Genomic DNA, 55,532 nt, shown 5'->3' on the forward strand with positions numbered 1-55,532 from the left:
TGCATGCTATACGAACTCATCCCCACCATGCCGGAGCCTCGCCTGCTGCCACTGGTCCAGAAATTCGCCGATATGCTCGCCGACCTGCCCGTCTTCGCCGAGACTTTCGGGGCAGTGTGAAAATGAGGGGAGTCTTGAGATCATCGATGGAATCACAGAGTCACCCGTGAATGTTGCCGCCGCCGTGCGTGTCATCATCCTAGGCGATGCTGTACGGAAAAGGTTGTTTGAGATGCTTCGGCAGCAACTTCATATAAACCTGCGAGATCATACAGTTGAAATTCAAAATGATCAGTGGCACAATTACTTAAGTTTGAGCATCTCATATCCTGAAAATTTCCCATACAAATTCTCCCTCGAATTCCAAAATACTCAATTCAACGGCCTGATCTTTGGCCTTCATCGTAATGAAGAGAACAACCCACAAAACGACGATGAAATATTTAGCATCATAGACAAACAAATTGGTCCGGGAAAGAGGAGTGAATGGTGGCTTTGGTACCGCAAGGCGTCGCTTGCGGACACGCTGCTGCCCGTTTCACCAAACTGGCAGCCCGATCCGCAGCCGTGGATTGATATCGCAACCGGAAGCTTGGCTGAACGAATTCAGGTGGTATTTAAGCTGATAGGTCAAGTACTTGATGGCTGACCTTCGTGTCGGCCGTCATCCATCAGAACCCTCCACCCACTCCACCGCATCCCCCCACGTATGGAGATGCCAGCCGAGTTCGCGCATTCCGCCGCAACGGAAGCGCACGACCAGCGAGCCATCCGCCTGCTCCTTCATCGTCTGGCTCGGGTGAAACAGCCAGCCCCTCGCGTCCACGGCGGCTTCCGGCGTGAAGCGCAGCACCACATCGCGCGGCTCTTCCTGAAACACCCCGAAGGATTGCGCGGCGAATTCGGCAAGGTCGAACTCCCGCCGGGGAAATATCTCCGGCAGAATCTTAAGATCGCCGATCCGGTCGAGCCGCCACAGCCGCATTTCTGCTCCGGCTTCGGTATGCGCGATCAGATAGGCCCGCCGCCCATACAGTATGGCATAGGGGCAGAGCGTGCGCGGCGTCGCCCGTGCCACTTCGGCGGAGCGGTATTTCAGGCGGATGTAGTGCATCCCGAGAATCGCATGGCGCAACTCGCCGAGCAGCGCACGGTCAAGCCTGAGCCGTGGCCCCGGTGCCGCGGCGCTGCCTTCGGCCTGCATCAGCACCTCGATATCCGGCTCTGCGTGGCGCAGCACATCCGCCGGCATGGCAAACCGCATGAAACAGGCCGCTTCCCGCAAATCCTCGGCGTGCGCCGCATCGCCCTTCGCCTCGAACTCGCGCGCCAGCATTTCCAGTGTCGCGATCGCGCCCGGCCGCACCGGCACCGCGGGCAGGGCTGTGCGCGGCAGCCGCCAGCGGCGGATATGATCGTCGCCGTCAAGATATTCGAGCTGCGGGAACATCTCTTCCAGCCGGTCGCGCAGCCGCTCGGCGGTGCGCCGGCCGATGCCGAGCGCGTCCGCCATTTCGTCGAGCGACAGCCCGGCCCGCGACCCCGCGAGCCGCATGGCAAGCTGGAACAATCTGGTCGCCGGTTCGTAACGCACGGAGAAAGACTGCTCCGGAATCCGGGGCCGCGCAAGCGCCCGGCCCCGACCCGGCAACCCGCCAGGTTCGTGCCAATGGATTGCAATCTTGAAGGGTTACGTCATGAAGACGGTATAGTGACCGATACGTCAGAAACGGTCATAGCCATTCCAGCCCCGGTGACGCGGCTTGCCCGCCTCGGCGGTTTCGCCCAAAATCATCGTGCAAAACCAGGATCGAATCGTCATGGACATGAGCATCGCAGCACCGCGGATCATGGATATCGGCGGCGGCGCGGTCGCGCGCATCGCGGCCCTGCTGGACCGTCTGGGCCTCGCGAAACCGCTGATCGTCACCGATCCGATGATGGTCAGGCTCGGCCTGATCGAACGGTTGACCAAGCCGCTCGACGAAGCGGGCATCGGCTATAGGGTCTTCAGCGATACCGTGCCCGAGCCGATCGATACCGTGATCGACGCCGGGGTCGCGGTCGCGCGCGCGCAACCCTTCGACTGCATCATCGGCTTCGGCGGCGGATCGCCGATCGACACCGCGAAAGCGATCAACATTCTGCTCCATGCCGAGCCCGGAGCAAAAATGCGCGCCTTCAAAGTGCCGGTCGCCGCCGATCATGCCGCCCTGCCGCTGATCGCGGTGCCGACCACCGCCGGCACCGGCTCGGAAGCGACCCGCTTCACCGTGATTACCGACCCCGAACACGACGAGAAAATGCTGATCGCAGGGTTCGGCGCCCTGCCGCTCGCCGCGATCGTCGATTATCAACTCACGCTCAGCGTGCCGCCGCGCACCACCGCCGATACCGGCATCGATGCGTTCACCCATGCGCTGGAAGCCTTCGTGTCGCGCCGCGCCAACTCGGTATCGGACGCCTATGCGCGCGCGGCGATGCGGCTGATCGGCGCCAATCTGCGCAGCGTGTTTCACGAGCCGGACAATCATCCGGCGCGCGAGGCGATGATGCTCGGCGCGACCCTCGCCGGGCTCGCCTTTTCCAATGCCTCGGTCGCCCTGGTCCATGGCATGTCGCGGCCGATCGGCGCGCATTTCCACGTGCCGCACGGACTGTCCAACGCGATGCTGCTGCCCGCGGTGACGCGCTATTCCCTGAACGCCGCTTTGCCGCGCTATGCCGAAGCATCGCGCCTTGCCGGTTTCGCGCGTGACGAGGATGCGAATCAGGTGGCGGGCGCGGAATTGATCGCGGCGCTGGAGGCGATCAACCGCGATCTCGCGGTGCCGACGCCGGAACAATTCGGCATCGACCGCGCGCTATGGGACGCGCGGCGCAAAGCCATGGCGGAACAGGCGCTCGCCTCCGGCAGCCCGGCCAACAACCCCGCCGTGCCGGACGCCAACGCCATTATCGCGCTGTATGACAGGATTTTCTGAGATAGGTCCGGTCTGGTGCGTTTGTTTCACGTGAAACAAAGGACAGTTATTATGACTAACTTTGAGTTATTTCATCGCGATGCGGTGCGAGCCGGCGTCTTCGCCACCGTGGGGTCGTCCGTCGCTTTCGGGCCGCCCCGGCGCAGCCGGTGCTCGCCAAGGAACAGCAGGATCGGCGCGGCGATATAGATCGACGACGACGTGCCCACCACGATGCCGAACAGCATGACCCAGGCGAATCCCGAGAGCGATGCGCCGCCGAACAGCGCGAGCGGCAAGGCGGCGAGAAACACGGTGCTGGAGGTGCCCAGGGTGCGGTTCAGCGTTTCGTTGATCGACAGATCGATCAAATCGCGCAGCGGCATGGTTTTGTATTTGCGCAGATTTTCCCGCATCCGGTCATAGACCACCACCTTGTCGTTGGTGGAGTAGCCGATCACCGTCAGGATCGCCGCGATGGTCACCAGATCGAACGGGATCCGGGTGATCACCATGAAGCCAACGGTCTTGGTGACATCGAGAATCAAGGTCGCGACGGCACCCACCGCGAACTGCCACTCGAAACGGAACCAGATATAGACCAGGATCATCAAAAAACTCAGTCCGAGTGCGATCAGCCCCTGCTGGAACAGTTGCGACGACACCGAAGCGCCGATCGCCTGGGTCGACAGGATTTTCGCGCCGGGAATCGTCGATTTCACCACGCCTTCGGCGGCGTTGAGCGATTGCTCGGTCGCCTGGGCGTTGCTGCGCTGCTCCAGGCTGATCAGCACGCCCTTGCCGCTGCCGAAACCCTGCAATCCGGCGCCGGTGAGATGTGCCGCGTTCAGATCGTTGCGCAATCTGGTGAAATCCGGCGGCTTCGGCGTGGCGACCTCCATCACCACGCCGCCCTTGAAATCGAGGCCGAGATTGAGGCCCGGATGGAAGAACAGAACGACCGACGCGGTGGACAGAACCGCCGAGACGATCAGCCCAAGAAACCGGCCTTTCATGAAGCGGATGCGGGTGCCATCCGGCACCAGGCGGAAGGCGGGGCGGGTGAGGAATTTCATTGTGTTGGCCTCAGAAAACCGGCAGGGCGGCGGGCCGGCGCGCGACATACCAGCGCGCGGTGATCAGCCGGACCAGCACGGTCGAGGTGAACAGGGTGGTGGTGATGCCCACGCAGATGGTGACGGCGAAGCCGCGTACCGGCGGCGAGCCGAAAATGAACAGCATCACGTGGGCGAGCAGGGTGGTCACGTTGGAATCGATGATCGTGCCGTAGGCGCGCTTGTAGCCGGCTTCCAGCGCGGCGAGCGGCTTGCGGCCGAGCTTGACTTCCTCGCGCACCCGCTCGTTGATCAGAACGTTGGAATCCACCGCCATGCCGAGGGTGAGCAGGATGCCGGCCATGCCGGGCAGGGTGAGCGTGGCACCCATCAGGGACAAAATCGAGATCAGGAGCAAAAGATTGACCACCAGAGCGAGATTCGCGAACCAGCCGAACAGCCCGTAGAAACTCGCCATGAAGGCGATCACCAGCACGAATCCCACCCCGAGCGAGATCATGCCCGCGCGGATCGCGTCCGCCCCCAGTTCCGGCCCGACGCTTTGCTGTTCGACCACCTTCAGCGGCGCGGGCAGGGCGCCGGCGCGGAGCAGAAGCGCCAGATCGGTCGCCGAACGGGCGGTGAAATTGCCGGAAATCTGGCCCTGGCCGCCAATGATCGGCTCGCGGATCACTGGCGCCTCGATGATCTTGCGGTCGAGTTCGATCGCGAACAGCTTGCCGACGTTTTTAGTGGTGATTTCGGCGAATTTGCGGGCGCCCACGCCGTTGAAAGTGAAATTCACCACCCATTGGCCCGATTGCGGATCCTGACCGGCCTGGGCGTTGGTGAGATCCGCGCCATCGACCGCGACGCGCGAACGGATCGCGAGACTCTGTGTCGGGTCGTTCAACATGGGCAGGATTTCGACACCAGGCGGCGGGGTTTTGATAGCCGGGCTGACATTCTGCGCGACCATGTGGAAGGTCATATGCGCGGTCTTGCCGAGCAGGCGCTTGATCCGGTTCGGGTCCGACACGCCGGGGAGCTGGATCACGATTTGGTCGGAGCCCTGGCGGGCGATCTGCGGATCGACCACGCCGGTACCGTCGATGCGCCGGCCGATGATGGTGATCGACTGGGCGACCGCCTGGCTCGCCTTGGCGATCAGCGCCGGGCGCGACAGGGTGAGTGTAACCGCGCCGCTATGGGCGACATGGATGTCGAGATCGGGCGCGCCGCCGGCGGCGGCCACCGGATTGACTAGTTTTTGCAGGATCGGCTTCGCTTTCGCCGCGTCGCCCGGTTTCAGCAGATTGAACTGTACCCGCTTGGCGGCGACATCGGCGCCGAGATCGGTGTAGCCGATATCGGCCTTGAGCAAAGCGTGGCGGACCTCGTCGGTCAGGCCGTTCAACTGCTCGCGCACCACCGCATTCATATCGACCTGCATGAGCAGATACGATCCGCCGCGCAGATCGAGCCCGAGATGGATTTGCGGCCAGGGGATGCCGGGCAGCGGCCGGTTGAACAGGTTCGGCACGGCGAGCAGAACGCCCACGGCGCAGAGCAGGACGATCAGCAGGGTTTTCAGGCGGGTGAAGTATAGCATGGCAGGCGGTGGGCTCCCTCGATGGGAGGTGGTATGGCGGGGTGGGCTTGTGCGTGCAAGTCCGGGACGGATCAGGGAGGGTTCGGGTGGCGAAGCTCAAGGTGGGCGTGATCGGCGCGGGGCATTTCGGCCGGTTTCATGCGCTCAAGACGATTGCCGCCGACCGCGCGGTGCTGACCGGCCTCCACGATCCCGATGCGGCGCGGGCCGGGGCCGTCGCCGCCGAGACGGGCTGCGCCGCGATGGAGCTGGAGGCGCTGATCGCGGCATCGGATGCGGTGATCGTCGCCGCCCCGGCCGATGCGCATTTCGCCATTGCCGCGCGCGCGCTGGAGGCGGGCAGGCACGTGCTGGTGGAAAAGCCGATCGCGGCGACATTGGACGAGGCCGACCAATTGGCCTGGCTTTCGTCCGAACGAAATCTGGTTTTGCAGGTCGGTCATCTGGAGCGGTTTTCGGCGGCACATGGCGCGGTCGCCTCAAGGATGGGAAGGCCGCTCTATATCGAGGCGGTGCGGGTCGCGCCGTTCAAGCCGCGCGGCACCGATGTTTCGGTGATCCTCGACCTGATGATCCACGATCTCGACCTCGTGCTCGCCTTGGTGGCGCAGCCGATCGAGACCATCGACGCGGTGGGAGCCGCGGTCGCCAGCGCGCATGACGACATCGCCAATGCCCGCGTACGGTTTGCGAATGGCTGCGTGGCGACGATCACCGCGAGCCGGATTTCGCTGAAAACCGAGCGCAAGATGCGGATTTTCTCCGAAGCAGGCTATCTGACGGTGGATTTCGCAGAACGAAAACTGACCATGATCGGCCGCGATCGCGGCATGAAGCTGCCCGGCTTCGAGGAATTCGGGCTGGAACAGGCCGGCTGGGAGGATCACGATGCGCTCGCCGCCGAGCACACGGCGTTTCATGCCGCCTGCCTGGATGGCGCGCCGGTTCTGGTGGATGCGGCGGCCGGGCGGCGCGCGCTGGAAGCGGCGCTCGCGGTCAGCGGTTCGATCGCGGCTAGCCGCACACGCGCTGAGGCTTCGGGGCTGATCGGGGCCGGTCGGCGATAGGAATTTTGCCCGGCTCGGAGGCGGCCCAGTTGAATTTCCGCGATGGGTGCAAAACCGTTCGACTCGTTCTGGTCGAAGGTTTTGAAAGTTCCTCATGCCCCGCACGGCCGAAATCCGAATCGCCGAACGGGTGTTATGGAAAATCGCGTGGCGACACACCTGACAGTGCTTTTGGAGTTAGGCGTGAGAGGAGGCGTTATCCATGATGCCGGGGGGCAAGCGACCCAAAAACACCTTCACCTCGTCAAGCAGCCAACGTGTCTCTTTGGCTTTTATGACCCATCCGAGGTGCATGCGGATACCTGTTTCGACGTGGATGTTTGCTCCGCTAGGGACGGGCTCCACCCTGATCTCGCCTTTTTCCGTCATGCGCGGCCCTCCCCAAAGCGTTCCGAGGAACCAAAAGCGTTCCTTGGGCGACCACGCTGTATCCCCTTTATTCAAGAGCAGTCCACGCTCAATTAAAAATACTGGTGACCCGGATGACCCAGAGAACACCGCAATATCAACCGAAAATTCTGGCTTACCATTGAAGTCGATTGCTGGATGACTCGCGGTGAATCCGCGGCGGAAAAGTGGGAGTTTATTTTGCTCATCCCACAAGCCCGACGGATAACCGACCATCGTAATCGGCTCAACAATATCGAGGTCGACCGCTAATTCATTGGTCATGAAAACTTCTGCTGGAAGTGGACTCACAAAAGGTTTGCGTCCTTTTACGGCCACTGCCGCATTAATTGCAGGTGTGATCATGATAGCTACGAGGTCACAGTGCGGATGCCAGATCACGGGCACCTGCTCCACTGAAACATTGACCGCCACCGTTTCACTGTCTGGCTCTGTATCTGCCTCGCCCGTCGCTAAATGAACGTCGAAAGATATAAGATTGGCTCCATCAACGACATGCTTATTTGTGATGAGGACATGCGTCACAAGGTTTTCGGCAAATTTGACAACGCAAACATAACCGGTTCCTATTTGCGCGCTGCCTGTTTGGTGGTTAGCAGCTACAATCCTGAGAACTGCAAAATTGAGGTGCTCCGCAAGAGTGCTGGGCTTTAGCAGGTTTGCCATTATGGTGCTCTTAAAACTGTTGCCGATTTGCCTTAAGCCTGGAAATCGTCGCGATCCCCACATTGTAGCTGCGCGCCAGCTCCTTCAACGTGGCCCCCTCGGCCCGGCGCTGTCGGGCTTCGTCCTGTTGCTGGGGGGTGAGGGCAGGGGGGCGACCCATGTGCTGCCCGCGTGCCTTGGCCCTGCTCCGACCCTCGGCCGTCCGGGTGCGGATCAGGTCACGCTCCACGTCGGCCAGGCCACCCAGCACGGCCAGCATCAACCGCCCGGTGCTGGTGCCTGTATCGGCCCACGGCTCGGCCAGCGATCGAAACTGTGCGCTGGCGTCGGCGATCCGCTTGACGATCGCGAACAGGTCGAACGTCGAGCGCGCCAGGCGATCGATCCGCGTCACCATCACCACATCGCCAGCAGCCACGTATTTGAGCAGCTTCAACAGCTCGCGGCGATCGGGCCGCGCTCCGGTCGCTTTCTCCCGATAGATCTTCGCGCATCCGGCCGCCTTCAACTGCTCAAGCTGGGCATCGAGCGTCTGGCCGCAGGTGCTGACTCGGGCGTACCCGATCAGGCGGGAAGGGCGGTCTGTTCCGGTCATATCTTGCGGAAGGTGTAAGCCTTTGATTCGACAAGGGCAAGCCGGCTTACCGCAAGTCTTGACTTTCGTATTTTGAAACCAGTGCGCCCGAACGTAAGATAGCGGCATGCCGCCACCCATCCCCGTCTTTCTGACGCCCTATGATCCGGCATGGCCGGAAATGGCAGCCGAATACGTGGCTGGCCTGCGAGTGCTTGGGTCAACGCTGGTGGCAGTGCACCATATTGGCTCCACATCCGTGCCAGGGCTGGCCGCCAAACCAATCATCGATCTAATCCCGGTAGTCACCAACTTGGATGAGCTCGATCAAAAGCGCGCACTCGTGGAGTCACTTGGGTATGGCTGGCACGGCGAGCTCGGTATCGCCGGAAGACGCTACTGCGCGCTGTCTGATGGGGATGGGAATCGGGTCGCCCAGCTTCATTTTTTTGCAGCAGGGTCACCGCAGATTGTCCGGCACCTCGCCTTCCGGGACTATCTACGCGCCCATCCAAAAGAGGCTCAGGCATATGAGGATGAAAAGCGGCGCGCCCGCGAACTGTTCCCCAATGATTCCCACGCCTACACGGATACAAAAGCTGCCTGGATTGAGCGTACTCAGGCCAAAGCGCTCCACTGGTTCGCCGATCTTGGGTGATTAACCATCTGATACTAGCTCTTCATTGCCTATAAGTTACGATTATATCTTACGAAAATTTCGAAAGTCTTGAAATTTGGACAAGGCGGGTATCAATAACGTCCTTCAAGCGCACCAGCCGCGCGTGCGGGCCGAGGCTTCGGGGCTGATCGGCCGCGCCGGCGATAGGAGTCTCGCATCGCTCGGCGGCAGCGAACCCGATCTTGCGCCGGCGCCACGCCGTCGATCCGATTCGGCCTGATCGTTTTCATCACGCCCGTGCGGAAATTCACGTTTGCGACAGGATGGATCGCTTCGGCCGCTGCGCGGCCTCGCGATGACACGTTGGGGATGTGACGGACGCCGTGGCGCGGTTTTTGCCGCGCCACGGCTGACCGGGGTTTTGGCTGTCAGACCAGCTTCTTGAGCGAGGGCGAGGCCTTGAAGCGGACGGTCTTGCCGGCTTTCACCTTGATTTCCGCGCCGGTGCGCGGATTGACGCCCTTGCGTGCCTTGGTCTTGCGCACGGTGAAGGTTCCGAAGCTCGGCAGGGTGAATTTGCCGTTCTTTTTCAGTTCCTTGACGATCGCCTCGATCAGGTCGGTGGCGGCGCGATTGGCGGCAACGCCGGTGATCTCGGCAGAGCCCTGGATGACTTCGGCGATAAACGCTTTCGACATGGTCGAAGCCTCTTTCGTGTTCTTGATCGGCGCTCAGGCCGATGCCGGCGTTGCCGGCGGGTTGAGGAATCTCACACGCCGGCCAACAACGAATCGGCAGGCAACGATTCTTCTAGCGATTCGCGAAGAGTTTGAACAGAGGAATGATGCCGGGCAGCCGGAAAATCATCCGAGCGTCATGACCGCGACGCCGGCGAGAAAGGCGAGGCCGCCGAGACCGAGTGCGGCGAAGCCGAAACCAAGGATTTCGGTGACCACCGAGACCGACGCCAGCACGATGGCGATCTGCAAGGCGCCGACCACGATTTCCAGCATATGGTAGCGTTCGAGCTGACGGTCGCGCGCCTCGGCCTGGCGCAAGGCGAGCTGCTTGAGCTGCGCCTTCCCCTCGCGCCCGGCCGGATCGGAGGTTTCCTTCGCCGCCCGCGCCGCCGCCGCCTTCGCCGCGGCTTCGAGGGCCGGATCGTTCGAATGCGCGGCGAGGCCGCCGAGAATTGCAGAGGCGGCGCCGGCGACATCGGCCTTGATCGCCTTGGCCTGGTAGAACCCCCAGGTGTCGTTCACCGCGATCTGCTTGGCGATGTAGTCGTTCTGGGCGGATTTCTCGCCCATTTCGCAAATCGCCAGGGCCGCGGCGAGAATGCCGATGAGCAGCGCCATGCGCCGCGCGTGCTTGTTCTCCGGGTGTTCCTTGAGGTGCTTGTGGCGTTCCAGGCTGTCGGTCGCGGTTTCGATTCCGTCCATGACGGCGGCATCCGTGCGGTGAAAAGTGAGTTCGTTTTACCGGAAAATGGTGCCCAGGGGCGGAATCGAACCACCGACACTGCGATTTTCAGTCGCATGCTCTACCAACTGAGCTACCTGGGCCTCTCTGACCGCTCATCACGGCGCGAGAGGGATCTAGCCGAACCGCGCGCGGTCATCAAGCCGTCATCGCAGCGGGCGGTTCAGTTCCTCACCAGCACCGCTTCGGGCATCTCGATGTCGATTTCGAGCGTCGAGATCGTGCCATCGCGCTCAAGCTTGACGTTGACCTTCTCGCGGTCGATCGCGATGTGCTTCGCGATCACCGCCAGGATTTCCTCCTGCAGGATCGCCGCGAGATCGGATTTGCCCGACAGTGCCCGCTCATGCGCGAGCAGCAACTGCAGGCGTTCGCGCGCGACCGGCGCGGTGCGCGGGCGGGAAAAGAAATTGAACAGGTTCATCATGCGACTTTCCGGCCGAACAGCCGGCTCATCAGTCCCTTCCGCTCGATCGGGGTGACGACCTCGATGATCTCGCCCATCAGCCGGCGGGCAGCGTCGGCATAGGCGCGGGCGGGAGCGGAAATCGGGTTGTGCAGCGTGACCGGACAGCCGACATTCGAGGCGCGCAGCACCTCCTCGCTGTCGGGGATGATGCCGAGCAGCGGAATCGCGAGAATTTCAAGCACATCCTCGACCTTGAGCATCTCGCCGCGCGCGGCCCGCATCGCATCGTAGCGGGTCAGCAGCAGATGCTTCTCGACCTTTTCGCCCGCCTCGGCTTTCGCTGTCTTCGAATCGAGCAGGCCGATGATCCGGTCCGAGTCGCGCACCGAGGAGACCTCGGGGTTGGTGACCACCACCGCCATGTCGGCATGGCGCATCGCGAGCGTCGCGCCGCGCTCGATGCCGGCCGGGCTGTCGCAGACGATCCAGTCGAATTTCGCGCGCAGCTCGTCGATTACCCGTTCCACGCCTTCGGGGGTGAGGGCGTCCTTGTCGCGGGTTTGCGAGGCGGGCAGCAGCGACAGGGTTTCGACCCGCTTGTCGCGGATCAGCGCCTGGGCGAGCTTGGCATCGCCTTGCACCACGTTGACCAGGTCGAACACCACGCGGCGCTCGGCGCCCATGATGAGGTCGAGATTGCGCAAGCCGACATCGAAATCGACGACGACCACGTTTTGCCCGGTCTGCGCCAGTGCGGCACCCAATGCCGCCGACGAGGTGGTCTTGCCGACCCCGCCCTTGCCCGATGTAACGACCAGAACCTTCGCCATGCCACTATCCTTCAATCGAGCGCCGCGAGGCGCAGCGTCTTGTCGTCCAGCCAGATCTGCACCGCCTTGCCGTGCAGCCCGTCGCCCCAATGATCGGCGGTGCGGTAGAGCCCGTCGATCGCGAGCAGTTCCGCCGCGAGCTTGCGGCAGAAAATCCGTGCGTCCGGGCGGCCGAGCAGCCCGGCGATCGCCCGGCCGCGCAGCGTGCCGTAGATGTGGATCGAGCCGCCGGCGATGATTTCCGCCCCCGAGGCGACCGGGCCGATCACGGTGACGTCGCCCTCCTCGAACACGATCGACTGGCCCGAGCGGACGGCCCGATCGATCAGCAGCGCGGCGCGCGGCGGCGCCTCGGGTTTCGGCGCGGGCGAGGGCGCCTCGGCCTGCGGTTCCGGGATATCGACCGCGCGATCCGCGCGGCCTTCGCGGGCGGGAGCGATGGCCAGCGTATTCGCCCATCTGGTGCCGCGCAGGAGTGCGGTGTCGGCGCCTTCGACACCGATGATGCGCAAATCCCGCGCGTCGAGCGCTTCGAGCACGGCGGCGGGATCGTCATCCTCGGTCTCGGCGAGGGCGGCGAGATTGACCACCACCGGACGGCCGGCGAAGAACCCGGCGGAGCGCTGCATCTGCTGATCGAGTGCGACGAGCCAGGCATCGAATGGCGGTTCCGGCGCCACGATCAGCGCCATGAAGGACCGGCCGCGAATCCTGATTGCCGGAAGAGGGAGCGTAGTGTTTGACACGATCAGCACGTAGCGTCGCGCGCATCCGCGCGTCAACAACGGACTGCAGACCGGATGCGATCGATTTGAAAAAATTCAGGAAATATCATGGGATTTTCGGTCGATACGGATTGGTGCCGACAGCCGCGCCGGCATTGGCGACTCGGGCATGATGGCAATCGGGTGACGGCGTTCCGGCGCCGGGGTTTGCGGCGCGATGGATTGCTTCCGCCGCGCGTGACGCGCGGCGTCGCAATGACGTTTCATAATCAATTCGCAATAACTTATCTGTCATGACCCGTTCGTCATGCCGGCCGGACCGGCAGGACGCTTCGGGGCAAGCGTTCGGATTGTGTAAATTAAAAAACATCCACAATTCAGACATGTTTTGTTGCAATTTTTGCATGGATTCGACAAAATCTCCAGATGACTCATGCCATGATTCTGTTTACCCTTGATTGTCGTTATGACTCAGGACCTTACCGTCTGGTCAGAAAATGTTATCAAGCCGGCGTTCATCGTCATTAAGGATGTGAAGAAATCAAAAAAAGATTGAAATTGATACGCGTTTCGGTTAGGTAATTTTTAGAGAGAAATTTAATTTTTGGGAGCGGATCATGAGCGGGACGACGATTGTTACGATCGGGCTGCTGGGCACGAGTAACATTACGACCTCGGGGACTTATGAACTGGATGTCACCGGCATCGGGACCGCGAATATCCAAGGGCCGGGGACGACGGGCACGCCGATCAGCGTCGCGGTCGTCGGGTTGCTGGGGGCAGGTCTCGTCTTCACCACCGATATCAGCAACGGCGCCAGCGAAATTCTCAATCCCGTCGCCGGTCTGTCGCTGATCGACACGTTCAATATCGGCGAGAATGCCAGCGGGTCGATCCTGGGTGACGGCACGCTCGAACTCGGGTCGAAGCTGCTCGGTGTCACTCTCGCGCAGGACATCAATTTCTTCGGGACCGACAACAAGCTGATTCTCGACCCCGGCCTGAATATCAGCCTGCTCGATTCGCTGCATAATTTTGCCGCTGGCGACACGATCGAACTGAAAGGTATATCGACAGCGACCCACGCGACGTTTGTGCCGGATCTGTTGGGCGGCGGCACGGTCGAATTGTTGAATGCGGGCGGAACTGATGTAGGCAATATTGTTCTCTCCAACGGCAGCTATTCCCCCAACGAATTCCAGGTGACGCCGGACCCGAATGGCGGCGTCGACCTCACCGTCTGCTTCCTCGAAGGCACAAGGCTGCTCGGGCTGCACGGCGATATCGCGGTGGAGGACATGGAACCGGGCGACCGGCTGATCACCAATAGCGGCGCGATGCGGCCGGTGCGCTGGGTCGGCAAGCGGGTGATCGACGCCGAGCGGCATCCGCGCCCGGAGACGGTCTGGCCGATCCGCATCGAGGCGGGGGCGATCGACCATGGGCTGCCGGAGCGCACCCTGTACCTGTCGCCCGACCACGCGCTCTATCTCGACGGCAGGCTGATCCCGGCCAAGGCGCTGGTGAACGGCCGTTCGATCGTGCAGGAGAAGCGCCGCCACATCGCCTATTATCATGTCGAGCTCGAGACCCACGACATTCTGCTCGCCGAATCGCTGCCGGTGGAATCCTATCTCGAGACCGGCAACCGCAATTTCTTCGAGAATGGCGGCGGCGCCATGGTGCTGCACCCGAACATGGCGCAGGCGATGCGCGAGGCCAAAGGCTGCGCGCCTTTCGCCGAGACCGGCAAAGAAGTTGCCGCGATCCGCGCGCGGATCATGGCCCGGCTGCCGGCGCCGGCGCGCACCAGCGATTGCGGGCTGCGGGCGATGGCGGGCGGCGCGGCACTTCGGGTCACCTGCATCGATCCGCTCACCTACTGGATTGCGCTGCCCGAAGAAGGGGCGGACGTGGTTCTCGCGTCGCGCAGCATGGTGCCGGCCGAGCAGGATGCGAGCGTCGAGGATCGCCGGCGGCTCGGCCTCGATGTCGGCGAGCTCGCGGTCGAAAGCGCCGGGGCGATCGGCGCGATCGCGCTCGACGATCCCGCGCTGAGCACGGGCTGGCATGCGACCGAGGGGACGCATCGCTGGACCGATGGGCTAGGCGTGATTCCCGCGTCCCTGCTCGGCGATGCGACGGCGCTGATCGTCCGGCTGCAGGCCCTGGCATCCTATCCGGTCGAGGCCGGGAGCGGCGCCGCGAGGCCGGCGAAGCCGGTCTCGACCCATCATTTAACCGCGTCGTAAGCGCGGAGGCTGACGAATCGTTGCGGCGCGGCCGGTATTCCGGCCGCGTCTTTTTTGTTGGCGATTGCTTGCGGAGCAATGACGGAGGGTAAATCGCCAATGGATTGCTTCGGTTGCTGAGCGACCTCGCAATGACGGAGCAGGGTCACTTCACCAGATTGGTGAAGCCGTTGGTGATCGGGTAGCGGCGGTCGCGGCCGAAGGCGCGGGCGGTGATTTTCACCCCCGGCGGCGCCTGGCGGCGCTTGTATTCGGCGCGATCCAGCAGGCGCCAGACCCGTGCCACGGTCGCCCGGTCATGGCCGGCCGCGGTGAGCTCGTCGATCGAGGAATCGCCCTCGATCAGCCCGGCGAGGATCGCGTCCAGCACCTCGTAGGGCGGCAGGCTGTCCTGATCGGTCTGGTTCTCACGCAATTCGGCGGTGGGCGGCTTGGTGATGACCCGCTCCGGCATCACCGACCCGGAAGGGCCGCGGGCGTGCGCGGGGCGGTGAGCGTTGCGCCAGCGCGACAGTTCGAACACGGTGGTTTTGTAGACATCCTTGAGCACCGAATAGCCGCCGCACATGTCGCCGTAGAGGGTGGCATAGCCGACCGACATTTCGGATTTGTTGCCGGTGGTGAGCACCATCGCGCCCAGTTTGTTGGACAGGGCCATCAGGATCAGGCCGCGCGAGCGGGACTGGATGTTCTCCTCGGTGATGTCGGGCGCACGGTGTTCGAACAGCGGGGCGAGGCCGGCCTCGAAGGCGTCGGTGGCCGCGCCGATCGGCACGGTGTCGCAGCGGATGCCGAGCAGGCGGGCGCATTCCGCCGCATCCTCCAGGCTGTGCGCGCTGGTGTAGCGGCTCGGCATCATCACCGCGCGCACCCGCTTCGCACCCAGCGCATCAACCGCGACGGCGGCGGAGAGCGCGCTGTCGATCCCGCCGGAGAGGCCGAGAATCACGCCGGGAAAGCCGTTCTTGTTCACGTAGTCGGCGAGGCCCATCACCATCGAGCGGTAGATCAGGTCGAGCCGGTCGGGCTCGGGCGGCAAAGGGTGGGGCGTGCAGACCAGTCCGCTATTGGTGCGCCGCCATTCGGTGAGGGAGATCGCCGGTTCGAAATGCGGCATCCGCAGCGCGAGGCTGCGATCGGCGTTGAGGGCGAAGGACGCGCCGTCGAACACGATTTCGTCCTGGCCGCCGGTGAGGGCGGCGAAGATGAAAGGCAGGCCGGTTTCGACCACGCGGTTCAGCGCGAGCTGGAGGCGGGTGCCCTGCTTGCCGTCCTCGAAGGGCGAACCGTTGATCGAGATCAGGATTTCGGCACCGGTTTCGGCGAGGGTTTCGGGCACCGAGGGGAGCCACCAATCCTCGCAGACCAGCATGCCGAGCCGAAAGCCGCGAAAGGCCACCGGGCCGGGCGCGGGGCCGGGATCGAACACGCGCTTTTCGTCGAACACGCCGTAATTCGGCAGCTCGTGCTTGGCGCGGCGGGCGATGACCGAGCCGCCATCCATCACGAAGGCCGCGTTGTGCAGCGCGCCGTTCGCCCGCCAGGGCAGGCCGGCGACGATGCCCGGCCCGCCATCCGCGGTGTCGGCGGCGAGGGCTTCGGCGGCCTGTTCGCAGGCGGCGACGAAGGCGGGTTTCAGCACGAGGTCTTCGGGCGGATAGCCGGCGATGCCGAGTTCCGGGGTGATCAGCAAATCGGCGCCGAGCCGTGCGGCCTCGGCGCGGGCGGCGCGGATCGAGGCGAGGTTTTTCTCGATGGCGCCGACATGCAGGTCGAGCTGGGCGATCGCGAGCTTCAGCGTTTCGGTCATGGGGCATGATAGCCCGGATTTTGCCCCGGCGTCATTCCATCCGCCTCATCCTGCCTTGTTTTGGCCGCAACTCGCCGTTAGAGCCTCACGCGCCCGTGAAGCCGGATTCCGAACCGGACGGCCTGGGCGCGAGACTTCACTTAACCAACGGAGATTCCCTATGACCATCCGTACGATCCTTCGCGCGACGATTCCCGCCCTGGCGCTGACCTTCGCCGTCGGCGCCGTCGGCACGGCGCATGCCACCAGCAAGAAGAAGAAGGCCGAGACCGCCACGAGCCACGCCACGATGAGCCACGCGAAGCTGCCCGGCTACAAGACCGAGGCCGCAGCGAAGGCGGCCTGCGGCATGGGCGGCGTGGTGTGGCACGCGACCGGCAGCAAGGCGTTCCACGGTCCGAAATCGAAGTATTTCGGCAAGACCAAGCACGGCGCCTATGTCTGCGAGAAGGCGGCGCTGGCCGACCATCTGCACGAAGCGAAAAATTAACCGAACGCGCGATTAATCCTGTTTGACTCGCGGCCGGAATCGCTTCTTCATTCCGGCCGCGGGTCCGTTGCGAGCCCGCCGACACAAACATGGAGGCTGGGATGGGCTTGTTCGATCAGGTTTCCGGAATGGTCAGCGGCGCAGCTCATCGCCCAGCATCTGCCGGCGGCGGTGGATCAGGCGACGCCGGGCGGCGCCGTGGCGGACGCGTCGTAAATCCGTGACGGGGTTCAGAATTCTCGGTATCTGCGGCAGCCTGCGCCGTGGGTCGTTCAATCTGGCGGCGCTGCGCGCGGCGGTTGATCTGGCGCCCGAGGGGATTTCGCTCGAGATCGCCTTGATCGGCGAGATTCCGCTGTTCAACGACGATGTTCGCGCCGTCGGCATTCCGGCGCCGGTCATCGAACTAGCGGGGCGGATCGTGGCGGCGGATGCGGTGCTGATCGCCACGCCGGAGTATAATTATTCGATCCCCGGCGTGCTGAAAAACGCGATCGACTGGGTGTCGCGCTGCGATCCGCAGCCGTTTCGCGACAAGGCGGTGGCGATCATGGGCGCGAGCCCCGGCGCGATCGGCACGGCGCGCGCCCAATACGATCTGCGCAAGGTGTTCGTGTTTCTGGATGCTCATGTGATGAACAAGCCGGAGATCATGATCAGCGCGGCGGGGCAGCGTTTCGACGGCGCAGGGGTGCTGACCGACGCGGCGACGCGCCAGCTCATCGGCCAGCAACTCGCGGCGTTGCGGGATTGGGCGATGCGGTTGCGTAGCTGATCCAAAAAGATCGCCCGAACCGGGCTTCGGTTCGGGCGATTTCAGCGGCAGTTTATGTTTGGCGCGGCGATCCCAGCGATCCGCCTTTTGCGCGCGTTCGGCACGAGATTTCGTGTGCCTGGCGCGATAGAGCGGATTGGTCAGGAGGTCGCGCGCCATGGGATTGCGTTTGCGCGCCATGGCGGTCTCCTTTCGCGAGAGACCGCCATGATATCACAAATCGATGCGAAAGCGCAGCCCTTCGCCGCCGCCATGAGAGTCGGGCTTGCGGAACCGCTCCACCAGCACGCCGCCATTGTTCAAAATGACGCGCTGCGAGGCAATGTTATCGGGATCGGTGCTAATTTCGACGAAATGGAGGCCCTGCGCGGCGGCTTCGGGTAACATGAGAGCGACGGCGCGCGTCGCCCAGGGCGGTGCTGGTCGAATAGCCAGCTTCCAGCGCCGCGCGGAATTCCGCCAGATCGGCGAGAGCGGGCTTGCGGAGGGAGCAGACAGTCATCCCCGGTCGCGGAGCAAAAATTCGCGGCCGATCTTGACCCGCGGTTCGCCGTCATAGGCGACGATATCGGCGGTGGCGTAGGTTTCGGGCCAGTTTTCCGGGATGAAGCTGCCGGTGCCCACCACGTCGATCGGGGCGTGGGCGTCGGCCATCACGCTGCATTTTTCCACGCCGAATCCGGACGATACGACGATGCGCACCCGGATGAAGCCGGTCTCGTCCAGCGCCTCGCGCAGTTTCCAGATGGCGGCGGCGGAAACCCCGGTGCCGATCAGGTAGCGCAGCTCGCTCTGGCTGCGATAGCGGCGGATCGCGCCAGGGGCGTGGCGCTCCAGCACCGCGTAGCTCTCCTGCGGGTCGAGCCCTTCCATGAATCGCCCGCCATGGGTGTCGAGCCGGACCGCCAGACGCCCGGCTTCGGCGAGATCGGGGAAGCGGTGGCAGACGGCGAGCGCGTCGGTGACTTCACGGCCGAAAAAATCGGTCAGCACGGTGATGTCGTCGTCCGGGAAGGTTTCGCGGAACATCTCGGCGGCGCGCACCGTCGATCCCGCGTAACCGATCAAACCATGCGGCATGGTGCCGTAACCGTGCGGCGCGCCGAAATAATGCGCGGTCGAGTCGTTGGCGTTGCCGATGAAGCCGCGCGCGCCCTCGGCCTGCGCCGCGCGCGAGCCGACCGAGGCGGCATAGGCCATCATTTCCTGCATTTCGGCACCCGCGCAGTGCCGCGCCTCCATCGCGAGGAAGCCAGCCTTCGGCAAAGCGGCGCACATCTGATAGGCGTTGTGCGCGGCGACGCAGGGGGGGCCGAGCTTCTGGAGCAGGATGGTTTCGAGATCGACCAGGAGCAGAAAACTGCCGGTGATATAGGCGATCGGCTCGCCGGCGCCGACCCAGGAGCCTTCCGGGTTCGGTAGCTCGATATCCACCGTCTCGCCGCGCGCGGCGGCGACTTCGCGCAGCCAGCGCAGCATCAGCGACGGCGCGGATACCACCGGGCGGCGCAGGAACAGCGCATAGGTGACGCGGCTGTCGCCGAAGCGGGCGACGATCGACTTGGTGCGGTTGAAATAGGCGTCGGTCCGCGCGGCGATGCCAGCATCGAGATCGGAGGCGCGCTCGGCGAGACGCCGCCGCTGGAGGGACATGGCGCTGCCTCGCTTACTGTGCCGCAATATCGGTGCGGTTGGGCGCGCGGCGGGATTTCAGCTCCGCTGCGATCAGGAAGGCGAGTTCGAGCGACTGCTCCGCGTTCAGGCGCGGATCGCAGAAGGTTTCGTAGCGCGCGCCGAGATCGGCTTCGGAAAGCTGCCGCGCGCCGCCGATGCACTCGGTCACGTCCTGGCCGGTCATCTCGACATGGACGCCGCCGGGGGCGGTCGCTTCGGCCTCGCTGATATCGAAGAAGCAGCGCACCTCGGACAGGATCGCGTCGAACCGCCTGGTCTTGACCCGGCCCGCGGTGGTGATCGTGTTGCCGTGCATCGGGTCGCACACCCAGGCGATGCGGCGGCCCTCGCGCCTGGTCGCGCGCAGCAGTTTCGGCAGTTTGGCGGCGACGTGTTCGGCCCCCATGCGGGCAATGAGGGTCAGGCGGCCCGGTTCGTTGGCCGGATCGAGCCGCTCGATCAGGCGCAGCATGTCGTCTTCCTCCATGCTGGGGCCGACTTTCATGCCGATCGGGTTTTTCACGCCGCGCATGAATTCGACATGCGCGCCGTCGAGCTGGCGGGTGCGGTCGCCGATCCAGAGGAAATGCGCCGAACAGGCGTAGTGATCGCCGCTGGTGGAATCGACGCGGGTGAGCGCCTGTTCATAGGGAAGCAGAAGCGCTTCATGGCTGGTGTAGAATTCGGTTTCGTGGATTTGCGGGGTCGATTGGCTGGTCATGCCGCAGGCGGCCATGAATTGCAGGGTTTCGTCGATCCGCGCCGACAGGTCGTGATAGCGCTCGGCCAGCGGCGAGCGTCGCACGAAATCGAGGTTCCAGCGATGCACCTCGTGCAGGTCGGCATAGCCGCCGGAGGCGAAGGCGCGCAGCAGGTTGAGCGTGCCGGCGGACTGGAAATAGCCGAATTCCATGCGCGCGGGGTCGGGGATGCGGGATTCGGCGGAAAATTCCGGGCCGTTGACGATGTCGCCGCGATAGGAGGGCAGGGTGACGCCGCCGATGGTTTCGGTATCCGAACTGCGCGGCTTGGCGAACTGGCCGGCCATTCTGCCAAGCTTTACCACAGGTAAAGCGCCGCCAAATGTGAGGACCACCGCCATTTGCAGCAGGACGCGGAACGTATCGCGGATGATGTTCGCGGTGAAATCGCCGAAGCTTTCCGCGCAATCGCCGCCATGCAGAACGAAGGCGCGGCCTTCGGCGGCCAGGGCCAACGACGCTTTCAGCCGCCGCGCCTCGCCGGCGAAAACCAGAGGCGGGAAGCGGTGCAGCCGCGCTTCCATCGCCGCGAGCCTGTCCGCGTCGGGATAGGCCGGCACCTGACGGATCGGCCGCGAACGCCAGGAATCGGGCGTCCAGCTTGCGGTGTCGCGGTCGGGCAGGGCGGTTGTCGTCATGCAAAGCTCCTTGAAGGGCCCGCTATACCCCCGAATCAGGGTGTCGCGCTACTCCGCCGCTTTCGCATCGGCTGCGCCGATCCGGCGGGTCTCGCCGCGCAAGGTGACGAATTCCTCCGCCGCGGTGGGGTGGATGCCGATGGTGCGGTCGAAATCCGCCTTGGTCGCGCCGGCGGTGATCGCCACCGCGAGCCCCTGGATGATTTCCGGCGCGTCCTCGCCCAGCATGTGCGCGCCGATCACCCGGTCGCTCGCGCCGTCGACCACTAGCTTCATCATGCTCCTGCGCGGCCGCCCAGTCAGCGCGTGGCGCATCGGGGTGAAACGGGTGAGGAATATTCTGGCGCCCCTCGGCGCTTCGTCCTCAGTGATCCCCACGGTGGCGAGCGGCGGGATCGAGAACACCGCGCTGGGCACGTTTTTCAGGGATACGCCGCGCGATTTGCCGCCGAACAGCGAGTCGGCAAGGGTATGGCCCTCGGCGGTCGCGACCGGGGTGAGGTTCAGCCGGTCGGTCACGTCGCCGATCGCGAAAATATGCGGGCTGCTGGTGCAAAAACCCTCGTCGATCGGGATCGCGCCGCTGGGGGCGACTTCGACCCCGACGTGCTCCAGCCCGAGCCCGGCAGTATTGGGTTTGCGGCCGGTGGCGAGGAACACGCAATCCCCCTCGATCGCGTCGCCATGGGATGTGACAAGCCGCTTCGCCGCGTCATGCGCGTCGATATGCAAAGGCGAATGGCCGGGGTGGAGATGCACGCCGCTGGCTTCGAGCGCCTCGGCCACGGCGGCGCGCAAATCCGCATCGAAACCGCGCAGCGGCAGCGGCTGGCGATAGACGAGATCGACGTGCGCGCCCATGCCGGCGAAAATTCCGGCGAACTCGACCGCGATATAGCCGCCGCCGATCAGCACCACGCGCTCCGGGCGTTCGGGCAGGTGGAATGCGTCGTCGGAGACGATGGCGAGGTCCGCACCCGGAATATCCGGGCGGATCGGGTGGCCGCCGGTCGCGATGGCGATGCGTTCGGCGGTTTTTGTCTCCTCCCCGACCATGATCGTATGGGAGTCGAGGAAGCGGGCGCGCGCATTGAAGATTTGCGCTCCCGCGCGGTCGAGCAGCCCGGTATAGACGCCGTTGAGCCGCTCGATCTCGCGATCCTTGGCGGCGATGAAGCGCGGCCAGTCATGGGCGCCGCGTATGATGTTCCAGCCGAAGCCCGCCGCGTCTTCGGCGGCGAAGCCGTATTCGGCGGCCATCACCATGAGTTTCTTCGGCACGCAGCCAACATTGACGCAGGTGCCGCCCCAGAACCGTTCCTCGGCGATACCGACGCGCGCGCCATGCCCCGCCGCGATGCGCGCCAGCCGGACCCCGGCCGAGCCGCCGCCGATGACGAACAGGTCGAAATCATAACTCATGCGATCATTCCTTTTCCGACCCTGGTATAGCGGATTCCGGGCGGTGCGGAATGGCGGGAGGCGAAACCGTGAACGATGTCATTTATTGCGCGATTACGATCAAACCGGACGGGTTCGTGGTCAAAACATTCCACAAAAACCGCATAAATTTATCTCTATTTTAAGACTTGATTTAATTGATTTTGAGAATTAAGCGCTCCGGCGATCCTTGAGTGGCTGGTTTGCGATCATATCCCGACGAATCCGGCCGGCAGCGCGTCCGGGTCGCGGGCTTGTTTCGTTCGAACCGTCCACGTGACTCGGAACACTGAAAGCGCCTGGACAAATGCAGATATCGACTCTGAGGAGCCTTTCGTCGCTGAAAAGCGCGAAGGAAGACACGAGGCGCATGTCCGTCGGGCGCGTGCCGGTCTATCGCGCGAAGCTTCCCGCGGCGGCGCAGATTCTGCCTTATCTGGAAATCATCGACGGCAGCCGGAACTATACGAATTACGGCGAACTGGTATTTTTGCTGGAACAGCGGCTGCGCGCGATCATCGCGGCGCCGGATTGCGACGTGATCGCTGCCGCTTCCGGCACGGCGGCGCTTCAGGCGGCGATTCTCGCAACCGCCGGGCGTGCGACAAAAGACCGGCCCTATGCGCTGATCCCGAGCTATACCTTCGTCGCGACCGCGATGGCGGCGGAAGCGTGCGGCTACGTTCCGGTTTTCGCCGATATCGACGCTGAAAGCTGGGCGGTGCAGGCGGCAGCGCTGCTCGATCATCCCGCCCTGGCGAAATGCGGCGTTGTCGTACCGGTGGCTCCCTACGGGCGGGCGCATTCGCAGGAGGAGTGGGTCCGGTTCGCGCGCCGATCCGGCGTGACGGTGGCGATCGACGCCGCGGCGTCGTTCGAGGCGCTGCTTGCCGATCCCGCCGGGCTGACCGGCGAGATTCCGGTCGCCGTCAGCTTCCATGCCACCAAATCCTTCAGCACTGGCGAGGGTGGCGCCGTGATCTGGTCCGACAAGGATGGACTGGCCAGGGTCGCTCAGGCGCTCAATTTCGGCTTTTTGCGCAGCCGGCAAAGCCGTTCGGCCGGGTTCAACGGCAAAATGAGCGAATATCATGCGGCGGTCGGGCTTGCCTGCCTCGACCAATGGAAGGCGACGGCGGAGTCCGTCCAAAATGCCGTTCATGCGTACCGGCGCGTCGCGGCGCGGGCCGGGCTGGAGGACCGGATCCTGACCGCGCCGTTCGTTGCCTCGAATTATGCCTTGTTCAAGGTGGAAACCCAGGCGGAGGCCGATCAGGTAACGGCCTCGCTGGGTCGGGCCGGAATCGAGCATCGCTTCTGGTACGGCCGGGGCGTTCATGCCGAACCCTATTTCGCGCGGCGGAAGCGTTGCCTGCTGCCGGGGACCGCGAGGATCGCGTCGCGTCTGATCGGGATTCCCATGTATCCCGACATCGAACCCGAGACGATCAGCCGCATCGTCGGCGTTCTCGCCGGGATAATCGGGCGGCAGCCGGTGCCGAATCATCAATATGCGGCCTGATATGACGAACAAGATCATTCTCTACGGCTCGACCGGACACGCGCTTGCCGTGCGCGAACAGATCAACCGGGTTTTCGCGCATCGCGGGCACGATATCGTCGCGTATATCGATGATTATCGCGCGACCGAAAATGCCCGTGTCGATGGTGTTCCGGTGATCGGTTTCGAGCAATGGCGCGACGAATTCCGCGACATTCCGGTTATCATCACGGTCGGAGATCCGCGCTCGCGCCGGAAGCTCGCGGCAAAAATCGAGGCGGCGGGCGGCATTTTCGCATCGATGGTCGGCGACTGGCCATCGATCGCGGGTGATTTCCGGCACGGCGAGGGCTGTTTCACCGGCGGCCCGAATTATATCGGGCCGAATGTCAGAATTGGGCAGCATGTCCAGGTGCAGCCGATGGCGGCGCTGGGGCACGATTCCAAAGTGGGCGATTTTACCACCATCTGTTCCTCCAATATCGCCGGCTGGGTGATCATCGAGGAAGAGGTTTTCATCGGCATCGGCGTTGCCATCGTCCACGGAACCGAGGCGCGGCCGATCCGAATCGGGCGCGGCGCCTATGTATGCGCGGGCGCGGTGGTCACGAAATCGGTTCCGCCCGGCACGAAGGTTGCAGGAAATCCCGCGCGGGACGTCAGCCTCGCGGCGTTGCGCAAACGCCGATGGATCGCTTCGCCATCGGCTCGCGATGACGTTCGTGCACAGGGTTCCGTCAATGGAATTCGGCAGATAAAAGAATGAAAATTTTCATTTTGTGCCGGAATCGCCCGATCTATCTCTGGGCCTGTCTCGACAGCCTGTTCAGGCTGACCCGAACCGCGTGCCGATTCATCCTGATCGACTCCGCATCGGACGATCCGCTGGTCCGGCCGGTTATCGAAGGATTCGAGCGGCGCGGGATGTTCGAGTCCGTCGTCTGGCTGAAGCGCAACGACGCTGGCCTGGTCCGTTCGACGATTCTCGATTTCCTGAGGGAAGAAGACCGTCTCTTCGGATTCATCGAATCCGACGTTTTGCTTCTGCCTGGTCCGTATGAATGCTGGCTCGAACGGATGCGGCAACTCATCGAGCTTGATGCCAAGCTTGCGATGCTCGGTTCGCTGGTTGATGCCGACGATTTCGTGCCGCTGGATGTCGCACGCAGGATCGCGCCGCATCTGTCGGAATATGAAATTCGCGATCTCACCCATCACGAAGACCCCGAACGCCAGCGGCATCGGCCCGTCAATCCCGATCAGCCGATTTTTTCTCCGCATAATCCGGCCGGGCGCTTGCTGATTCTGAAAACCGATGCGGTGCTGCGCGCCGGGGCGGCGAGCGATTTCGATCTCCACGAGCGGTTGTTCGAACTGGGCTATACGACCGGCATCAGCACCGAAGTGCGGCATCGGCATCTTTCCCTGATGAACATCTACGACTACCCGCATTACGATATGCACAAGCGCAACGAGTATATGTATAGCCTGACCTATAAGGCGCAGACGGAGAGAGCGCTTCGGTCCGGCGAAGATGCCGCGAGCCTTTTGACCAAGGAGCCCGATCTGCATCTGGAGGTCGACGGGATTCGCATCGAGCCGGAACGTGGCGACAAGAACTATCGTTTTACGGTTCCGCCCGGCGGGCGGAATATTTTTTTGGTTTCGCGCAAGGGATTCGCGCTCGGTTCCCCCGATCGGCGCCCTCTCGGCGTTGCGATCGACCGCCTGTGTCTCGATGGCAGGGAAGCGCTGCGGGATTCGGCACTGGTTCGGGGCTGGCGTGCCGATGAAGGCGGCTGGCGCTGGACCTCGGGGCGCGCCGAATTACCAAGCTGTTCGACCCTGGACGTTCATGTGGTCGGAACGGTGGATTATGTTCTGCGCCCGACCGAGGGTTTGTCGGCGGCGGGACTGGAGTCAGGTTTCGGGGCGTGATGCCATGACGGGCATGACGCCGGCCATCGCGCTGGCGAGCTCGGTGGGTAACAGGATGGTCGCGCCCTTGTTCTTGTTCATCTCATAAATCAGGTTCATCTGCCGGATTTTCAGCGCTGCGGGGTTGGCGAGATAGATCTCGCCGGCGCGGACGATCTGCTCGGCGATCGCGACCTCGGAACTCGCGAGCGTGACGCGCGCCTGTTTCTCTTTTTCCGCCTGGGCGTTGCGGCTCATCGCGTCGTTCAGCTCGGCGGGGATGCGCACGTCGCGGATTTCCACCGCGATGCCGCCGATCCCCCAATCGGCCGATTTCGTCTGGATCGCGTTGCGGATATGCTGGTCCATCTGTTCGCGATTGCCGAGGATTTCCGCGAGCGACATGAAGCTGATGGTTTCGCGCAGCGAGGTCTGGGCGACCTGGCCGATCATCGCGCGATAGTCGAGCAGTTCGGTCGCGACCCGCTTCACGTCCTCCACCTTCCAGAACAGGATGGAATCGACGGCGACGCTGACGCCATCGAGCGTGAGGGTGTTCTCGGCGCTGATGACGGTGCTCTGCTTTCTTGTGTCGACGGCGACATAGATCGTCTCGATCACCGGAATGATGAAAAACGCGCCCGGCCCGCGAATTCCGGCGAACCGGCCGAGGCGCAGCACCACGGCGCGTTCCCATTCATTCGCCATGCGCAGCGACAAGGCGACGGCGATGCCGATGACGACGACGATCGCACCGGGGACGATCAGCTTTAACAATCCGATGAGTGCGGCGCCGACGGCGATGATGATGACGGCGATGATGCTGGCGGATCGGTTCATGATCGTGTCCTTTTCAATGCCCTCGGGTGCTGGCCTTGTCAGTTCCGCAATAGATCGCGTCGCCTTCGGCTGACGATGACGCGCTCCCCGGACATGGTGACCGTCATCAGGCGATTCGCGACAATGCGGCGTCGAGCCGGGCGAGTTCGGCCTGTGCCGCGTCCAGCCGGTCGCGGTTCTCGGCGACTACATCCTCCGGCGCGCGGGCGACGAAATCCTGATTGGCGAGCTTGCGGGCGATTTTCTCGGCCTCGGACGCGGTTTTTTCCCGCGTGCTGGCGAGGCGCCTGCGCTCGGCGGCAAGGTCGATCACATCGGCGAGCGGCAGGATGATCGTCGCTTCGTCGATGATCGCCTGCGCGGCGCCCTTCGGCATGTCGCTCGTAAGTGGTTCCAGGCTGGCGATCCGGGCGAGCCGGGCGATTTCGGCGTGCCAGCGCCCCGCGCGGGCGATCGTGCCGGGATCGGCGTCGCGGAGCAGAATGGGGATGCGGCTCGCCGCCGGCACGTTCATCTCGCCGCGCACCGCGCGGATTTCCGAGATCAGGCGGATCACCCAGGAGACTTCGTCGTGCGCAACTTCGGCGCCGGCGACGGCGACCCGATCCGGCCACGGCGCCCGGATCAGCGAGCCGGCCTCGCCATAGCCGAAATCGTCCCACAGGGCTTCGGTCACGAACGGGATCACCGGATGCAGCAGCCGCAGGATGGTGCCGAGCACATCGGCGGCGACCGCGCGCAATTCGCGGGCTTCGCCGGTTTCACCGGAGAGGCCGGGTTTGGCGAGTTCGAGGAACCAGTCGCAGAAATCGCCCCAGGTGAAGCGGTAGCAGGCCAGCGCGTAATCCGACAGGCGATAGGCGTCCAGCGCCTCGGTCGCTTCCGCGACGGCGCGGTTCGCGGCGTCGAGAATCCAGCGCGACAGCGGCAGTTTCGCATGGCCGGACTGGAACGCCGGATCGGGCCGGCAGTCGTTCATTGCGCAGAAGCGCGCCGCGTTCCACAATTTGGTGACGAAGCTGCGATTGGTTTCGACCATGGCCGGACCAAGCTTGATGTTGCGCCCGGCACCGCTCTGCGCGGTGACGGTGTAGCGCAGCGCATCCGCGCCGTAGCTCTCGATGAGCGCGAGCGGATCGACCACGTTGCCCTTGGTCTTGCTCATTTTCTGGCCGCGCTCGTCGCGCACCAGCCCGTTCATCATCACGGTGCGGAACGGCACGTCGCCCATCACGTAGAGCCCCATCATCACCATCCGGGCGACCCAGAAGAAGATGATGTCAAAGCCGGTAACCAGAACGTCGCCCGGATAATAGCGCGCGAGTTCCGGCGTATTGTCCGGCCAGCCGAGGGTGGAGAACGGCCAGAGGGCGGAGCTGAACCAGGTATCGAGCACATCCTCGTCCTGGATGAGCGCTGCGGCGTGGCCGTAATGCTCCTCTGCCTGGAGCTTCGCGTCCGCCTCGGTTTCGGCGACGAAAATGGTGCGGTCCGGCCCATACCAGGCGGGGATGCGATGGCCCCACCAGAGCTGGCGGGATATGCACCAGGGCTCGATGTTGCGCATCCAGGCGAAATAGGTGTTTTCCCAGGATTTGGGCACGAATTCGATGCGGCCGTCCTCGACCGCAGTGATCGCGGGCCCCGCGAGTTCGGCGGCGTTGCAGAACCATTGCTCGGTCAGCAGCGGTTCGATCACCGCGCCGGAGCGGTCGGCGTGCGGCACGGTATGGGTATGCGGCTCGACGCGGTCGAGCGCGCCGATGGCATCCAGATGGGCGACGATTTCCGCGCGGGCGGCGAAGCGGTCCAGCCCCTCCAGGCTGTCGAGGAAGGACGGATCGGCCGGGTGACAATCGGCGCGGATTTCGGCGAGGGCGATGCGCGCGGAACGATCGAGAATCGAGGGTGCGGCGAGGTTGTGGCGCTGGCCCACCGCGAAATCGTTGAAATCGTGCGCGGGGGTGATTTTCACTGCCCCGGTGCCCTTTTCGGGGTCGGAGTGCGCGTCGGCGACGATCGGGATTTTCCGCCCGGTGATCGGCTGGACCACGGTTTTGCCGATCAGGTCGCGATAGCGCGCGTCGTCGGGGTGCACCGCGACGGCGGTATCGCCCAGCATCGTCTCGGGCCGCGTGGTCGCGACGATGATTGCCTGATCGGTGCCTTCGATCGGGTAGCGCAGGTGCCAGAGATTACCCTTGACCTCGCGCATCTCGACCTCGAGATCGGACAGCGCCGAGCGGAATTCCGGGTCCCAGTTGACCAGCCGCTTGGCGCGGTAGATCAGCCCGTCGTTGAACAGGCGGACGAAGATGGTACGCACCGCGCCCGACAAGCCGTCATCCATGGTGAAGCGCTCGCGCGACCAGTCCGGCGAGGCGCCGAGCCGGCGCAGCTGACGGGTGATCGCGCTGCCCTGTTCGGCCTTCCACTGCCAGACCCGGTCGAGAAACGCCTCGCGCCCGATCGCCTGGCGGGTGGTGCCCTCGCGCTGCAATTCGCGCTCGACCATCAATTGCGTGGCGATACCGGCATGGTCGGTGCCCGGCTGCCAAAGTGCGTCGCGGCCCTGCATCCGGCGGAAGCGGATCAGTACGTCCTGCAATGTCATGGTGAGCGCGTGGCCGACATGCAGGCTGCCCGTGACGTTGGGCGGCGGGATCATGACGGTGAAGGGTTTCGCGTTGCGCGACGGATCGGCGGCGAAGGCGCCTTCCTGTTCCCATGTCTCGTAAAGCCGCGTTTCGAAAGCGGCGGGATCGAAATTCTTGTCCAGCATGGATCAATTATGCGCGAAATGATCGCGCCGTGAAAGTAGCGGACTCTTGCAAATAAACAGCGAAACGTAGCGCAGCTCGTTTCGCTGCCCCTCGCGAATGCGAGGGCGCGGCTTTAGCCGCGAAAGCCAAGGGCGCGGATGCGCCCCCCTTCGTTGCGCTTCCAGCGATCCTTCGGGTCGCCGGAACCTTGCGCAACTCCGCCCGGCGTTTGAGGATCAATCAAATCACCCTCCGTCGCGGCCGACGACGCGTTCGATCTCGGCGCGGACCATGCGCTCGACCAGGCTGGGCAGGTGGGAATCCATCCAGGATTTCAGCATCGGGCGGATTTCCTCGCGCACGATCTCCTCGACCGTGGGGCCGCCCCTGGTGACCGCGAGCGAGCGATCCGCCGAGATGGTGCGAACCAGCGCGCCGAACTGGGCCGAGACCGCTTCGGCGGTGCGGGCGCCGATGATCGGCTGCGGTGCTTCCACCGTGCCGGATTTTTGCTCCGGCTCGGCGGACGGTTCGTAGGGCTGGTCGGTGCCTGCGTTGTCGGGCGGAGTTGCCGAAGGGTCCGACAATTCGACGGATTGTTGGAACGGCAACGGAGGGGGCGCTGTGGACAAGGTGGAAGACGACGCGAACGCCTCCCGCGCCGGGGTACGAAGCGGTGCGCGGGCGGAGGGCGCTTCGGCGGGCGGTTCGTCGTCCGGCACCATCATCGAGGCGTCGAGCATGATCACCGATTCGGGCGCTTGGGTCGCCTCCGGCGCGGCCGGCGGAACCTGGACCGGCGGTTCGTCATTCCTGATGATGCGGCGGATCGAGGCGAGAATCTCGTCCATCGACGGCTCGTTGCCTAGAGGCTGGTTCGAGACGCTCATCGGGTCGGCTCCTATTTGGTCGCGGCTGGGGCCATCGCCGCCGTTGCCGCCGGCTCGTTCAGCAGGCGGCCGTCCGGCGTGATCCCGGCTTCCTGATACGCCGCGTTGCCGTTGCCGAACAAGGCATCTTTCACCGAGCGGTAGTATTTCAGATCGTCGTAATGGGTGACCGGCAAAGCGAGGTCGGTCGCGGTCAGCCGGCCGATCGCCGCCGCGATGGCGTAGGATTCGTCGACCACGTTGGCGATGTTCTGGATTTGCGTGGTCTGCGCGTTGAGCAGCAATTGCTGGGCGTTCAGTACGTCGAGCGTGGTGCGGGTGCCGACGATTTCCTGGCGTTCGGTGCCGTCGAGCGCGATCGCGTCGGAGCGGATCTGGGCGTCGGTGCTGCGCACCGCCGCTTTCGAGGCGATCAATCCTTCATAGGCCTGGGTTGCCGATTGCACGGCGGTGCGGCGCGCGTCGATCACCCCGGCGATGGCAAATTGCACCTTGTCGCGCGCCTGGCGGATCGCCGCGTATTCCGAGCCGCCCTGGTAGAGCGGCACGGTGAGGTTGGCGAGCACCTGGCCGCCGGTGGTGCGCGAATGCGGGCCGCTCGGGTTCGATTCGTCGAAGGCGGAGGCGGACACCGAGATTTGCGGCGCGAGGGCCGCGACCGCGACATCCACCGCGTCCTGGTTCGCCGCCTGGGTGAACAGGGCGGCGACCACGCTCGGGTTGTTCAGCATCGCCTGCCGGACCAGGTCGGCCTTGTCCTTGATCGGCAGGACGAGCGGCTGCGGCGGTACCAGATGGCGCGCCGGATAGGCGCCGACCAGTTGGCGGAAGGTTTCGTCGGCGATGTGGAGATTGCCGCGCGCGACCTCGACCTGTTCCTGCGCGCCGGCGAGTGCCGCCTTGGCCTGGGCGACCGAGGTTTCGGTGATTTCGCCGACATTGAACTGATCCTGCACCGCGCGAAGCTGCTGGCCGAGGACCTTGCGGTTGTTGATGTCGAGCGAGAGCAACTGCCGGTCGGTGATGACGGTCACGAAGGCCTGCACCACCTTGGTGAACACGCTCTGCTCGGTCGCCAGCAACTGGGCGCGGGCGGCATAGACGTCGTTCTTCGCCTGATGGGTCTTGGCGACGGTGGCGCCGCCCTTGAAGATCGGCTGGGTGACGGTGATCTGGCCGATCGCCTCGTTGCGCGACTGCGGCAGGGTGGCGCGGGTGAGAGTGGACTGGCCGGTGAACGGATTCGTGCCGGGAAAGGCTTCCTGGCTGGTGCCGGTGATCCGCCCGGCGGTGCCCTGGATTTCCACGGTCGGGCGCCAGCCGGCGAGGGCGGCTGGCACGGTTTCGTCGGTCGCGCGCAGATTGGCGCGCTGCTGCTGCAGCGTCGGGTTGTCGGCATAGGCCTCGGAGAGCGCCTGGGTGAGCGTGGCAGGGCGGGCGGAGCGCGGCGCGTTGCCTGCGGCCAGTGCCATGGGCTGTGCGATGAGCGCGGCGACGGGGATTACGGCGCAGAGAGCGGTCGATCGGCGGCGCATGGGCTTCCTCGCAGAGAATGTCGTCGGATCGGAATGACGGATCATCAGAATACGAATTCGGGCTTGCGCCGGAAGGCGGTGAGCGGGCTGGCATGGCAATCGGCGACGGCGCGATGGGCGAAACCATCGCCGCTCGGCTCGGCACGCACGATCCGGCCGATCCCGCGTTCGTACAGGATCGCGATCAGCCGGCCGCCGGGGGCGAGCTGGGTGGTCAGGGTGTCGGGCAGGAATTCGACACCGCCCTCGATCACGATGAGGTCGAACGGGGCGTGTTTCGTATCCCCCCCGGCCAGCGGACCCGCGACGAGCCGCACCTCCGGCGCTTCGGCGGACAACGCCTGTTCGGCGATGGCGCGCAATGCAGCATCGTCTTCCAAGGCGAACACCGCGCCGCCGCAGGAGGCGATCACCGCTGCGCCATAGCCGGTGCCGGCGCCGATCACCAGCACGCGCTCGCCGGGGCGGATGGCGGCGAAATGGGCGAGCTTGCCGATGGTCAGCGGCGGCGGCAGCACCCGTCCGCCGCCGAGCGGCAATTCGGTGTCCGCATAGGCGCGGGAGGCGAGCGAAGCCGGGACGAACCGCTCGCGGCGCAGCGTGCGCATCGCGGTGACGATGCGGTCGTCGATGATATTGTTGGGGCGCACCTGGCTGTCGACCATCAGGGCGCGCGCCGCGCGGAAATAGGAGTCGGTATCCGGCATCGTGAAGCCTCTACGCCAGTGTGGTGGTTCTGAAGTTCCTGTGTACTCGCGGTGGCGATTTTAGGAACTTCAGAACCAAAAACCACACTGGAATCATATGTTTGCTAGTGGTCCTCCCGATTTGGAAGGTCGTAGAACGCCTTTGCCGGCACCGACGAACTTCCAAACCGGGATACTAGAGCCAGTCCCCCTATAAGGCCAGCCGCGCGATCCGGCAAAGCGCGGCGGCGGGGTGCGGCGGCCTTGCGCCGCGCGGGCGTTTGCGCCATTACATCGATATTCAAGAGGTTCGGCGCCAGAGTTCAATCCGACCGGCGCGGCCTTTTGATCCTTTCCGCACCGTGCGCGTCGATTTCGGCCGAACGGGGCAAACCACCCTGGGCAGCGCTGCCGGATCGGGTATGTGCCGCCCCACGAGATAAGGACCGATGATCGCGCTTTTTGTCGCACCCATTCAAGCTGGCGCCCACCCATCCGGCGCCGGTCGCGACCAGGCGCCCCGGCTCTTCAGCCCGACTCTTTTCACAACCCATCACCCGCGCCCGTACCCTGGCGACCCTCCGGTCCCGCTGCCGGCGCGCAGGAGTTTTTCCTTCAATGACCAAGACCATGCTCATCGATGCGAGCCACGCGGAAGAAACCCGCGTGGTCGTGCTGGACGGTAGCCGGCTCGACGATTTCGACATCGAGACCGCCGACAAGAAACAGATCAAGGGCAATATCTATCTCGCCAAGGTGATCCGCGTGGAGCCGAGCCTTCAGGCGGCTTTCGTGGAATATGGCGGGAACCGGCACGGGTTTCTCGCGTTCGCGGAAATTCACCCGGATTATTACCAGATTCCGGTCGCCGACCGGCAGAAGCTGCTGGAAATGGAGGCCGAGGAAGCGCGCCGCCGGATCGAGGCCGAGGATGCCGAGGACGCGCAACCGCGCACGGCCCCGCTGCACGCGGCAACCGCGCCGACGGTAACCGAAATCGCGATCGAGGACGCGCCGCCGCAGGCCGATCATGCCGCGGATCACGACGTCGAGCGTGGCGGCGAGCAGATATCCGGGCAGACTGAACCCGACCGTGTCTCGGGTGCGGCGGGGGAGGCCGAGCCGGCGGCCGAAGCGTCGGCGGATGACGGAGCAGAAGTCGAACGGGCCGAGCCGCCCGAGCAGGTGGGCGGCGAGGACGCGGCGGACGAGGCGCGCGAGCGGCGGCGGATGCGCACGCTGCGGTCCTACAAGATCCAGGAGGTGATCCATCGGCGCCAGATCATTCTGGTGCAGGTGGTCAAGGAGGAGCGCGGCAGCAAGGGGGCGGCGCTGACCACCTATATCTCGCTCGCGGGCCGGTTTTCCGTGCTGATGCCGAATTCGCCCAATGGCGGCGGGGTGTCGCGCAAGATCACCTCGGCGGCCGATCGCAAGCGGCTCAAGGAGGTGATGGCGGAACTCGACATCCCGGACGGGATGGGCATGATCGTGCGCACCGCCGGCGCCAACCGGCCGAAGCCCGAGATCAAGCGCGATTGCGAATATCTGCTGCGGCTGTGGGACGATATCCGCGAGCGGACGCTTGCCTCGGTCGCGCCGACGCTGGTGTACGAGGAAGCGACGCTGATCAAGCGGACGATCCGCGATGTCTATACCCGCGATGTCGATACGCTGCTGATCGAGGGGGACGAGGGGTTCCGCACCGCGCGCGAGTTCATGCGCATGCTGATGCCGACCCATGTGAAGAAGGTGCTCCAGTGGCAGGACCGCCAGCCGCTGTTCGCCAAGTACAATGTCGAGCAGATGCTTGACCAGATGTTCCAGCCGACCGTGCAGTTGCGCTCCGGCGGGTATCTGGTGATCAACCAGACCGAGGCGCTGGTGGCGATCGACGTGAACTCGGGGCGCTCGACGCGCGAGCGCAATATCGAGGACACCGCGCTGCGCACCAACATGGAAGCCGCCGAGGAGGTGGCGCGGCAGTTGCGGCTGCGCGATCTGGCCGGGTTGATCGTGGTCGATTTCATCGACATGGAGGCGCGCAAGCATAACAGCATGGTCGAGCGCAAGCTGAAGGACGCGCTGAAGACCGATCGCGCGCGCATCCAGGTGGGCAGCATCAGCCATTTCGGGCTGCTGGAAATGAGCCGGCAAAGGCTGCGCCCGTCGCTGGCCGAGACCATGCTGATCCCGTGCCCGCATTGCGCCGGGCTGGGCCATGTGCGCAGCACGGCGAGTACCGCGCTCGCGGTTCTGCGCGGTATCGAGGATGAGGCGGCGCGGCAGGCCGCCGAAATCGCGGTGCATCTGGCGCCGGACGTGGCGCTGTATATTTTCAACCATAAGCGCACCCAGTTGGCGGCGACCGAGGCGCGGTTCGGGATGCAGGTGCGTTTCGCAGCCGATGGCGCGGTGCCGTCCGAATTCCGTATCGAGAAACTGCGGGCGCAGACCGCGCCGCCGCGCCAGGCCGAGGCGCCGGTGGCGATTGACGCACACGCGGCCGAACCGGTGGCGGATGTTGCCGACGAGGATGAGGAGCCGGACGAGGAAGGTGTTGCCGGCGAGGCCGCCGATTCGCGGGCCGGCGGCAAGGCGGATGAGGGTGAGCGCGGCCGACGTCGGCGGCGGCGGCGGCGGCGCGGCGGACGGCGCGAGGATGCCGCACCCGCGCCGGGCGCCGATCAGCCGGATGTGCCGGAAATTCCGGCGGAATTCGCGGCACGGCTGGGTCAGCCGGTGGCGGTGCGCTCCGAGCCGGCGAGCGCGGCGGCGGTGACGCCGGACGTCGCACCTGCGGCCGAGATTGTCGAGGCCGCGCCGCAATCGGCCGTCGATGTGGCATCCGAGGAGGCCAAGCCGGAAGATGCCAAGCCGAAGCGGCGTGCGTCGCGCAGCCCGGTGCGTCGCCGCCGCGCCGGTTCGGATGCCGAAGCGTCGCCGGTGCAGGAGCCGGTTCTGCCGGTCTTTACCGATATCGCGGACATCTTCGAGGCGGCCGAACAGGCCGAGGCGCGCACACCGAAGCCGCGCCGCGCGTCGCGCGCCGCGGCGGCGGCGCAGGCGCCCGCGACGGTTGCCGAGGCCGCTCCCGCGCCGGAATCCGAGCCGGAGCGCGTGCCCGAGCCGGTTCCGGTTGCCGAAGCGGCCGAGGCGCAAACGCCGGAGCCCGCACATGAGCCCGAACCCGCGCCTTCACCCGCGGTGCAGCCCGTGGTGATCGGTGCGGCAGAGGCGCCGCAGGCGGAGCGCAAGCGCGGCTGGTGGCGCCGGCCGGCTTGATCAGACCTGATCGAAGTCGATAACCGTGCCGTCGGATATCGGCCTGGCCTGACAGGTCAGAACGAATCCGGCGGCCGATTCCCACGGTTCCAGCGAATAATTCACCGCCATGGCGGCCGCCCCCGCGACCACGCGGGCGCGGCAGGTGCAGCACATGCCGCCCTTGCAGGCATAGGGCAGGTCGAGCCCGGCGCGCAGGGCGGCGTCCAGCACTGCTTCGCCGTGCGCGACATCGATGCTCCGGCGCTTGCCGTCCGAAATGATCGTGACCTGCATGCCCGGCATGGCGGTTTCGGCGCGCTTGGGTGCCGCGCGCGGCGCGCCGCCGAGCGCGGAGACGAAACGCTCGACATGGATGGCCTCGGACGCGATGCCGTGATCGAGGGCCGCCACCTCGACCTCGGCGATCATGCCCTCGGGACCGCAGATGAAGACATGATCGACCGGGGTGCCGGCCATATGGCCGAGGAGGCGCGCGGCCTTGGCACGGTCGAGCCGTCCGTTCAGGATCGGGATGTCCTGCTCCTCGCGCGAAAGGATATGGACCACCGAAAACCGGCCGGTATAGCGGTCTTTCAGGGCGGACAGCGCGTCGCGGAACAGGATCGAATCGGCCGAGCGGTTGCCGTAGGCGAGGAAGACGCTGCTTTCGGGTTCGCGCGCGAGGATTGCGCGGATGATCGCGATGACCGGCGTGATGCCCGAACCGGCGGCGAAGGCGGCGACATTGCGCGGGCCGGTCGCGGGCGGGATCGCGCCGAACCGGCCGGTCGGGGTCATCACCTCGATGATATCGCCGGCGGCGACATCGCGGTTGATCCGGCGCGACATCGAGCCTTCCGCGATTTCGCGGGCGGCGATGCGCAATTCGCCGTCCTCCGGCGTGGAGCAGATGGAATAGGCGCGGCGCTGTTCCGCGCCGTCGATTATCGCGCGCAGGGTGAGGTATTGGCCCGGAGCGAAACGATAATCGGCTTTGAGATGATCGGGGATGCGGAAGGCAACGGAGACGGCGTCCGGGGTTTCGTGCCGGATATCGGCGACGGTGAGCGGATGAAAGCGCGGGGCGGTCATTGTCAGAAGGTTAGTGACATTTGAAGTGGTCGAAGGGCTCGCGGCAGGCGGTGCAGCGCCAGATGGATTTGCAGGCGGTGGCGCCGAATTCGGCAATGCGTTCGGTGGCATTGGACTCGCAGCGCGGGCATGGGACGGGGGTATTGTCGAACAGGCAGTTAGAGCCGCGCGCACCAGGCGGGGCGATACCGTTACGGGCGAGCTTGGCGCGGGCTTCGTCGGTCAGCCAGTCGGTGGTCCAGGCCGGCGCCAGCACGAGCCGGATGCGGGTGTTTTCGATGCCCGCTTCGTGCAAGGCGCGTTCGATATCCAGCGCGATCGCCGCCATCGCGGGGCAGCCGGAATAGGTGGGGGTGATGGTCACTTCGACGAACCGATCCACCAGTTCCACGCCGCGCAAGATCCCGAGTTCGGCAATGGTGAGCATCGGGAGTTCGGGATCGGGCACCGCGGCGGCGGCACTCCAGGCGCGATCGCGCAGGGTTGGTTGCGGCGTGCTCACCAGATCGCTCCGGGATAGGAGCGCGGCAGGATTTGCATTTCCGCAAGTAAATGGCCGAGATGTTCGGAATGCCGCCCGCGCCGCCCACCGCTCTGCATCCAGGTGGATTGTGGTTTCGCGAGTCCGGCTTCGGCGAGAATCCGATCGAGCGATGCGGTCCAGGCGGGACGGATGGTTGCGGGATCGGCCAGGATGCCGCCGACGATGAGGTCCGTTTCGGTTTCGGGAATCGCGAACATCTCGCCGGTATAGGGAAACAGCGCATCCAGCGCGTCCTGCGCGCGGCGATGGCTTTCCTCGGTGCCGTCGCCGAGTCTGATCGTCCATTCGGCGGCGTGGCGCAGATGATAGGCGGATTCGGGGACCGATTTCGCGGCGATGGCGGCGAGCGCGGCATCGGCCGAGCTTGTCATTGCCTGCCAGAATGCATGGGCGAAAGCGGAGTAGAGATATTGCCGGATAATGGTGTGCGCGAAATCGCCGTTCGGCTGTTCGACTAACAGAATATTGCGGAACTGGTGCGGATCGCGCCGGTAGGCGTAATCGTCTTCCGTATGACCGGCGTTCTCGATGGTGGCGGCATACTCATAGAGTAAGCGCGCCTGACCGATGAGGTCGAGCGCGATATTGGCCAGCGCCAGATCCTCTTCCAGCATCGGCGCATGGCCGCACCATTCCGCCAGGCGATGGCCGAGGATCAGCGCATCGTCCGCACGGGCGAGAACGGCGGCAAACAGCCTGTCATCGACGACGGCGATGCTTGTGGTGGCCATCGGGCCTTACATATGCCCGACATCGTCGGGCACCTCGTAGAAGGAAGGGTGACGGTAGATTTTGCTTTCCGCCGGCTCGAACAGCATCGCCGCATCGTCGGGGTCGGAGGCGGTGATGGCGTTCGAGGGAACCACCCAGACCGACATCGCCTCGTTGCGTCTTGTGAACAGATCGCGCGCGGCGGCGAGGGCGAGGGTGGCGTCGGCGGCGTGCAGCGAGCCGACATGCTTGTGCGCGAGCCCGTTGCGGCTGCGCACGAACACTTCCCAGAGTGGCGTGAGGGTCATGCCGCCGCCTTGCGCCGGCGCTTTTCGGCGAAGGCGAGTGCCGCCTCGCGCACCCAGGCGCCATTTTCATGGGCGCGGTTCCGCGCGGCGAGGCGGTCGCGGTTGCACGGGCCGTCGCCGCGCAGCACGGCACGGAATTCATCCCAGTCGATCGCGCCGTAATGCCAATGGCTGGTCGCTTCGTCGAACCGGAGCGCGGGGTCGGGGAAGCTCAGGCCGAGATAATGGCCTTGCGGCACCGTGGCGTCGACGAATTTCTGGCGCAGCTCGTCGTTGGAAAACCGCTTGATCTTCCAGCGTGTCGATGCGTCCGAATGCTGGCTTTCGCCGTCCGGCGGGCCGAACATCATCAGGCAGGGCCACCACCAGCGATCCAGCGCGTCCTGCGCCATGGCGCGCTGCGCCGTGGTGCCGCGCGCCAGCACGGTCATGATCTCGTAGCCTTGGCGCTGGTGGAAGCTTTCCTCCTTGCAGACGCGGATCATCGCGCGCGCATAGGGGCCGTAGGAGCAGCGGCAGAGCGGAATCTGGTTCATGATCGCGGCACCATCGACCAGCCAGCCGATCGCGCCGATATCCGCCCAGGTGAGGGTGGGATAGTTGAAGATCGAGGAATATTTGGCGCCGCCGCTCAGCAATTGCTCGACCAGGGTTTCGCGCGCGACGCCGAGGGTTTCAGCGGCGGCGTAGAGATAGAGGCCATGGCCGCCTTCGTCCTGCACCTTGGCGAGCAGCGCGGCCTTGCGGCGCAGGCTGGGCGCGCGGGTGATCCAGTTGCCCTCGGGCAGCATGCCGACGATTTCCGAATGCGCGTGCTGGGCGATCTGGCGGATCAGGGTGCGGCGATAGGCCTCCGGCATCCAGTCGTTCGGCTCGATTTTCTGCTCGGCGTCGATCCGCGCCTGGAAAGCGCCGAGACGGCCGGCGTCTTCGATGGCGGGCGGCGCCTTGTCCGCCGCGTTGAGGCCTTGGGTATACATGGCGAGGTTCCCGGTGTCGGGAGCGAGTTATATTACAAAAATTATCGATGTCAATTTATTTCGTAATATACGAACCGGCGGGCCCTGTCAGATGTTTTCGCCAAGCTCGTCCTCGATATGCGCGCGAATGATCTCATCGAACGAGGTTTCGGCGCGAAAGCCGAGCGCGAGCGCGCGTCGCGCGTCGAAATCCGTCGCCCAGCCGGAGACGATGCGCTCGATCACCGGATCGGCTTCGCGGCGGATGAGGGAAGCGGCCTTGTCACCGGCGACGCGACGGAGCGCTTCGATCTCTTCGCCGACCGTTGCTGACAGGCCGGGAAGATTCAGATTGCGGCGCGGGCCGACGCGGCCGAGATCGAGGGTCGCGGCATGGATCAGGAAGCCGATTGCGGCGCGCGGGCTCGCGAACCAGTGGCGCACCGACTCTGAAACCGGCAGCACCGCTTCCCGGCCGATCAGCGGCTCGCGCAGGATGTTCGAGAAGAAGCCGGAGGCGGCGGCGTTCGGCTTGCCGGGGCGGATGCAGATGGTCGGCAGGCGGATGCCAAGCCCGTCGAAGAAGCCGCGCCGGCTGTAATCGGCGAGCAGGAGTTCGCCGATCGCTTTCTGGGTGCCGTAGCTGGTGAGCGGCGTGGTGAAGAATTCGTCGCCGATCCGCGCGGGAAAGGGCGCGCCGAACACCGCGATCGAGGAGGTGAAGACGAGGCGCGGGCGGTACGGCGCGCGGGCGGCTTCCGCGCGGATCGCCTCGAACAGGAGGTGGGTGCCGTCGAGATTGACGCGGTAGCCCTTGGCGAAATTGGCCTCCGCCTCGCCGGAGACGATGCCGGCGAGATGGAAGATCAGGTCGGGCCGCGCGGCGACGAGGCTTTCGGCAACGCCGGGTAAGGAGAGATCGGCGGCGCGCGTCTCGATCGCCGTTGCCGCGCCGGGCGGTACCGCGGGATCGACCACGTCGGCGAGGGTGAGGCGGGTGATTTCGCGATCGCTGACCCGCCGATCGGCGAGAATCCGGTGGGTCAGTTTGCGGCCGATCATGCCGGCGGCGCCGATGATAAGGATATGCATGGGCGTGGATGGTCTCCGAATGGGTTATGTCGTGTGCATTTTGACGGCGGCGGCAGGGTTCGTCGAGCAGGGCGATTGCGCGGCCGGACCGCCCGACGAGCCCTTGACCTTGATCGGCAGGAACAGGAAGCGCGCGCCACGCACCGGCAGGCGTTCGAGCCCGGTCAGCAGCTCGACATAGGCGATGCCGTGCGACAGGCCGAAGACATGGACCGGCGCGCCGTCATGCGCGGAGCCATGGTCGCTCGCCGGGATTGATTCGGAGGCCGCGCAGGCCGCGATGCTCGAGCGTCTGCGCAACGGCACGCGGTGCGACTAAATTCGGCGGCAAAAGAGAACTGATTTTTTGAAAAAACGGTTCAAACGATTTTTTGTTCTATTTTGGCCGTTGCCCGGCACATCGCGGCCATGCTTATGTCGCGTTCAAAGCCATTCCGATCATAAACCCTGGGAAGACAGTCATGAAATCAACGAAATCCTGGTTGCTGGCGGCCGCACTTGCCGCCGGTGCGCTCGGCATCGCCGCACCGCGCGCTGAAGCCGCGCAAAGTTGCGCCAAACCGAAATACGTCATCGGCATGTCGCTGATGACGCTGACCAACCCGTATTTCGAGACCATGGCGAAGAGTGCCGAACTCTACGCCGCCGCCGATTGCGCCAAGCTGGTCTATTACGGCGGCAATATGAGCGAGGCGCAGCAGCTCAACCAGATCGAGGCGTTCATCCAGCGCCATGTCAACGCCATCATGTTCGCGCCGGCGGACGCCGCCGCGGCGTCTTCCGCCGTGCTCGCCGCCAACCATGCGCATATCCCGGTCTTCACCATCGACACCAATGTCGACATGAAATCGCTCAAGCGCGCCGGCGGGCATATCGTCGAATTCGTCCAGTCGAACAATGTCGAACTCGGCGAAACCGCGGCGAAGGAAGTGATCGCCTATGACAAATCCGCGCTGCACGGCGCGCCGGTCGAGCTCGGCTGGGTCGATTATCCGTTCGCGACCTCGGTGCAGGACCGCGACAAAGGGTTCAAGACGGTCATCGACGGCGACAAGGCCATTCATGTCGTCTCCCGCCTGAACGGCAAGGGCACTACGCCGGGCGGCCTGTCGGCCACAGCCGCCATGCTGTCCGCGCACCCGAACGTCAACGTGATTTTCGATATCAACGCGCCGAGCGGCCTCGGCGCCGTCGATGCGATTCGCGCCGCCAACAAAACGGGCAAGGTCGCGGTGATCGGCCTGTCCGGCAGCCAGCAGGCGGTGCAGGCGATCTGCGACAATTCGGTCTACAAGGCCGGCGCGCTGCAGGACCCCTCGCTCGAATCGAAAATCGAGGTCGCCAACATCGTCAAATATCTCCATCACGAGAGCGTGCCGAAGCTGGTTCTGACCAAGACCTACAGCGTCACCAAGGCGAATTGTCACGACATGCTGAAAATCGCCTATCCGTGAGAACGCCCTGATGAGCGCGGTTCTGGCGGAGCGGGGCGGCAGCCTCGCTCTGTCCGGCATCGTCAAGCGCTACGATGCCGCCCCGGTGGTGCGCGGCATCGGCTTCACGCTGCGGGCCGGACGGGTCACCGCCCTGCTCGGACATAACGGTGCCGGAAAATCGACCGTGCTGAAAATCCTCGGCGGCGCCGAACGGCCCACCGGCGGCACCATTCTGCTCGACGGCGCGCCGGTCGGCTTCGCGACCCCGCGCGAGGCCGAGGCGCACGGCATCGCCGTGGTCTGGCAGGAACTTCGCATCATCGAAAACCTGACGCTGGTGCGGAATTTTTTTCTCAACCGCGAAATCACCAGGGCGGGGCTGGTCGATCGTGCGGCGATGCGCGCCCATGTGGTGCGCGCGCTCGCCGCCCACGGTCTCGACGCCGACCCCGATGCGCCGGCCGGCGACTTGTCGCCGGGCGACCGGCAGATGCTGGAAATCATCATCGCACTCGACAAGGGCAGCCGGTTCCTGCTGCTCGACGAACCGACATCGGCGCTCAATGCGAGCGAAATCACCCGCCTGCTGGAAACCGTGCGCCGTCTCGCCGCCGCCGGAACCTGCGTGGTCATCGTCACCCACAAGCTCGGCGAGGCGCTGGCGGTCGCCGATCATGTCGTGGTGATGAAAGACGGCGACATCGCGCTGGACGCCGAGCGAGGCGAACTTTCGGAAGCTGATCTCGCCTATTACATCACCGGCCATCGCCGCGAGGCGACGCCTCTTGCCGAAGCCGCGCCGCGCTCGGCCTTCGGCGGCGACACAATGCTCGACATTCGCGACCTCTCCGCCGGCAATTGCCTTGACGCGAGCTTGGAGATTCATGCCGGGCGGGTGGTCGGCCTCTACGGCGTCGCCGGCGCCGGGCAGGTCGATCTGCTCGAAGCGCTGTTCGGCGTTCGCAAGCTGCGCGGCGGGCGGATCACGCTGAACGGCACGCCATACATCCCCAGCACGCCGCGCGCGGCCTTGGCGCGCGGTTTCGGCTTTCTCACCGACGATCGCAAGCGCAACGGCTTCATCCCGGACATGACGATCAGCAAAAACATCGTTCTCGCCAGCATCAGGCGCTTCGCGCGCGGTCCCTGGTTCGATGCCGATGCCTGCGACATCCAGGCGAAAGCGATGGCCTCGCGGCTCGCCATCCGCTCGCCACTTACGATGCATGTCCGGCGGCTTTCCGGCGGCAATCAGCAGAAAGTCATTTTTGCCAAATGGGTTACCGCCAAGAGCAGGATCCTGCTGCTCGCCGAGCCGACCAAGGGGGTCGATATCGGCGCCAAGGCGGAAATCCACGGCTTGATCCGCGAGCTTGCCGCCTCCGGCGATACGCTGCTGGTCTGCTCCTCCGAGATCGAGGAGATTCTGGAAATCGCCGATGTCGTTCACGTCTTCCGCCACGGCGTCTGTGCGGGGCAGGGGATTCCCCGCGCCGAGGCGGAAGCGAAGTCGCTTCTCGCCCTGTCCCTCTGAAACGGTGACCGGAATGGCCAGAACCGAAACCACGCCGACCCCACCCGCGACGCCAAGCGCCGCCGCGCCGCGCAAATCCTTCCGCCTGCCGCCGGAGACCGGCATTTTCATCATCCTCGCCCTCATCATGGGCGGGATGGAACTGCTCACCGGCAATTTTCTCACGGTGGGCAATATCTCGACCCTGCTGGTCAACACCATCACCATCGGCCTGCTCGCGGTCAGCGAAACCTTCGTCCTCCTGATCGGCGGCATCGATCTCTCGGTGGGGGCGGTGCAGGCGCTGTCGGGGGTTGCGGCGGCGGTGGTGATCAACCACACGCCGCTCGGCTGGCCGGGGGCAATTCTCGCCGGAATTCTCGCCGGGGCGGCGATCGGCTTCATCAACGGAGCGATCACCCATTACGTCAACGTTCCCTCCTTCATCACGACTTTTGCGACTCTCGGCGTTGCCGCCTCGATTCCGCTGATCGTCACCCAGGCCAACCCGATCCCGATTTTCGACAATACCTTCAACGCGCTCGGCCAGGGCTACGTGCTGAAAATCATCCCGATCGGCGTGCTGATCATGCTGCTGATCGCGGCGATCGCCCATGTCGTGCTGAGCCGCACCGCGTTCGGGGTGAAGGTCTACGCGGTGGGCGGCAACCGGCACTCCGCCTATCTCGCCGGCGTCAATCTCGCGCGCATCGACATTCTCTGCTTCACCCTGTCGGGCACCATCGCGGGGTTTGCCGGCGTCATCCTCGCCGCCCGCCTTGCCTCCGGCTATCCCACCGCCGGCTCCGGCGCCTCGCTGTTCGACGGCATCGCCTCCGCCGTGGTGGGCGGGGTGAGCCTGTTCGGCGGCTCGGGCAGCGTGGCCGGGGCGCTGCTCGGCGCGATCGTGATCGGCACCCTCACCGAGGGGATGGACGTGCTCGACCTCAATACCTACTGGCAGCCTCTGGTCATCGGCGTGGTCATCCTGCTCGCGGTCACGCTGGATACCTGGAAATCGGGCCTGTTCCGCACCCTGATGCGGCGGATCGGGGGCGCGAAGGTCTGATCGGGCCGGCTGGCATTCAGGCGAATTCAGCCGATGCGGACGGCAGATGGAGGATGGTTTGCGGAAAGCCATCATCGCCGGTCTGTCGGTGCGGCATATCGTGCCGCCGACCCCGATGCAGCCCGCGGTCTGACTCCCGATCAATCCGCCTCTTGTCGCCTCTTGTGCAAAAGCCTTGACGTTTACGCATTCATGCAACATATGAAGTTGCGTGAAACGCGATAGTCGATTGTCGGGTGTGCTCCACATCCTGCTGCACCTGGCCGAGCAAAATGGTCCCGTGACGTCCGAGGTCCTGGCCAGGGCGATGGCCACCAATCCGGTGGTGATCCGGCGGATCATGGCTGACCTTCGGGACCAGGGATATGTCCGGTCGGAAAAGGGGCATGGCGGCGGGTGGACCCTGACCTGCGATCTGTCAGCGGTCACGTTGCGCGACATCTACACAGCACTCGGCAGCCCATCGCTTTTCGCCATCGGCAACCGGACGGAGTCGCCCGGCTGCCTCGTTGAACAGGCGGTGAATGCCGCCCTCGATCAGACCTTCCGCGATGCGGAAGCGCTGCTGGTTTCGCGCCTTGGCGAAGTGACTCTGGCCATGCTGAGCGCGGACTTTCACCGCCGCCTCGTTACCCGTGGCGGCTCTCATGATCTGGAGACTGTACATGCGTCATGACGCGATCATCATCGGCGGGAGCTTCGCCGGGCTGTCGGCAGCTATGTATATCGCCCGCGCGCGGCGTTCGGTCTGCGTCATCGACACAGGATCGCCCCGCAACCGCTTCGCGGCACATTCCCATGGCTTCTTTGCGCAGGATGGCAGTGCACCGGGCACTATGCTCGCCACCGCGCGCTCGCAAGTTGCGGCCTATCCCACGACAACCTTCGTCGGCGGAGAAGCAATCAGCGCCGCCAAGACGCCGGACGGCTTCTCCGTCGAATTAGCAGCCGGTCACAAGCTGGAAAGCAGCAGGTTGGTGCTCGCCTTCGGCATCCGGGACGAATTGCCTGCCATTCCCGGGCTGGCCGAACGCTGGGGCAGCAGCGTGCTCCATTGTCCCTACTGCCATGGCTATGAGTTCGGCGGACAGCGATTGGGCGTGCTGAATGTCTCGCCCATGTCGGCCCATCAAGCGATGCTGGTTGCCGAATGGGGACCGACAACGCTCTATTTGAACGGGGCTGCCGATCCCGACGATGAATCGCTTGTCCAGCTGCGGACGCGCGGCGTCGCCATCGAGCCGGCATCGGTGTGCGGATTGCACGGCGATGGCTCGCAGCTATCCGCGATCGAACTTGGCGACGGGCGAATGTCGGGCGTGGACGCGCTCTTTATCGGCACGCGCACGCGCTTCAACAGCGATATCGCGCGACAACTCGGCTGTGCGACGGATGAGAGCCCGTTCGGCCCCATCATCCGAACCGATGCCGCAAAGTTGACCACAGTACCTGGCGTCTATGCGGCCGGCGACATCACCCGCGGCGCCCACAACGTGACGTGGGCAAGCGCCGATGGCGTCACGGTCGGCATGGCTGTGCACCGCTCGCTGATTTTCTGATCAGTCATCGAGCGTCCAGATTGGAACGCATGCCGAAATTCAAACCAAGACATTGTCTTCCGGCCGGGTCATTTGTAAGCGGGCCGTTTCTGCCGATATAATGAATTGGGTCCCGATCCCATTGCGAAGGCGGTTGCCGGGACGTTACAGTGAAAGTCATGGCCATGACCGGAAACCTCATGTCGGCGGATAATCTCTTCCTCAAGGATGTCGCGGCGATGCGATCGCGAACCCAGGATTATCTGGCGGGCGGCCGCAAGGCGGCCAATGGCGGTATGAACTCCGCTGCCGCGATCGGCCTGTTGCAGGCGGCGCTCGCGATCGAAATCGTCTGCGTCTGGCGCTACACGATGATGTCGGTCTCGGTGACGGGGTTGCGGGACGAGCCGGTCGGGGCGGAATTCCAGGAACAGGCCAATGACGAGCGCAGGCATGTCAGGATGGTCGCCGAACGGATTGGGCAACTGGGCGGAACGCCGGATTTCGCCCCGAAAGGGCTGAGATCGCATCTGGCCATGGATTATGGGAGCGACACCGATCTCGACGGCATGATCGCCCAGAACCTGGCTGCCGAGCAGTCCGTGGTCGAATATTACCGCGACCTGATCTTGTATTTCCGGGACAGCGATCCGGTGACCAGCACGATGCTCGAACGAATCCTCCAGGACGAGGAGGATCATGCGACCGATATGGACGATCTGGTCCGGCGCGACGGCACTCACTGACGATCCGATCGTTCAGAACGTCACATTGGTTCTGACGCCGACGATCAGCTCGTTGCGCAGCTTGCGGGCCGGATCGGCCGGGTCGGGGATGCCGCCGCCGGGATTTGCGACATACTGGATATCCGGCTGAATCTGCCACCAGGGTGCGACCTGGATCTGGTAGGTCGCTTCGATCAGAGTCTCGATACCCCGAACCGGGTAAGGTGTGCCGGTGTAGAAGCCGACGGCACGGTCATAGGCAGCGGCGGCGCTGCTTACCTTGCCGATGCCGAGATCGATGCCGGCGGCATCGTCGTCGCGGCCGGGCAGCGGATCGGTCAGGGTGACGCCGCCATTGAAGAAATACTGGATCAGGTTGCGATCGCCCGGCGCGCCCATCGCGCGGGCGAAGACGTTGAGCGTGCGGGCCTTGTTGGCCTTGGATTGCCAGACCGTCTGATCCGCCACCGCGTAGAGGCTGTAATCGTGCCCGCGCTGCGCCGGAATGCCGGTGCCTGCGGGGTTGGCGAGGGAGCGGCCGGCAGTGTCGACCGCCTGGTCGGGGAAGCGCGCGGTGTCGTACCAGAAGCCGAGCTTGTAGGTGCCGGGCAGGGTTGGCGCCAACCGGGCACTATACTGGAATTCGGCGATGAACAGCGCGCCGGTGCCGGTATTGAAGCGGGCCCCGCCGGCATCGCGCGATTGCGGGTCGTCGTTGAACGGACCGCCGGGCGGATTGTCGTCGAACACGCCGATCAGGATGGTTTCGTCGTCGGCGGGCTTGTATTGCAGCCGCGCGCCGAGCGAGGACAGCGGATAGGCGGGACCGCCGGCATAGAGATCGTCCGACGGGACCAGCGGCCAGCCCGCCATGGTGTTGACGAACAGGCCGGAATATTTGCTGACGATGAATTCCTGATCGATGCTCTGCTGGCCGATCTTCACGTCGACCCGGCCGCGATCGAAACCCTGATCGTACCAGAGTTCCCAGAGCCGGGTGGAATTGTCGGCCTCCGTACCGCTCGCGGTCTGCAGATCGTCGAGATAGAAGGGGCTGAGGCTGCGGCCGTGGACCTGCAGCGCGCTGACATTGACCATGCCGTCCGGGATGCCGTCCGGGATGCCGAACGCCTTGGCGGTGTCGATCCGCAGCGTGACGGTCGTTAGTCCCTGCATCGTCGCACCGCGTTTGACCCCGCCCGAAACATTGCCGAGCAGGGTTTCGGTATCGGTGCCGCCGAGGACGATGCCGGAATCGCCGGGTTTGGTGCGCAGCCCGCCGATCGAACCCAGCATCGTGTCGCGCGACCAGATGTCGTCATTCGACTGTGCCTCGGCCGGGGCCGTGGCGGCGAACAGAACGCCGAGTGTGACGCCTGCCATGAGGCCGGGGCGGCGGAACCGGCGCGCATCAGCCCGTGACCGCCCGAACGACGGTGTTCCCATTGCAGTCGCTCCTGCTATCGAGATGTTGGAAGATCGAGTCAGGTTTCGAACAGCGCCTGGCCGATATACAAGCCTTTGCGAATTCCGCCAGGGCAGGCGAAGATCGCGCTGCCGACATGGGTGGTGAATTGATTGAGCGCGTCGAGCCGCGACATTTTCTCGAACATCGGGATGAAACCGAGGCGCGGGTCCTTCTGATAGGCGACGAACATCAGCCCCGCATCATATTCCATCACCTGTTTCCAGGGTGGCCATCGTTCGGCGACGAAGGAGGCGCCGTCGCTGTAATTATAGGCGCGGCGCAGGATTTGCGCGCCGGCGTTCTGCTCCGGCGCGCCGAGCCGTGCATGGGCGGTGGCGGGGATGACCGGATTGCCCCCCTTGTCCTGTGCGTTCAGGTCGAGCGGGTCGAATTCGCGGGCACGGCCGAGCGGCGCGCCGCTGAGCTTGTGCCGGCCGATCGTGCGTTCCTGAAACCCGAGCGTCATCTGGTCCCAATGCTCCAGCGCGATGCGGATGCGGCGAAACACGGCGTAGCTGCCGCCCTGCATCCAGCGCGGCGCCTCGGCACCCGCCCAGAGGTGATCGTTCATCGTTTTCGCGTCGCGGATCGAGGGATTCATCGTCCCGTCCTTGAATCCCATCAGGTTGCGCGCCGTGCCATTGACCCGATGCGCGGTGGAGAACCCGGCCTGGGTCCAGCGCACGATGGCGGTATCCCGCGCCAGCCGGACCAACTCGCGAACGGCGTGAAACGCGACCTGCGGGTCATCGGCGCTGGCCTGAACCGAAACGGCACCGCCGCAATGGCGTTTTTCCAACTGGTCGCCCGGAAACACCGGCAGATCGACCAGGGCGGCGGGACGCTGCCCGGCCAGGCCGAAGCGATCCTTGCCGTTCAGCATGAACAGATCGGGGCCGAACCCGAAGGTCAGGGTCAGGCGTGCCGAGCCGAGACCGAGCGCATCAAGGTTGTCGAACGGGCGGTTTGGGCTGGCCGGAGGTGCTGCGATGCGGCCCGTGGTCATGCGTTCGGCGGCGTCGGTCCAGGCTTGGAGCATCGCGATCACCGGCTTGCGATCGGCGGCGGCGAGATCGAGCGCGGCGAGATCGAGCGCGGCGAAATAGGTGCTGCCCTGCATGGGGTTCGGCGTTGCGATGCCGTTCTGATGCGGGCCGAAAAACGGCTCGGCCGCATCGTCCGGCGTGGCGCGTGGCGCGCTTGTCTCGCCGCCCGCGAACGCCGTGTTCGCGCCCAGCGCGGCACCAGCGATGCCGCCGCCGGCGGCGATGAAGCGGCGGCGCGATCCGGCGGGCTGGGCGTCCGCCCCGGTCATCGGCGCGCCTCCATCAGCGTATTGGTGTCGTCCTGCACGTAATAGAACCCTGACCCGTCCGGCTTCATCGCGATGCCGAAGAGATCGCCGTTACCGGGCGGGGTCTGCGCCGCATCGGCGTCGATCCATCGCGCGCCGCGCTGGGTGCCGGATCGCGGGTCGATTTCCACGACCTGGCCGTTCAGCGCGTTGGTCGCGAGTAGGTCGCCGTTCGGCGCCATCGCCAGCGCCAGCGGGCGTTTCAGCATTCCGCCGGAGGTGACGATTGTGCCGGTGCCGGTGCCGGTGCCGGTGCCAGTGCCGGCGGTGCGGATCGCTGCGTCCTTGATCGCGACGACCCGGTTGGCCACGGCGTCGGAAACATAGAGCGTGCCATCTTGGCCAAGCGCCAGCCCGGTCGGGCCGATCGCGAAGGCGCCGGCATCGGAGACCGCGCCGAAACCACCGCCGATCACCGTCGAGGATACGACCGATGGCGGCTGGCCGGCCGGAATCGCCAGATCGAGCAGCAGGATCGTTGCCTTGTGCCGGACCGGCTGCCCCGGCGCGCCCATGCCGAAACCGATATTGCTGACGAACAGCGTCGCCGCCGTACCGCGGTCGATCACCGCCATATTGCCCCAGGGGCCGTCGATTTCTGGGCTGGTGATCGTTTTCACGACCTTGCCGCTGGAATCGAGCACGATCAGGCAGCCGCGCCCCAGGGTTCTGGTGGTCCCGTCCTTGCTCGGCATGCTGCCGACGATCACCCAGCCCGATTTCAGCATGGTCATCGCCGTGGTCAGGCCGATGCCGCCGGGGCAGGCGGCGAGATTGGCCGGCACGTCGGCGAACAGCCGGGTCGTTTTGGCGGTCGGGTCGTATTGCATGATCGTGGTTCCGGTTCCCTGCAAATTCTTCCGGTTGTTGAAATTGTCGAACAGCACGTCGCCCTGTTTGATCGCGCCGGCCGAGACGGGCGCGACCACCAGCGAATAGGGATTCTCGTCGCCGTTCGCCGGAATCGACGAGGTCAGAAGCGCGTGCTTGCGGAGTCCCGCGAGGTAGGACGGGTCTCGCGGCGCGGCGGCGCCGAGGCCGATCGCGCCGGCGAGCAGGCAGGCGATGGTCAGAGGGCGGGTCGGCAATCGGATCATCGAGCGCTCCTTGAGTTGTATTTAACAATAGTTCTCATTCGCAAAATACGACCGTGCGACTGTGTCATGCGAGATTCCAGGTCAATCCGCTGCGATGGCGTCAGGAAAGGCGGCGACCGTGCCCTCGACCAGAAGGCCGATGCGGCCGGAGGAATGCGGCAAGGTGTGGCTGAACACGCGGGACAGCAGCATCGGCGCCGCAGCATCGGCGAGGCGCAGTTCGATCAGCGCGTCATGCCCGAAATAATGCGTGGCTTCGATCAGTGCCGCCGTGCTGCCGGCGGTCGCCTCGGGAACCGGGCGGATCTGTTCGGGGCGGATCATGATCGTCACCGCGCCCTGCATCGGTTCGGCGAGGGCGAGCGTGCCGAGCGCGCAATCGGCCTCCGCGCCGTGCGCCATGGCGGGTAGCAGCACCGCCTCGCCGACGAACTGGGCCAGGGCCGCGTCGCGCGGCCGATGATAGAGCGACGCAGGATCGGTGTGCTGGACGATCCGCCCGTCGCGCAGCACCGCGACCCGATCGCCCATCGACAAGGCTTCCGCCTGATCGTGGGTGACCAGAATGGCGGTCGCTCCGGTGGCTTTCAGGGCGGTGGCAACGGTCTGGCGCACATCCTGGCGCAAGGTGGCATCGAGCGCCGAGAACGGTTCATCGAGCATAACCAGCCGTGGCGACGCCGCCAGCGCCCGCGCCAGAGCGACCCGCTGCTGCTCGCCGCCGGACAATTGATGCGGGCTGCGCGCGGCGAAATCGGCCGGCAGCCCGACCATGGCGAGCAATTCGACGATCCGCGCGTCGTGCCGGCCGCGCCCGAGGCCGAAGGCGATGTTCCGCCCCACCGAGAGATGCGGAAACAAGGCACCTTCCTGGGCAAGATAGCCGATCCGCCGCCGCTCCGGCGGTACATGAAGAGAGGGGTTGGCCACGGCGACGCCGTCGATGGCGATCGACCCGGCATCGACCCGGTCGAACCCGGCGATCAGGCGGAGCAAGGTGGTCTTGCCGCTGCCCGATGCGCCGAGAATCGCCAGCACGTCGCCGGACCGAACGGCGAGGTCGACCCGGTCGAGCACCGTGCCGGCGCCGAACCGCTTGACCACGCCGCCGATATCGAGAGCGGCCATCGTCAGTCTCCGAAATCGACGCGTAGGGACGTAAAGCCGAAGCGCCGCGCGAGCAGCCAGCTCGCGGTCATCGACAGGGCGATCAGCACCGCCGCATAGGGTGCGGCGGCGGCGAAGGCGAGGGTCGAGGTATCGCCCCAGATGCGGATCGCCAGGGTTTCGGTGCCGATCGGCGCGAGCAGGAGGGTCGCGGTCAGTTCGGTCGACACCGCGATGAACACCAGCGCCGCGGCGGCGCCGAAACCGGGTGCCGCGAGCGGCACGGTAACCTGCCACAGCACCTGGAACCAGTTCGAACCCAGCGAGCGCGCGGCTTCCTCCAGCCGCCGGTCGGCCTGCAGCAAGGCAGCGCGGATGCCGACCAGCGCATACGGCATGAACAGGATGGCATAGGCGATCAGGAGCAGCAGCGTGCTTTCGTAGAGCGCCGGCACCGCGCGCACGGTCGCGGTGATCAGCGCGAGCGCGATGACGATGCCCGGCACGCCCTGGGCCAGCCAGGCGCCGCGTTCGAGTGGAGCGGTCAGCCTGAAACGCGGCCAGCGGGCGGACAGGACGGCGAGGGGCAATGCCAGAATCAGGGTGAGCAGGGCGGCGCCTGCCCCGAGTTCCACCGTGCTGAGCGTCGCCATCAGCAAGGCGCGCGGCGAGGCTTCGTCCGGCGTGATCGCCGCGGCACCATGCTGGGTCAGCCAGAACAGTACAGTGAGAATCGGCACGCAGAGCGACAGGAAGGCGAACAGGGCGAAACCCGGTATCGCGGCCCATCGCCAGCGTCCAAACCGATAGGGCGCCGCCTGTCGCCGCGTTCCTTTGCCGATCCGGGCATAATGGGCATCGCGGCGCAGCGCCGCTTCGGCGGCGAGGCAGGCGAGGCAGAAGATCAGCAGGATGATCGCAAGTGCGGCGGCTTCCGCGCCGTCGAACCCCGAGCGATAGGCGGCGTAGATTTCAGTGGTGAAGGTGCGGAAGCGCATCAGGGCGAACGCGCCGAATTCGATCAGGGCGTTCAGCGCGACCAGCAGCGCGCCGCCCAGTATCGCCGGGCGCAATTGCGGCAGGATGATCCGTCGGATGCAGCGCCATGGCGTGTCGCCCAGCGCCCGCGCGGAATCCTCCAGCGCCGGATCGAGCCCGCGCAAGGCGGCGGCGACCGGCAGATAGACCAGCGGCGTGTAGGCGAACACGGTGACGATCAGCGCGCCGCCGAATCCTTCAAGATCGGGGCTGATCGACACCCAGGCATAGCTCGCGACGAAGGCCGGTACCGCCAATGGTGCTACGGCCAGCACCGCCCAGACCGAACGTCCCGGCAGATCGGTGCGTTCGATCAGGAATGCGGCGATCGTGCCGAGCGCGATGCAGCATGTCGCGGCGGTGACGGTCAGCATCACGGTGTTGAGCAGAAGAACGCCCACCAACGGCCGCCAGACCAGATCGATCACCTGGCGGCCACCGGCCGCCGCTGCATCCGCCAGGGTGATCCCGATCGGCAGCAGAACCAGCGCTGCCGGAATCGCGCTGATCAGCACCAGCCCGAGCGGCGGGCGCGGAACAGCGGATAATGCGCGGAATGACGTCACCGCCCCGGTCCTCCTGGCGATCAGATCAGTCCGGCTTGTTGCACCAGCCGCGCCGCCTCGCGGTCGTTGCCCAGTTGCGCGGGCGCGATCGCCGGCGGATGCAACGTGTCCATCGGTGCGAGCAGCTTGTTCGGCGCGATGCCGGGACGCAGCGGGTATTCGTAATCCACCGAGCTTTTCGCGAGCATCGACTGCGCCTCGGCGCTCACCAGAAATGCCAGGAATTGCTGCGCTTCCTTCCGGTGATGCGACGATGCCAGAATGCCGGCGCCCGATACGTTGATCAGGTTGCCGACATCGCCTGGCGCGAAATGTGCGATCCGGCTCGGGGTATGCGCCGGGCCCATCTCGGTGCGCAGCCGCGCCCAGTAGTAGTTGTTGATGATGCCGGTCGCGACACTGCCGCGATTCACCGCGGCGACCACCGATTCGTCGTCCTGGTAGATTTTCGCGTTGCGCTTGAGGCCCTTGAGCCAGGCCAGCGCTTTCGTCTTGCCGTCGGCATGGATCACCGCGCCGACCAGGGGCAGGAAATCGGCATCGCCCGGCGCGATCGCGACCTTGCCCTTCCAGGCCGGCGCGGCAAGATCGAGCAGATGCTTGGGCAGGGTTGCGTGCTGGATCAGTTTCGGATTCCAGGCCAGCACGTTCTGCCGTTCCAGCACGCCGAGCCAGCTGCCATCCGCCGCGCTGTCGGCGCGCGGGACGAGCGCGAGCGTTGCCTTGGCGATCGGCGCGAGAAAATGCTTCTGATCGAGCAACGTGAGTTCCGGCGAATTCTCGACGAACACCAGATCGGCCGGCGAGTTTTTTCCCTCGCGCAGAATCTGGTTGGCGACTTCCGGCCCCTCGCCGCTATGGACCCGGATTGCGATTCCGGTTTTTGCCTCGAACGCCCCGGTCAGCATCGCCACTACTTGCGGATGCTGTGCGCTGTAGAGAATCAGCGCGACTTTGGCCTGGGCAGGGACCGCGCTCCCCGCCGATATGCCAGCGCCGATCAGACCCGTCAGAACGAACTGAACCAGGCGATCGGATCGACCGGAACGCCGCAGCCGAAGCAAACCCATGGAAAATCCTTTCATGCTCGATCAAATGAGAATGAGAACTATTATTAATTGTTAGGAATGCGGATATAGGACCAGACAGATCCTGTCAACCAGTGGAAATGGGGGCCGATGAAAAGGGAGGGGGTTGCCGAACTCGCGGTTGCGGTCTGGCGCGGCGGCTGGGCGCTCGCCGCCGCGCCATTGTCATGCGGGCGGAATTGCGGCTTGATCGGCCCGTTGAACGCCCAGATCACGCCGAACGGGTCCTTGGTCTGGCCGTAGCGATCGTCCCAGAACATATCGGCGGCCGGCATGCTCGCAGTGCAGCCGGTTTCGGTCGCGCGGCCATAAGCGGCATCGACATCCGCGACCGGCAGCATCATGCTGAACGCGACGGGTTCCTTCAGCGAATGGCCGCGCGACCGAACCCGGCCTGCTGAGGCAGTGGTTTGCGCCCGCGCCCTACACCACCCCAGTGGCCGAGGTGGATTTGCGGGTCGGCGGAGTGAACCGCATCGTGATGTGAGGGCCCGATGGCCAGGACATCGATTGCTCCGGCACCTACCTGGACATCGTGCCGGGGCAGAGACTGGTGTTCACCGATGCCTATACCGGCGACTGGATGCCGAAAACCTCATGCAAGCCGTTCATGACCGCGATCGTCACCTTCGACGACGAGAACGGCAAGACGCGCTACACCGCGCGGGTGCGGCACTGGAATGCCGAGGACAGAAGACCCACGAGGAGATGGGCTTTCATCGAGGCTGGAGCCAGTGCGCCGATCAGCTCGTCACACTCGCTGGAACCATTTGAAACCGGAGACAACCATGACCATTCAGACGATCACCCCGTTCCTGTGGTACGATGCCGATGCCGAGGACGCCGCGAGATTCTACGTTTCGATCTTCGGCAATTCCCGCATCACCCATCTCTCGCGCTACGGCGATGCCGGGGCCGGCCCGAAAGGCAGCGTGATGGTGGTCGGCTTCGAGCTCGAAGGGCAGCGTTTCACCGCGCTCAACGGCGGTCCGGCCTTCAAGCTGAGCGAAGCCTTTTCACTGCTGGTCGATTGCACCGAGCAGGCGGATATCGACCGGCTATGGACCGCGCTGGGCGAAGGCGGGTCGTACAATGTGTGCGGCTGGCTGAAGGACAGGTTCGGCCTGTCCTGGCAGATCAATTATGCCGGGCTGCCCGCACTGCTGACCGGCGATCCCG

The 55,532-nt window shown here is 64.9% G+C and carries 53 protein-coding genes, 1 tRNA gene and 1 pseudogene (1 of these 55 running past the window's edge); 19 read left to right on the plus strand and 36 right to left on the minus strand.

The genetic code is table 11. From position 1 onward, the window contains the following. Window positions 1-166 precede the first annotated feature (166 nt). Window positions 167-649, plus strand: coding sequence for a hypothetical protein (locus tag AiwAL_RS12245; RefSeq protein WP_235706060.1), 483 nt, complete (start codon window positions 167-169; stop codon window positions 647-649). A gap of 15 nt (window positions 650-664) precedes the next feature. On the opposite strand, the gene AiwAL_RS12250 is transcribed toward AiwAL_RS12245, so the two are convergent. Continuing rightward, window positions 665-1,594, minus strand: coding sequence for a YafY family protein (locus AiwAL_RS12250; protein ID WP_235706059.1), 930 nt, complete (start codon window positions 1,592-1,594; stop codon window positions 665-667). 226 nt (window positions 1,595-1,820) lie between these two features. On the opposite strand from AiwAL_RS12250, the gene AiwAL_RS12255 reads away from it, so the two are divergent. Next, complete coding sequence (locus AiwAL_RS12255) at window positions 1,821-2,984, plus strand: iron-containing alcohol dehydrogenase (protein WP_235706058.1); 1,164 nt, start codon at window positions 1,821-1,823, stop codon at window positions 2,982-2,984. Window positions 2,985-3,055: 71 nt separating this feature from the next. Here the strand turns inward: AiwAL_RS12255 and secF are convergent, their stop codons facing one another. Both secF and secD read right to left on the minus strand, forming a co-directional pair. Beyond that, on the minus strand, window positions 3,056-4,039 hold the full coding sequence (gene secF / locus AiwAL_RS12260; protein ID WP_235706057.1) for a protein translocase subunit SecF: 984 nt from the start codon (window positions 4,037-4,039) through the stop codon (window positions 3,056-3,058). A 10-nt stretch (window positions 4,040-4,049) separates the two neighbouring features. Next, entirely contained in the window at window positions 4,050-5,630 is a 1,581-nt protein-coding gene (gene secD / locus AiwAL_RS12265) for a protein translocase subunit SecD (protein WP_262312773.1), read from the minus strand. Between the two features lie 86 nt (window positions 5,631-5,716). On the opposite strand from secD, the gene AiwAL_RS12270 reads away from it, so the two are divergent. Next, complete coding sequence (locus AiwAL_RS12270; RefSeq protein ID WP_235706055.1) at window positions 5,717-6,697, plus strand: Gfo/Idh/MocA family protein; 981 nt, start codon at window positions 5,717-5,719, stop codon at window positions 6,695-6,697. A gap of 177 nt (window positions 6,698-6,874) precedes the next feature. Here the strand turns inward: AiwAL_RS12270 and AiwAL_RS12275 are convergent, their stop codons facing one another. Then, the gene (locus AiwAL_RS12275; RefSeq protein WP_262312774.1) at window positions 6,875-7,771 is read right to left on the minus strand and encodes a serine protease; all 897 of its coding nucleotides are present in this window, start codon (window positions 7,769-7,771) and stop codon (window positions 6,875-6,877) included. A gap of 10 nt (window positions 7,772-7,781) precedes the next feature. Beyond that, window positions 7,782-8,366 (minus strand): recombinase family protein, encoded by a 585-nt coding sequence (locus tag AiwAL_RS12280; protein ID WP_262312775.1) that lies wholly within the window; start codon window positions 8,364-8,366, stop codon window positions 7,782-7,784. A 106-nt stretch (window positions 8,367-8,472) separates the two neighbouring features. Here AiwAL_RS12280 and AiwAL_RS12285 point away from each other — a divergent pair, with 106 nt between their 5' ends. Further along, window positions 8,473-9,003 carry a GrpB family protein gene (locus AiwAL_RS12285; RefSeq protein ID WP_262312776.1) on the plus strand — a complete coding sequence of 177 codons (531 nt, stop codon included), beginning with the start codon at window positions 8,473-8,475 and terminating at the stop codon, window positions 9,001-9,003. 389 nt (window positions 9,004-9,392) lie between these two features. Here the strand turns inward: AiwAL_RS12285 and AiwAL_RS12290 are convergent, their stop codons facing one another. The 7 genes from AiwAL_RS12290 to AiwAL_RS12320 all read right to left on the minus strand — a co-directional run bounded on the left by AiwAL_RS12290 (window position 9,393) and on the right by AiwAL_RS12320 (window position 12,816). Then, on the minus strand, window positions 9,393-9,662 hold the full coding sequence (locus AiwAL_RS12290; RefSeq protein WP_235704874.1) for an HU family DNA-binding protein: 270 nt from the start codon (window positions 9,660-9,662) through the stop codon (window positions 9,393-9,395). 165 nt (window positions 9,663-9,827) lie between these two features. Continuing rightward, window positions 9,828-10,406: a DUF4337 family protein gene (locus AiwAL_RS12295; protein ID WP_235704875.1), complete on the minus strand. Its 579-nt coding sequence runs from the start codon at window positions 10,404-10,406 to the stop codon at window positions 9,828-9,830. Window positions 10,407-10,453: 47 nt separating this feature from the next. Continuing rightward, a tRNA-Phe gene (locus tag AiwAL_RS12300) sits at window positions 10,454-10,529 on the minus strand. A gap of 80 nt (window positions 10,530-10,609) precedes the next feature. Then, complete coding sequence (gene minE, locus AiwAL_RS12305; RefSeq protein ID WP_235704926.1) at window positions 10,610-10,870, minus strand: cell division topological specificity factor MinE; 261 nt, start codon at window positions 10,868-10,870, stop codon at window positions 10,610-10,612. Beyond that, a complete protein-coding gene (minD, locus tag AiwAL_RS12310) occupies window positions 10,870-11,685 on the minus strand; it encodes a septum site-determining protein MinD (RefSeq protein WP_235704876.1) in 816 nt (271 codons plus the stop codon). The genes minE and minD overlap by 1 nt, the downstream gene beginning before the upstream one ends. Before the next feature lie 11 nt (window positions 11,686-11,696). Further along, the gene (gene minC / locus AiwAL_RS12315; RefSeq protein ID WP_316044781.1) at window positions 11,697-12,440 is read right to left on the minus strand and encodes a septum site-determining protein MinC; all 744 of its coding nucleotides are present in this window, start codon (window positions 12,438-12,440) and stop codon (window positions 11,697-11,699) included. Window positions 12,441-12,516: 76 nt separating this feature from the next. After that, window positions 12,517-12,816 (minus strand): hypothetical protein, encoded by a 300-nt coding sequence (locus tag AiwAL_RS12320; RefSeq protein ID WP_235704878.1) that lies wholly within the window; start codon window positions 12,814-12,816, stop codon window positions 12,517-12,519. A gap of 211 nt (window positions 12,817-13,027) precedes the next feature. Here AiwAL_RS12320 and AiwAL_RS12325 point away from each other — a divergent pair, with 211 nt between their 5' ends. Next, window positions 13,028-14,662, plus strand: coding sequence for a Hint domain-containing protein (locus tag AiwAL_RS12325; RefSeq protein WP_262312777.1), 1,635 nt, complete (start codon window positions 13,028-13,030; stop codon window positions 14,660-14,662). 145 nt (window positions 14,663-14,807) lie between these two features. On the opposite strand, the gene AiwAL_RS12330 is transcribed toward AiwAL_RS12325, so the two are convergent. Next, a complete protein-coding gene (locus tag AiwAL_RS12330; protein WP_235704880.1) occupies window positions 14,808-16,472 on the minus strand; it encodes an NAD+ synthase in 1,665 nt (554 codons plus the stop codon). A gap of 160 nt (window positions 16,473-16,632) precedes the next feature. On the opposite strand from AiwAL_RS12330, the gene AiwAL_RS12335 reads away from it, so the two are divergent. Both AiwAL_RS12335 and AiwAL_RS12340 read left to right on the plus strand, forming a co-directional pair. After that, a complete protein-coding gene (locus AiwAL_RS12335) occupies window positions 16,633-16,962 on the plus strand; it encodes a hypothetical protein (RefSeq protein ID WP_235704881.1) in 330 nt (109 codons plus the stop codon). Between the two features lie 220 nt (window positions 16,963-17,182). Then, window positions 17,183-17,737 (plus strand): NADPH-dependent FMN reductase, encoded by a 555-nt coding sequence (locus AiwAL_RS12340; protein WP_262312778.1) that lies wholly within the window; start codon window positions 17,183-17,185, stop codon window positions 17,735-17,737. 213 nt (window positions 17,738-17,950) lie between these two features. On the opposite strand, the gene AiwAL_RS12345 is transcribed toward AiwAL_RS12340, so the two are convergent. From AiwAL_RS12345 to gorA, 4 genes are all read right to left on the minus strand, one after another. Then, window positions 17,951-18,124, minus strand: coding sequence for a hypothetical protein (locus tag AiwAL_RS12345; RefSeq protein WP_262312779.1), 174 nt, complete (start codon window positions 18,122-18,124; stop codon window positions 17,951-17,953). A 111-nt stretch (window positions 18,125-18,235) separates the two neighbouring features. Next, window positions 18,236-19,390, minus strand: a complete 1,155-nt coding sequence (locus tag AiwAL_RS12350; protein ID WP_235704885.1) for a nicotinate phosphoribosyltransferase — start codon at window positions 19,388-19,390, stop codon at window positions 18,236-18,238. A 13-nt stretch (window positions 19,391-19,403) separates the two neighbouring features. Next, window positions 19,404-20,810 carry a class II 3-deoxy-7-phosphoheptulonate synthase gene (locus AiwAL_RS12355; RefSeq protein ID WP_235704886.1) on the minus strand — a complete coding sequence of 469 codons (1,407 nt, stop codon included), beginning with the start codon at window positions 20,808-20,810 and terminating at the stop codon, window positions 19,404-19,406. A gap of 48 nt (window positions 20,811-20,858) precedes the next feature. After that, the gene (gorA, locus tag AiwAL_RS12360) at window positions 20,859-22,232 is read right to left on the minus strand and encodes a glutathione-disulfide reductase (RefSeq protein ID WP_262312780.1); all 1,374 of its coding nucleotides are present in this window, start codon (window positions 22,230-22,232) and stop codon (window positions 20,859-20,861) included. Between the two features lie 388 nt (window positions 22,233-22,620). On the opposite strand from gorA, the gene AiwAL_RS12365 reads away from it, so the two are divergent. The 3 genes from AiwAL_RS12365 to AiwAL_RS12375 are packed head-to-tail and all read left to right on the plus strand — an operon-like array spanning window position 22,621 to window position 25,689. Continuing rightward, window positions 22,621-23,772, plus strand: coding sequence for a DegT/DnrJ/EryC1/StrS aminotransferase family protein (locus AiwAL_RS12365; protein ID WP_235704888.1), 1,152 nt, complete (start codon window positions 22,621-22,623; stop codon window positions 23,770-23,772). A gap of 1 nt (window position 23,773) precedes the next feature. Continuing rightward, entirely contained in the window at window positions 23,774-24,517 is a 744-nt protein-coding gene (locus AiwAL_RS12370) for a hypothetical protein (RefSeq protein ID WP_235704890.1), read from the plus strand. Then, window positions 24,514-25,689, plus strand: coding sequence for a glycosyltransferase family A protein (locus AiwAL_RS12375; RefSeq protein WP_262312781.1), 1,176 nt, complete (start codon window positions 24,514-24,516; stop codon window positions 25,687-25,689). The genes AiwAL_RS12370 and AiwAL_RS12375 overlap by 4 nt, the downstream gene beginning before the upstream one ends. On the opposite strand, the gene AiwAL_RS12380 is transcribed toward AiwAL_RS12375, so the two are convergent. The 5 genes from AiwAL_RS12380 to AiwAL_RS12400 form a co-directional block, all read right to left on the minus strand. After that, window positions 25,672-26,508 carry a slipin family protein gene (locus AiwAL_RS12380; protein ID WP_235704892.1) on the minus strand — a complete coding sequence of 279 codons (837 nt, stop codon included), beginning with the start codon at window positions 26,506-26,508 and terminating at the stop codon, window positions 25,672-25,674. The two genes, AiwAL_RS12375 and AiwAL_RS12380, sit on opposite strands and share 18 nt — an antisense overlap. 106 nt (window positions 26,509-26,614) lie before the next feature. Continuing rightward, complete coding sequence (locus AiwAL_RS12385) at window positions 26,615-29,290, minus strand: valine--tRNA ligase (protein ID WP_235704893.1); 2,676 nt, start codon at window positions 29,288-29,290, stop codon at window positions 26,615-26,617. Between the two features lie 225 nt (window positions 29,291-29,515). Beyond that, window positions 29,516-30,160, minus strand: coding sequence for a DUF2497 domain-containing protein (locus tag AiwAL_RS12390; RefSeq protein WP_235704894.1), 645 nt, complete (start codon window positions 30,158-30,160; stop codon window positions 29,516-29,518). An 11-nt stretch (window positions 30,161-30,171) separates the two neighbouring features. Continuing rightward, entirely contained in the window at window positions 30,172-31,632 is a 1,461-nt protein-coding gene (locus AiwAL_RS12395) for a TolC family outer membrane protein (protein WP_407932557.1), read from the minus strand. Between the two features lie 107 nt (window positions 31,633-31,739). Then, window positions 31,740-32,402 (minus strand): protein-L-isoaspartate O-methyltransferase, encoded by a 663-nt coding sequence (locus AiwAL_RS12400; RefSeq protein ID WP_235704896.1) that lies wholly within the window; start codon window positions 32,400-32,402, stop codon window positions 31,740-31,742. 597 nt (window positions 32,403-32,999) lie between these two features. Between AiwAL_RS12400 and AiwAL_RS12405 the strand changes: the two genes are divergently transcribed. Beyond that, a complete protein-coding gene (locus AiwAL_RS12405; protein WP_235704897.1) occupies window positions 33,000-35,666 on the plus strand; it encodes a ribonuclease E/G in 2,667 nt (888 codons plus the stop codon). Here the strand turns inward: AiwAL_RS12405 and AiwAL_RS12410 are convergent, their stop codons facing one another. From AiwAL_RS12410 to AiwAL_RS12440, 7 genes are all read right to left on the minus strand, one after another. Then, window positions 35,667-36,740: a 2Fe-2S iron-sulfur cluster-binding protein gene (locus AiwAL_RS12410; protein ID WP_235704898.1), complete on the minus strand. Its 1,074-nt coding sequence runs from the start codon at window positions 36,738-36,740 to the stop codon at window positions 35,667-35,669. A gap of 10 nt (window positions 36,741-36,750) precedes the next feature. Then, entirely contained in the window at window positions 36,751-37,242 is a 492-nt protein-coding gene (paaD, locus tag AiwAL_RS12415; protein WP_316044780.1) for a 1,2-phenylacetyl-CoA epoxidase subunit PaaD, read from the minus strand. Continuing rightward, complete coding sequence (gene paaC / locus AiwAL_RS12420) at window positions 37,239-38,015, minus strand: 1,2-phenylacetyl-CoA epoxidase subunit PaaC (protein WP_262312782.1); 777 nt, start codon at window positions 38,013-38,015, stop codon at window positions 37,239-37,241. Before paaC ends, paaD begins: the two co-directional genes overlap by 4 nt. Window positions 38,016-38,021: 6 nt before the next feature. Next, the gene (gene paaB / locus AiwAL_RS12425; RefSeq protein ID WP_235704902.1) at window positions 38,022-38,303 is read right to left on the minus strand and encodes a 1,2-phenylacetyl-CoA epoxidase subunit PaaB; all 282 of its coding nucleotides are present in this window, start codon (window positions 38,301-38,303) and stop codon (window positions 38,022-38,024) included. Continuing rightward, window positions 38,300-39,283, minus strand: coding sequence for a 1,2-phenylacetyl-CoA epoxidase subunit PaaA (paaA, locus tag AiwAL_RS12430; protein WP_235704903.1), 984 nt, complete (start codon window positions 39,281-39,283; stop codon window positions 38,300-38,302). Before paaA ends, paaB begins: the two co-directional genes overlap by 4 nt. 87 nt (window positions 39,284-39,370) lie before the next feature. Further along, complete coding sequence (gene denD / locus AiwAL_RS12435) at window positions 39,371-40,354, minus strand: D-erythronate dehydrogenase (RefSeq protein WP_235704904.1); 984 nt, start codon at window positions 40,352-40,354, stop codon at window positions 39,371-39,373. A 24-nt stretch (window positions 40,355-40,378) separates the two neighbouring features. Beyond that, window positions 40,379-40,654 carry a hypothetical protein gene (locus tag AiwAL_RS12440; RefSeq protein ID WP_262312783.1) on the minus strand — a complete coding sequence of 92 codons (276 nt, stop codon included), beginning with the start codon at window positions 40,652-40,654 and terminating at the stop codon, window positions 40,379-40,381. Between the two features lie 161 nt (window positions 40,655-40,815). On the opposite strand from AiwAL_RS12440, the gene AiwAL_RS12445 reads away from it, so the two are divergent. From AiwAL_RS12445 to AiwAL_RS12470, 6 genes are all read left to right on the plus strand, one after another. Then, the gene (locus AiwAL_RS12445; RefSeq protein ID WP_235704906.1) at window positions 40,816-41,808 is read left to right on the plus strand and encodes a substrate-binding domain-containing protein; all 993 of its coding nucleotides are present in this window, start codon (window positions 40,816-40,818) and stop codon (window positions 41,806-41,808) included. 10 nt (window positions 41,809-41,818) lie between these two features. Continuing rightward, the gene (locus AiwAL_RS12450) at window positions 41,819-43,324 is read left to right on the plus strand and encodes a sugar ABC transporter ATP-binding protein (protein ID WP_235704908.1); all 1,506 of its coding nucleotides are present in this window, start codon (window positions 41,819-41,821) and stop codon (window positions 43,322-43,324) included. Between the two features lie 13 nt (window positions 43,325-43,337). Next, window positions 43,338-44,372, plus strand: a complete 1,035-nt coding sequence (locus AiwAL_RS12455; protein WP_235704909.1) for an ABC transporter permease — start codon at window positions 43,338-43,340, stop codon at window positions 44,370-44,372. 211 nt (window positions 44,373-44,583) lie between these two features. Beyond that, a complete protein-coding gene (locus AiwAL_RS12460) occupies window positions 44,584-45,048 on the plus strand; it encodes an Rrf2 family transcriptional regulator (protein WP_235704910.1) in 465 nt (154 codons plus the stop codon). Next, window positions 45,038-45,931 (plus strand): NAD(P)/FAD-dependent oxidoreductase, encoded by an 894-nt coding sequence (locus AiwAL_RS12465; protein WP_235704911.1) that lies wholly within the window; start codon window positions 45,038-45,040, stop codon window positions 45,929-45,931. Before AiwAL_RS12460 ends, AiwAL_RS12465 begins: the two co-directional genes overlap by 11 nt. A 164-nt stretch (window positions 45,932-46,095) precedes the next feature. Further along, on the plus strand, window positions 46,096-46,656 hold the full coding sequence (locus AiwAL_RS12470) for a ferritin-like domain-containing protein (protein WP_235704912.1): 561 nt from the start codon (window positions 46,096-46,098) through the stop codon (window positions 46,654-46,656). A gap of 12 nt (window positions 46,657-46,668) precedes the next feature. Here the strand turns inward: AiwAL_RS12470 and AiwAL_RS12475 are convergent, their stop codons facing one another. The 7 genes from AiwAL_RS12475 to AiwAL_RS12505 form a co-directional block, all read right to left on the minus strand. Beyond that, complete coding sequence (locus AiwAL_RS12475) at window positions 46,669-48,081, minus strand: carbohydrate porin (protein WP_235704913.1); 1,413 nt, start codon at window positions 48,079-48,081, stop codon at window positions 46,669-46,671. A 38-nt stretch (window positions 48,082-48,119) separates the two neighbouring features. Further along, a complete protein-coding gene (locus AiwAL_RS12480) occupies window positions 48,120-49,418 on the minus strand; it encodes a Dyp-type peroxidase (RefSeq protein WP_235704914.1) in 1,299 nt (432 codons plus the stop codon). Then, on the minus strand, window positions 49,415-50,554 hold the full coding sequence (locus tag AiwAL_RS12485; protein WP_262312784.1) for a hypothetical protein: 1,140 nt from the start codon (window positions 50,552-50,554) through the stop codon (window positions 49,415-49,417). The genes AiwAL_RS12480 and AiwAL_RS12485 overlap by 4 nt, the downstream gene beginning before the upstream one ends. An 81-nt stretch (window positions 50,555-50,635) precedes the next feature. Continuing rightward, entirely contained in the window at window positions 50,636-51,682 is a 1,047-nt protein-coding gene (locus tag AiwAL_RS12490) for an ABC transporter ATP-binding protein (protein WP_235704917.1), read from the minus strand. Between the two features lie 2 nt (window positions 51,683-51,684). Then, on the minus strand, window positions 51,685-53,265 hold the full coding sequence (locus AiwAL_RS12495) for an iron ABC transporter permease (RefSeq protein ID WP_235704918.1): 1,581 nt from the start codon (window positions 53,263-53,265) through the stop codon (window positions 51,685-51,687). Window positions 53,266-53,285: 20 nt separating this feature from the next. After that, window positions 53,286-54,335: an extracellular solute-binding protein gene (locus tag AiwAL_RS12500; protein WP_262312785.1), complete on the minus strand. Its 1,050-nt coding sequence runs from the start codon at window positions 54,333-54,335 to the stop codon at window positions 53,286-53,288. Window positions 54,336-54,379: 44 nt separating this feature from the next. Beyond that, entirely contained in the window at window positions 54,380-54,697 is a 318-nt protein-coding gene (locus AiwAL_RS12505; RefSeq protein WP_235704920.1) for a glyoxalase/bleomycin resistance/extradiol dioxygenase family protein, read from the minus strand. A 158-nt stretch (window positions 54,698-54,855) separates the two neighbouring features. On the opposite strand from AiwAL_RS12505, the pseudogene AiwAL_RS20405 reads away from it, so the two are divergent. Both AiwAL_RS20405 and AiwAL_RS12510 read left to right on the plus strand, forming a co-directional pair. Next, window positions 54,856-55,032 (plus strand): annotated as a pseudogene (locus AiwAL_RS20405) (SRPBCC domain-containing protein); the annotation flags it as partial. 109 nt (window positions 55,033-55,141) lie between these two features. Next, a protein-coding gene (locus AiwAL_RS12510; RefSeq protein WP_235704921.1) for a VOC family protein crosses the window boundary here: on the plus strand, window positions 55,142-55,532 show its 5' portion. 83 nt of this gene lie beyond the right edge of the window; only the first 391 of its 474 coding nucleotides appear in the window; the start codon lies at window positions 55,142-55,144; its stop codon lies off the right edge, out of view.

It is taken from the genome of Acidiphilium sp. AL, assembly GCF_025499445.1.
In the GTDB taxonomy this organism is placed as follows: domain Bacteria; phylum Pseudomonadota; class Alphaproteobacteria; order Acetobacterales; family Acetobacteraceae; genus Acidiphilium; species Acidiphilium iwatense.

Excerpts from the sequence above, each read along its gene's own strand:
- AiwAL_RS12255 (WP_235706058.1), top strand. The coding sequence starts at position 1,821 with ATGGACATGAGCATCGCAGCACCGCGGATCATGGATATCGGCGGCGGC.
- secF (WP_235706057.1), bottom strand. The coding sequence starts at position 4,039 with ATGAAATTCCTCACCCGCCCCGCCTTCCGCCTGGTGCCGGATGGCACC.
- secD (WP_262312773.1), bottom strand. The coding sequence starts at position 5,630 with ATGCTATACTTCACCCGCCTGAAAACCCTGCTGATCGTCCTGCTCTGC.
- AiwAL_RS12275 (WP_262312774.1), bottom strand. The coding sequence starts at position 7,771 with ATGGCAAACCTGCTAAAGCCCAGCACTCTTGCGGAGCACCTCAATTTT.
- AiwAL_RS12280 (WP_262312775.1), bottom strand. The coding sequence starts at position 8,366 with ATGACCGGAACAGACCGCCCTTCCCGCCTGATCGGGTACGCCCGAGTC.
- AiwAL_RS12285 (WP_262312776.1), top strand. The coding sequence starts at position 8,473 with ATGCCGCCACCCATCCCCGTCTTTCTGACGCCCTATGATCCGGCATGG.
- AiwAL_RS12290 (WP_235704874.1), bottom strand. The coding sequence starts at position 9,662 with ATGTCGAAAGCGTTTATCGCCGAAGTCATCCAGGGCTCTGCCGAGATC.
- AiwAL_RS12295 (WP_235704875.1), bottom strand. The coding sequence starts at position 10,406 with ATGGACGGAATCGAAACCGCGACCGACAGCCTGGAACGCCACAAGCAC.
- minE (WP_235704926.1), bottom strand. The coding sequence starts at position 10,870 with ATGAACCTGTTCAATTTCTTTTCCCGCCCGCGCACCGCGCCGGTCGCG.
- minD (WP_235704876.1), bottom strand. The coding sequence starts at position 11,685 with ATGGCGAAGGTTCTGGTCGTTACATCGGGCAAGGGCGGGGTCGGCAAG.
- AiwAL_RS12320 (WP_235704878.1), bottom strand. The coding sequence starts at position 12,816 with ATGCAAAAATTGCAACAAAACATGTCTGAATTGTGGATGTTTTTTAAT.
- AiwAL_RS12325 (WP_262312777.1), top strand. The coding sequence starts at position 13,028 with ATGAGCGGGACGACGATTGTTACGATCGGGCTGCTGGGCACGAGTAAC.
- AiwAL_RS12330 (WP_235704880.1), bottom strand. The coding sequence starts at position 16,472 with ATGACCGAAACGCTGAAGCTCGCGATCGCCCAGCTCGACCTGCATGTC.
- AiwAL_RS12335 (WP_235704881.1), top strand. The coding sequence starts at position 16,633 with ATGACCATCCGTACGATCCTTCGCGCGACGATTCCCGCCCTGGCGCTG.
- AiwAL_RS12345 (WP_262312779.1), bottom strand. The coding sequence starts at position 18,124 with ATGTTACCCGAAGCCGCCGCGCAGGGCCTCCATTTCGTCGAAATTAGC.
- AiwAL_RS12350 (WP_235704885.1), bottom strand. The coding sequence starts at position 19,390 with ATGTCCCTCCAGCGGCGGCGTCTCGCCGAGCGCGCCTCCGATCTCGAT.
- AiwAL_RS12355 (WP_235704886.1), bottom strand. The coding sequence starts at position 20,810 with ATGACGACAACCGCCCTGCCCGACCGCGACACCGCAAGCTGGACGCCC.
- gorA (WP_262312780.1), bottom strand. The coding sequence starts at position 22,232 with ATGAGTTATGATTTCGACCTGTTCGTCATCGGCGGCGGCTCGGCCGGG.
- AiwAL_RS12365 (WP_235704888.1), top strand. The coding sequence starts at position 22,621 with ATGTCCGTCGGGCGCGTGCCGGTCTATCGCGCGAAGCTTCCCGCGGCG.
- AiwAL_RS12370 (WP_235704890.1), top strand. The coding sequence starts at position 23,774 with ATGACGAACAAGATCATTCTCTACGGCTCGACCGGACACGCGCTTGCC.
- AiwAL_RS12375 (WP_262312781.1), top strand. The coding sequence starts at position 24,514 with ATGAAAATTTTCATTTTGTGCCGGAATCGCCCGATCTATCTCTGGGCC.
- AiwAL_RS12380 (WP_235704892.1), bottom strand. The coding sequence starts at position 26,508 with ATGAACCGATCCGCCAGCATCATCGCCGTCATCATCATCGCCGTCGGC.
- AiwAL_RS12385 (WP_235704893.1), bottom strand. The coding sequence starts at position 29,290 with ATGCTGGACAAGAATTTCGATCCCGCCGCTTTCGAAACGCGGCTTTAC.
- AiwAL_RS12390 (WP_235704894.1), bottom strand. The coding sequence starts at position 30,160 with ATGAGCGTCTCGAACCAGCCTCTAGGCAACGAGCCGTCGATGGACGAG.
- AiwAL_RS12395 (WP_407932557.1), bottom strand. The coding sequence starts at position 31,632 with ATGGCACTGGCCGCAGGCAACGCGCCGCGCTCCGCCCGCCCTGCCACG.
- AiwAL_RS12400 (WP_235704896.1), bottom strand. The coding sequence starts at position 32,402 with ATGCCGGATACCGACTCCTATTTCCGCGCGGCGCGCGCCCTGATGGTC.
- AiwAL_RS12405 (WP_235704897.1), top strand. The coding sequence starts at position 33,000 with ATGACCAAGACCATGCTCATCGATGCGAGCCACGCGGAAGAAACCCGC.
- AiwAL_RS12410 (WP_235704898.1), bottom strand. The coding sequence starts at position 36,740 with ATGACCGCCCCGCGCTTTCATCCGCTCACCGTCGCCGATATCCGGCAC.
- paaC (WP_262312782.1), bottom strand. The coding sequence starts at position 38,015 with ATGGCCACCACAAGCATCGCCGTCGTCGATGACAGGCTGTTTGCCGCC.
- paaB (WP_235704902.1), bottom strand. The coding sequence starts at position 38,303 with ATGACCCTCACGCCACTCTGGGAAGTGTTCGTGCGCAGCCGCAACGGG.
- paaA (WP_235704903.1), bottom strand. The coding sequence starts at position 39,283 with ATGTATACCCAAGGCCTCAACGCGGCGGACAAGGCGCCGCCCGCCATC.
- denD (WP_235704904.1), bottom strand. The coding sequence starts at position 40,354 with ATGCATATCCTTATCATCGGCGCCGCCGGCATGATCGGCCGCAAACTG.
- AiwAL_RS12445 (WP_235704906.1), top strand. The coding sequence starts at position 40,816 with ATGAAATCAACGAAATCCTGGTTGCTGGCGGCCGCACTTGCCGCCGGT.
- AiwAL_RS12450 (WP_235704908.1), top strand. The coding sequence starts at position 41,819 with ATGAGCGCGGTTCTGGCGGAGCGGGGCGGCAGCCTCGCTCTGTCCGGC.
- AiwAL_RS12455 (WP_235704909.1), top strand. The coding sequence starts at position 43,338 with ATGGCCAGAACCGAAACCACGCCGACCCCACCCGCGACGCCAAGCGCC.
- AiwAL_RS12465 (WP_235704911.1), top strand. The coding sequence starts at position 45,038 with ATGCGTCATGACGCGATCATCATCGGCGGGAGCTTCGCCGGGCTGTCG.
- AiwAL_RS12470 (WP_235704912.1), top strand. The coding sequence starts at position 46,096 with ATGACCGGAAACCTCATGTCGGCGGATAATCTCTTCCTCAAGGATGTC.
- AiwAL_RS12475 (WP_235704913.1), bottom strand. The coding sequence starts at position 48,081 with ATGGGAACACCGTCGTTCGGGCGGTCACGGGCTGATGCGCGCCGGTTC.
- AiwAL_RS12480 (WP_235704914.1), bottom strand. The coding sequence starts at position 49,418 with ATGACCGGGGCGGACGCCCAGCCCGCCGGATCGCGCCGCCGCTTCATC.
- AiwAL_RS12485 (WP_262312784.1), bottom strand. The coding sequence starts at position 50,554 with ATGATCCGATTGCCGACCCGCCCTCTGACCATCGCCTGCCTGCTCGCC.
- AiwAL_RS12490 (WP_235704917.1), bottom strand. The coding sequence starts at position 51,682 with ATGGCCGCTCTCGATATCGGCGGCGTGGTCAAGCGGTTCGGCGCCGGC.
- AiwAL_RS12500 (WP_262312785.1), bottom strand. The coding sequence starts at position 54,335 with ATGGGTTTGCTTCGGCTGCGGCGTTCCGGTCGATCCGATCGCCTGGTT.
- AiwAL_RS12505 (WP_235704920.1), bottom strand. The coding sequence starts at position 54,697 with ATGATGCTGCCGGTCGCGGATGTCGATGCCGCTTATGGCCGCGCGACC.